Source organism: Uniformispora flossi (assembly GCF_049534875.1).
Classification (GTDB): Bacteria; Actinomycetota; Actinomycetes; order Streptomycetales; family Streptomycetaceae; genus Yinghuangia; species Yinghuangia aomiensis.
In genome coordinates this window covers 57,672-115,342 of the sequence record NZ_JBMULZ010000018.1, presented here as the reverse complement: position 1 = coordinate 115,342, position 57,671 = coordinate 57,672, and the positions used below count along the sequence as shown (strand labels likewise).

Annotated in this window: 43 protein-coding genes and 2 pseudogenes (1 of these 45 only partly in view); 16 read left to right on the top strand and 29 right to left on the bottom strand. The window is 69.6% G+C overall.

The features are described 5' to 3' along the window. The 3 genes in view from brxD to ACPA54_RS30980 are tightly spaced (each overlapping or abutting the next) and all read right to left on the bottom strand, a layout consistent with a single transcriptional unit that may run on beyond the window. Positions 1 to 619, bottom strand: the 5' end (the start) of a protein-coding gene (gene brxD, locus ACPA54_RS30990) for a BREX system ATP-binding protein BrxD (RefSeq protein ID WP_423534720.1). 722 nt of this gene lie to the left of the window's left edge; the window shows 619 of its 1,341 coding nt (coding positions 1-619); the start codon lies at positions 617 to 619; its stop codon lies off the left edge, out of view. After that, entirely contained in the window at positions 616 to 3,471 is a 2,856-nt protein-coding gene (gene pglZ / locus ACPA54_RS30985) for a BREX-2 system phosphatase PglZ (RefSeq protein WP_423534719.1), read from the bottom strand. Before pglZ ends, brxD begins: the two co-directional genes overlap by 4 nt. After that, on the bottom strand, positions 3,468 to 7,328 hold the full coding sequence (locus ACPA54_RS30980; RefSeq protein ID WP_423534718.1) for a BREX-2 system ATPase PglY family protein: 3,861 nt from the start codon (positions 7,326 to 7,328) through the stop codon (positions 3,468 to 3,470). Before ACPA54_RS30980 ends, pglZ begins: the two co-directional genes overlap by 4 nt. Positions 7,329 to 7,574: 246 nt before the next feature. Between ACPA54_RS30980 and ACPA54_RS30975 the strand changes: the two genes are divergently transcribed. Continuing rightward, positions 7,575 to 9,425 carry an ATP-dependent nuclease gene (locus ACPA54_RS30975; protein WP_423534717.1) on the top strand — a complete coding sequence of 617 codons (1,851 nt, stop codon included), beginning with the start codon at positions 7,575 to 7,577 and terminating at the stop codon, positions 9,423 to 9,425. Here ACPA54_RS30975 and ACPA54_RS30970 read toward each other — a convergent pair. The 4 genes from ACPA54_RS30970 to ACPA54_RS30955 form a co-directional block, all read right to left on the bottom strand. Further along, positions 9,411 to 9,800, bottom strand: coding sequence for a hypothetical protein (locus ACPA54_RS30970; protein WP_423534716.1), 390 nt, complete (start codon positions 9,798 to 9,800; stop codon positions 9,411 to 9,413). The genes ACPA54_RS30975 and ACPA54_RS30970 overlap by 15 nt on opposite strands. 45 nt (positions 9,801 to 9,845) lie before the next feature. Then, positions 9,846 to 10,022: a hypothetical protein gene (locus ACPA54_RS30965; RefSeq protein ID WP_423534715.1), complete on the bottom strand. Its 177-nt coding sequence runs from the start codon at positions 10,020 to 10,022 to the stop codon at positions 9,846 to 9,848. 221 nt (positions 10,023 to 10,243) lie between these two features. Continuing rightward, positions 10,244 to 10,444: a DUF397 domain-containing protein gene (locus tag ACPA54_RS30960; RefSeq protein WP_423534714.1), complete on the bottom strand. Its 201-nt coding sequence runs from the start codon at positions 10,442 to 10,444 to the stop codon at positions 10,244 to 10,246. A 9-nt stretch (positions 10,445 to 10,453) separates the two neighbouring features. Continuing rightward, on the bottom strand, positions 10,454 to 11,317 hold the full coding sequence (locus ACPA54_RS30955) for a helix-turn-helix domain-containing protein (protein ID WP_423534713.1): 864 nt from the start codon (positions 11,315 to 11,317) through the stop codon (positions 10,454 to 10,456). Positions 11,318 to 11,642: 325 nt separating this feature from the next. On the opposite strand from ACPA54_RS30955, the gene ACPA54_RS30950 reads away from it, so the two are divergent. Further along, the gene (locus ACPA54_RS30950; RefSeq protein WP_423534712.1) at positions 11,643 to 11,870 is read left to right on the top strand and encodes an ATP-binding protein; all 228 of its coding nucleotides are present in this window, start codon (positions 11,643 to 11,645) and stop codon (positions 11,868 to 11,870) included. Positions 11,871 to 11,924: 54 nt separating this feature from the next. On the opposite strand, the gene pglX is transcribed toward ACPA54_RS30950, so the two are convergent. The 3 genes from pglX to ACPA54_RS30935 form a co-directional block, all read right to left on the bottom strand. Next, positions 11,925 to 15,476 carry a BREX-2 system adenine-specific DNA-methyltransferase PglX gene (pglX, locus tag ACPA54_RS30945; protein WP_423534711.1) on the bottom strand — a complete coding sequence of 1,184 codons (3,552 nt, stop codon included), beginning with the start codon at positions 15,474 to 15,476 and terminating at the stop codon, positions 11,925 to 11,927. After that, positions 15,473 to 19,921, bottom strand: coding sequence for a BREX system serine/threonine kinase PglW (gene pglW, locus ACPA54_RS30940; protein ID WP_423534710.1), 4,449 nt, complete (start codon positions 19,919 to 19,921; stop codon positions 15,473 to 15,475). Before pglW ends, pglX begins: the two co-directional genes overlap by 4 nt. Positions 19,922 to 20,049: 128 nt before the next feature. Continuing rightward, positions 20,050 to 21,099 (bottom strand): hypothetical protein, encoded by a 1,050-nt coding sequence (locus ACPA54_RS30935; protein WP_423534709.1) that lies wholly within the window; start codon positions 21,097 to 21,099, stop codon positions 20,050 to 20,052. Between the two features lie 332 nt (positions 21,100 to 21,431). Between ACPA54_RS30935 and ACPA54_RS30930 the strand changes: the two genes are divergently transcribed. Further along, a complete protein-coding gene (locus tag ACPA54_RS30930) occupies positions 21,432 to 23,336 on the top strand; it encodes a DUF2075 domain-containing protein (RefSeq protein WP_423534708.1) in 1,905 nt (634 codons plus the stop codon). 155 nt (positions 23,337 to 23,491) lie between these two features. On the opposite strand, the gene ACPA54_RS30925 is transcribed toward ACPA54_RS30930, so the two are convergent. From ACPA54_RS30925 to ACPA54_RS30900, 6 genes are all read right to left on the bottom strand, one after another. Next, positions 23,492 to 23,938: a nuclear transport factor 2 family protein gene (locus ACPA54_RS30925; RefSeq protein ID WP_423534707.1), complete on the bottom strand. Its 447-nt coding sequence runs from the start codon at positions 23,936 to 23,938 to the stop codon at positions 23,492 to 23,494. Between the two features lie 61 nt (positions 23,939 to 23,999). Then, positions 24,000 to 24,143, bottom strand: coding sequence for a hypothetical protein (locus ACPA54_RS30920; RefSeq protein WP_423534706.1), 144 nt, complete (start codon positions 24,141 to 24,143; stop codon positions 24,000 to 24,002). A gap of 92 nt (positions 24,144 to 24,235) precedes the next feature. Further along, positions 24,236 to 24,676 (bottom strand): hypothetical protein, encoded by a 441-nt coding sequence (locus ACPA54_RS30915; protein WP_423534705.1) that lies wholly within the window; start codon positions 24,674 to 24,676, stop codon positions 24,236 to 24,238. A 168-nt stretch (positions 24,677 to 24,844) separates the two neighbouring features. Next, positions 24,845 to 26,959, bottom strand: a complete 2,115-nt coding sequence (locus ACPA54_RS30910; RefSeq protein ID WP_423534704.1) for a 3-hydroxyacyl-CoA dehydrogenase NAD-binding domain-containing protein — start codon at positions 26,957 to 26,959, stop codon at positions 24,845 to 24,847. Beyond that, a complete protein-coding gene (locus tag ACPA54_RS30905) occupies positions 26,956 to 28,158 on the bottom strand; it encodes a thiolase family protein (RefSeq protein WP_423534703.1) in 1,203 nt (400 codons plus the stop codon). Before ACPA54_RS30905 ends, ACPA54_RS30910 begins: the two co-directional genes overlap by 4 nt. A gap of 122 nt (positions 28,159 to 28,280) precedes the next feature. Continuing rightward, complete coding sequence (locus tag ACPA54_RS30900; protein ID WP_423534702.1) at positions 28,281 to 29,387, bottom strand: DUF8094 domain-containing protein; 1,107 nt, start codon at positions 29,385 to 29,387, stop codon at positions 28,281 to 28,283. Between the two features lie 319 nt (positions 29,388 to 29,706). Between ACPA54_RS30900 and efeO the strand changes: the two genes are divergently transcribed. Together efeO and efeB are read left to right on the top strand one after the other, a co-directional pair. Then, positions 29,707 to 30,831, top strand: a complete 1,125-nt coding sequence (gene efeO / locus ACPA54_RS30895; protein ID WP_423534701.1) for an iron uptake system protein EfeO — start codon at positions 29,707 to 29,709, stop codon at positions 30,829 to 30,831. 106 nt (positions 30,832 to 30,937) lie between these two features. Then, the gene (gene efeB, locus ACPA54_RS30890) at positions 30,938 to 32,257 is read left to right on the top strand and encodes an iron uptake transporter deferrochelatase/peroxidase subunit (protein ID WP_423534700.1); all 1,320 of its coding nucleotides are present in this window, start codon (positions 30,938 to 30,940) and stop codon (positions 32,255 to 32,257) included. Between the two features lie 538 nt (positions 32,258 to 32,795). On the opposite strand, the pseudogene ACPA54_RS30885 reads toward efeB, so the two are convergent. Then, positions 32,796 to 32,843 (bottom strand): annotated as a pseudogene (locus ACPA54_RS30885) (hypothetical protein); the annotation flags it as partial. Positions 32,844 to 32,879: 36 nt separating this feature from the next. Between ACPA54_RS30885 and ACPA54_RS30880 the strand changes: the two are divergent. After that, complete coding sequence (locus ACPA54_RS30880) at positions 32,880 to 33,122, top strand: hypothetical protein (RefSeq protein WP_423534782.1); 243 nt, start codon at positions 32,880 to 32,882, stop codon at positions 33,120 to 33,122. Between the two features lie 15 nt (positions 33,123 to 33,137). On the opposite strand, the gene efeU is transcribed toward ACPA54_RS30880, so the two are convergent. From efeU to ACPA54_RS30860, 4 genes are all read right to left on the bottom strand, one after another. Further along, on the bottom strand, positions 33,138 to 33,995 hold the full coding sequence (gene efeU / locus ACPA54_RS30875) for an iron uptake transporter permease EfeU (protein WP_423534699.1): 858 nt from the start codon (positions 33,993 to 33,995) through the stop codon (positions 33,138 to 33,140). Positions 33,996 to 34,246: 251 nt separating this feature from the next. Beyond that, complete coding sequence (locus ACPA54_RS30870) at positions 34,247 to 35,509, bottom strand: HRDC domain-containing protein (protein ID WP_423534698.1); 1,263 nt, start codon at positions 35,507 to 35,509, stop codon at positions 34,247 to 34,249. Between the two features lie 288 nt (positions 35,510 to 35,797). Continuing rightward, the gene (locus ACPA54_RS30865; protein ID WP_345675272.1) at positions 35,798 to 36,469 is read right to left on the bottom strand and encodes a LuxR C-terminal-related transcriptional regulator; all 672 of its coding nucleotides are present in this window, start codon (positions 36,467 to 36,469) and stop codon (positions 35,798 to 35,800) included. A gap of 330 nt (positions 36,470 to 36,799) precedes the next feature. After that, on the bottom strand, positions 36,800 to 37,396 hold the full coding sequence (locus ACPA54_RS30860; RefSeq protein WP_423534697.1) for a DUF3000 domain-containing protein: 597 nt from the start codon (positions 37,394 to 37,396) through the stop codon (positions 36,800 to 36,802). A 186-nt stretch (positions 37,397 to 37,582) separates the two neighbouring features. On the opposite strand from ACPA54_RS30860, the gene hemE reads away from it, so the two are divergent. The 4 genes from hemE to ACPA54_RS30840 all read left to right on the top strand — a co-directional run bounded on the left by hemE (position 37,583) and on the right by ACPA54_RS30840 (position 41,741). After that, complete coding sequence (hemE, locus tag ACPA54_RS30855; protein WP_423534696.1) at positions 37,583 to 38,659, top strand: uroporphyrinogen decarboxylase; 1,077 nt, start codon at positions 37,583 to 37,585, stop codon at positions 38,657 to 38,659. A 64-nt stretch (positions 38,660 to 38,723) separates the two neighbouring features. Next, positions 38,724 to 40,256, top strand: a complete 1,533-nt coding sequence (hemG, locus tag ACPA54_RS30850) for a protoporphyrinogen oxidase (protein WP_423534695.1) — start codon at positions 38,724 to 38,726, stop codon at positions 40,254 to 40,256. A gap of 32 nt (positions 40,257 to 40,288) precedes the next feature. Next, positions 40,289 to 41,020, top strand: coding sequence for a hydrogen peroxide-dependent heme synthase (hemQ, locus tag ACPA54_RS30845; RefSeq protein WP_423534777.1), 732 nt, complete (start codon positions 40,289 to 40,291; stop codon positions 41,018 to 41,020). 202 nt (positions 41,021 to 41,222) lie between these two features. Then, positions 41,223 to 41,741 carry a methylated-DNA--[protein]-cysteine S-methyltransferase gene (locus ACPA54_RS30840; protein ID WP_423534775.1) on the top strand — a complete coding sequence of 173 codons (519 nt, stop codon included), beginning with the start codon at positions 41,223 to 41,225 and terminating at the stop codon, positions 41,739 to 41,741. 5 nt (positions 41,742 to 41,746) lie between these two features. Here the strand turns inward: ACPA54_RS30840 and ACPA54_RS30835 are convergent, their stop codons facing one another. From ACPA54_RS30835 to ACPA54_RS30805, 7 genes and pseudogenes are all read right to left on the bottom strand, one after another. After that, positions 41,747 to 42,571, bottom strand: a complete 825-nt coding sequence (locus tag ACPA54_RS30835) for a hypothetical protein (protein ID WP_423534694.1) — start codon at positions 42,569 to 42,571, stop codon at positions 41,747 to 41,749. Between the two features lie 126 nt (positions 42,572 to 42,697). Beyond that, positions 42,698 to 43,935 (bottom strand): annotated as a pseudogene (locus ACPA54_RS30830) (MbnB/TglH/ChrH family RiPP precursor modification enzyme). Beyond that, positions 43,932 to 45,005, bottom strand: a complete 1,074-nt coding sequence (locus tag ACPA54_RS30825) for a TIGR04222 domain-containing membrane protein (RefSeq protein WP_423534693.1) — start codon at positions 45,003 to 45,005, stop codon at positions 43,932 to 43,934. Before ACPA54_RS30825 ends, ACPA54_RS30830 begins: the two are co-directional and overlap by 4 nt. 214 nt (positions 45,006 to 45,219) lie before the next feature. Continuing rightward, a complete protein-coding gene (gene msrB, locus ACPA54_RS30820) occupies positions 45,220 to 45,648 on the bottom strand; it encodes a peptide-methionine (R)-S-oxide reductase MsrB (RefSeq protein WP_423534692.1) in 429 nt (142 codons plus the stop codon). 91 nt (positions 45,649 to 45,739) lie between these two features. Then, positions 45,740 to 47,170, bottom strand: coding sequence for a UDP-N-acetylmuramate--L-alanine ligase (gene murC, locus ACPA54_RS30815; RefSeq protein ID WP_423534691.1), 1,431 nt, complete (start codon positions 47,168 to 47,170; stop codon positions 45,740 to 45,742). Between the two features lie 153 nt (positions 47,171 to 47,323). Further along, on the bottom strand, positions 47,324 to 47,806 hold the full coding sequence (locus tag ACPA54_RS30810) for an indole-3-glycerol phosphate synthase (protein ID WP_423534690.1): 483 nt from the start codon (positions 47,804 to 47,806) through the stop codon (positions 47,324 to 47,326). A 74-nt stretch (positions 47,807 to 47,880) separates the two neighbouring features. Next, entirely contained in the window at positions 47,881 to 48,708 is an 828-nt protein-coding gene (locus ACPA54_RS30805) for a pyrimidine reductase family protein (protein WP_423534689.1), read from the bottom strand. A 31-nt stretch (positions 48,709 to 48,739) separates the two neighbouring features. Between ACPA54_RS30805 and zapE the strand changes: the two genes are divergently transcribed. From zapE to ACPA54_RS30775, 6 genes are all read left to right on the top strand, one after another. Then, positions 48,740 to 49,831: a cell division protein ZapE gene (zapE, locus tag ACPA54_RS30800; protein WP_423534688.1), complete on the top strand. Its 1,092-nt coding sequence runs from the start codon at positions 48,740 to 48,742 to the stop codon at positions 49,829 to 49,831. Positions 49,832 to 50,310: 479 nt separating this feature from the next. Further along, the gene (locus ACPA54_RS30795; RefSeq protein WP_423534774.1) at positions 50,311 to 51,132 is read left to right on the top strand and encodes a polyphosphate kinase 2 family protein; all 822 of its coding nucleotides are present in this window, start codon (positions 50,311 to 50,313) and stop codon (positions 51,130 to 51,132) included. A gap of 160 nt (positions 51,133 to 51,292) precedes the next feature. After that, positions 51,293 to 53,548, top strand: coding sequence for an MMPL family transporter (locus ACPA54_RS30790; protein WP_423534687.1), 2,256 nt, complete (start codon positions 51,293 to 51,295; stop codon positions 53,546 to 53,548). 177 nt (positions 53,549 to 53,725) lie between these two features. Next, positions 53,726 to 54,955 carry a sensor histidine kinase gene (locus ACPA54_RS30785; protein ID WP_423534686.1) on the top strand — a complete coding sequence of 410 codons (1,230 nt, stop codon included), beginning with the start codon at positions 53,726 to 53,728 and terminating at the stop codon, positions 54,953 to 54,955. Then, positions 54,952 to 55,632, top strand: coding sequence for a response regulator (locus ACPA54_RS30780; protein ID WP_423534685.1), 681 nt, complete (start codon positions 54,952 to 54,954; stop codon positions 55,630 to 55,632). The genes ACPA54_RS30785 and ACPA54_RS30780 overlap by 4 nt, the downstream gene beginning before the upstream one ends. Before the next feature lie 83 nt (positions 55,633 to 55,715). Beyond that, positions 55,716 to 56,663, top strand: coding sequence for an SMI1/KNR4 family protein (locus ACPA54_RS30775; protein WP_423534684.1), 948 nt, complete (start codon positions 55,716 to 55,718; stop codon positions 56,661 to 56,663). Positions 56,664 to 56,739: 76 nt separating this feature from the next. On the opposite strand, the gene ACPA54_RS30770 is transcribed toward ACPA54_RS30775, so the two are convergent. Beyond that, on the bottom strand, positions 56,740 to 57,384 hold the full coding sequence (locus tag ACPA54_RS30770) for a hypothetical protein (RefSeq protein ID WP_423534683.1): 645 nt from the start codon (positions 57,382 to 57,384) through the stop codon (positions 56,740 to 56,742). Positions 57,385 to 57,671 lie beyond the last annotated feature (287 nt).

The window sequence follows — 57,671 nt, the reverse complement described above, 5'->3', positions numbered from 1 at the left end:
CATTGGGCTGCCCTCCAAGCCAGGCCAGGATGGCATCGGCCGTCGCCGGGTCGGAGGCTGTCACGGCCGCCCGGTAACCGCGCAGGGCACCGGCGAACATCGGTGCATTGCGGCTTACTTCAGCGAGGCGCAGGGTGAGAAGAGCATCGACGGCCTGATGGAGGGCGTCTGCATCGTCCGGGTCGAAGCCGCCGTCGGCGAGTGCATCCTCCTCGAGCGCGTAGAACCAGGCGTCGACGACCGGTCGCAGCGCACTGGGGGGAAAACTCGCGGTGGCAAGGCGCTCGGTGAGGCGCCGGTACACGGTCTCGAGCTTGTGCAGCGGTGTCTCGTTCTCCGAGACCTGCACTTCGGCGACCGCCATGCCGCGCCGCTTGGCGCGGTCGGCCAGCCACCGGGTGAAGAACGTCTTGCCTGAGCCGTACTCGCCGCGGACGGCCTTGAACACGGAACCGCCGGATGTGACGGCGGCCAGATCCTCGTCCACCGCGGTTTCGAACCGACCAAGCCCCACAGCCAGCAGGTCGAGGCCCGACTGCGGCACGGCCCCGCGGCGCAAGGCATCCAGAACGTCGCGGCGACGCGCGGCGCTGACCTCGCCGCCCGCAGGAGAACTCACGTGCCTGTGCCCTTTCCAAGGCCGAACTGGATGCGCAGCCGCGCGACGTCGAGGCGCACGGTACGTCCGCCGTCCTCGACCGTCACCACAGAGTAGTTCTCCACATTCAGGAGTCGCTGCAGGGTGATCGCGAACCCACCGGCGCGCGCGGCACGCACACCGGCGCGTTCGGCCAGCACCGCGGCGGGCAGCAGGTTGCCCTGCGCCCGCAGCAGCGCTGTCACGGCAGCTTCGACCTGGTCGAGTGGGACGGCCCGCGAGGACATCAGTTCCCGCTGCGCGGCCAGGACCGGCGACTTGAGCAGCGCGGCGGCCGTGGCCGCCGCCGAGTCCGATACGACCTCCGCGGTTCCGTCGGCGGTGTGGTCGGCGGGCGCGGAGGCAACCTCGATGAGCGTCATCTGCTGCTCGTCCGCGTCCTTGGTCCTGGAACGCCGGGCGGGCTTCCCGGACGGCACCGGTCGGCGTTCGACCGTGGACTCCGGCGCATTCAGCGACCACCAGGACGGCTTCTGGTCTTCCAGCCAGCTCCAGCCGGCGGGCACGCCGGCACCCAGTGGAAGGAATGCCATGAGCGGGATGGCTACTTCGGCGGAAGAGACGCCGCCGTGGTATCCGGCGTGTTTGGCGGTGTATCTGGCCTGCTCGTCCCACAACGCCACGACCTGCTGCCCCCGGGCGGCGACCCGGGGACCGGCCAACGTGACCTCCCCGGCCCCCGCGGGGCCGGATTCACCCGTGCGATGGCGTGCCGACGCGGAGTCGCTCACCGGCCGATGCACTGCGCCGCGGTCGAGCACGTGGCCGTGGTCGCTGGTGACGACGACGGCACGGCCGAGGTAGAAGGCATGGTCCAGGACCGTCCGCAGGACCCCGATATCGGCGATCCGCCAGGAGGAATCGGCGCGTTCGCGCCCCTTGTCCAACGCATCGTCGATGGTGTTGAGGACGATCGCGACTGCCGTGTCCGTGTCGTTGAGTGCCTCTTCGAGTTCGGCACCCAACGATTCACCGGCGTCGCCCAGCACACCGCCCTTGTGGAACAGCCGCACCCGGCGCCCCTTCCAGAAGGGGTGTGCATCGAAAGCACGGCGCTCGTCCTCCTGCCCCCCCTCGGTGAGCGCTGCCGCGAAGAGACTGGCTCGCGAGTACTTCGTCAACGTCGGCAGCGCCGCCACCACCGCCCGGCGACGGGGGGTGCTCCCCTCGCCCCAGGGGTCGTACTCCTCCCAACGTCGCTCCCGCAGTTGCTCCGCCAGCTCCGTAGCCACCGCGCCGCTCATACCGTCCAACACCAGGAAGAGGCATGGTCGGCGGCGGTCCTTGGGCCCGGCGACCAGCGGCGCCAGAACTTCGGGCAGCACGCGCTCGACCGTGAGCATGCTTCCCGGGTGGCTGCCGGCCGACGTCCAGGTCGCCAGCCGGTCGGCGAAGGCGTGGTCGAGGGCGCTGCGTCGGGCGCGGACCTCCTGATAGAGCCTCCGGTACGCCTGCTTCAGCTCGGCATTGACATCCTCGCCAGTCCACACGTGCCCGACGGCGCGGTCGACCCACGCCCATGCGTCCATGTGCTGATGGATGCCGGTTCCGACGTCGCTGACCGAAGCCGGGTCGGCGGGGTCGGCACGCAGCCATTGCACGAGCCGCTGGGCCATCTCGGCCTGTACCGCGCGGTGGTCGTGGACGCGCGCCCAGCGATGCCGGCGCAGAGCGGCCACTGCCTCGGCCAGTGCGATGAAGGGCTCGCCGCCGGGTTGTGGGGAGCCGAGGGCATCGAGCGTAGACTCGAGGCGGTTGGCGACGGTGCCCATGCGATGTTCGAAGCCCGAGCGGATGATGTCGCTGTACTGCGCCGCGTCCCGGGCGTTGAGCAGCGCAAGCAAGGCTTCCGCACGTTCGAGTACCGCATGTGCGAGATGGTCGTCGGTGCCGCTACCGGCCTCGAGCAGTTCGCCCACGGTCTTTGCTGCCGCCGCGGCGTACGTCCGGATGTCGGTGTCGGACAAGTCACCGAGGTCGAAGCGGTACATGATCCCGCCGCGCGCGCGCTCGGTGTCGTCCCCGGCAGCCGGCGCCCACAGCACTTGGGAGACGAGCCCGAGTGCCATGGCTTCCGGGCCGCCGGCGCGTTCGGGACCTTCCACGACACTGCGATTCGCGAGGTAGGCCAGTAGGACGCGCCCCGCCGGACCGGTGCTCTCGGCAAGCCATGCGGAAAGCCCTTCCCGCTCGACCTGGCGGAGTGTCAGGAAGTTGGCCACGAGCGAAGGTTCGGCGCTCCAGCGGATCAGCGCCGCGGCATCGAGGTCTTCGGCGGCGAGGCGGTCCTGCAGGCCGAGACGGCGCAGCGCGAGATGACGCAGCGCGACGTCACGGCTGAGTACGGTGCCGGCCATCCGCGGGGCATTGTCGGGCATGGCATCGACCAGTGCTTCGGCGATCCAGGCGTCTGCGGCCAGCCGCGGGTCTACCCGCTGCACCCCGAATTTGTCCTCGATCAGCCGCCACGGTTCGACATCGAAGACCTTTTGGCGCAGCACGTTGCTGAGGATTCCCGAGCCGAGGTCGGTGTCCTCGCGGTCGGTGAGCAGCACGAGGAAGGTGTCGTCGTCCGCGGCGACGTGCCTGGTCACTTGTTCCAGGACCGCCAGCCGTGACACGCACGCCTCGACCCGGATCGCGTACGGGCCGAGCGTGAACGCGGGCAGACCGGACCACACCGGATCGGCGCGGAGCAGCAGCACACGCTCGCCGTGCTTGCCGTGCCGCTTCAGGAGGCGCAGGACCTCCTGCTCCAGCGTGGCCGGCTTGATCCGGGCGGCCTTCGACCGCGCCGCCTCGGAGACGGTCACGGGCCCTCGACCACCTTCCACGTGATCTCCACGCGCGCCTCGGGCGCATTACGGGTGACGTTCTGCACGAACGCACGCAACTCGCTCACCGCCGCGTTGAGTTCGTTCGCGGCGACGACACGCGATTCCACCCCGGAACCCGCAGTCGGGGGCAATGTCGCGACGACGCGGCCGGCGGGCGGGAGCGCACCAGAGGGGACTGCCGACTTGCCGGGGGTATCCGTCCCGTCCTGATGGACCGGCGTCACCGGCGGCGGTACGGGGGTACGGGCCGCCATCGCCTTCTTGAGCAACGTCGTCGCTTCCCTGCGGGCCTGTTCGAGCGCGGGTTGCAGGGGCCTGACGAGTTCGTCGGTGAGTGCCGCGTCGTGCAACGCGGCGAGAATTCGCTGTGCCGGAGCCCGGTACGGATCGGGCAGGCCGGAGATCAGCTCGAACGAGTCCCACTGGCCGGCGTCACGCAGCGCGGCGTACACCTTGTCGGCGCTCTTGATGCTGCGGCCGATCCGCTCCGCGGGGCCGCCCAAGTCGACGGACGCGAGATGCGTGATGATGTCGAGGTTGTTGCTCCGCGAGGTGAGTCCGTCGAGGACCTCGGCCGCCACCCGGGCGCTGTGCAGCCTTCCGTCCTTGGCCGCCAGTGCCAGCCCGAGCTGGTCTGCGTGCTCTTCCAGTGCGCCGAGGAGCTGGTGCGCCGCGTCGCGGTAGCGTCGGGATTGGTCGGACAGTTCACGGACGAACTTGTTGACCAGCCGGGCGAGCGGCCTGGCGGGGACGGGGATTCCGAACATGTGCACGGCCCGCTCGCGCGCGCGGTCCCAGGCTTCGCCCGACGGGAGGCGCTGCTCGCGCAGGGCCATGTCGTCGGTGATGGAGGTCAGCTCCGGCGACGGGGCCACAAGCCCCCCGTGCCGGGTCCACGCGCGGTCGGTCTGCTCGGCGAACGCCGAGACGATCAGGTGCGCGACGAGCTTGTCGAGCCCGCGTGGCCTCGGTTCGTCCAGCCAGCGCAGCAGGTCGGCGACACGAACCTCGCTCTGGCTGCCCGCTTGCGCGATCTTCTGGTTGAAGAATTGCCGCCACTCGGTGCCGATGACGAATGCCGCCTCGTGCATCTCGCCAAGGCTAAGAGGATTGGCGATGCGGCGCATCGTCGGGCGGTCCTTCTTGTCCACCTCGACGCGGCCTTCGTCGGACTCGACGGCCCTGCGGATGTACTCGAGAACGGTCTTGGCGTCGGCTGCACGAACGACCGCTCCGGTCCGGTCCTGGTCGAGGTCCGGGTGGCCCGGGAACTGGTGGTCGAGCACCTGATCGCCGAGTCGGCGCATGGCGTCCTTGAGGGACGCCCCGAACGGGAGTTTGGGCTGCAGGCCCGGGTCCAGCGAGAACAAGTGGTCGTCGAACCCGAGGACGACGTCGCCTTGTTGCTTCTGAGCGAGGCCGTACGCCTCCCGGAGCGTGTCGCGCATGCGGTTCGTCAACGCGTCGCGTTGGCTGGACAGCGTCTGTCGGGCCCGGTGCCGGTCGGTCGGGTTGAGGTGCTGCGCGTGCTCGTCGAAGCGCTGGCCTGCCAGGATGTAGTCGAGGATCACGAGCTTGCGCAGGTCGGCATTGCGGTCCGGGGTGAAAAACGCCGGAACCCAGCACACCGTTCGGGGGTGCTCGCCGGACTTGGCCAGCGTCTGGATACGGGCACGGGCGTCCGCCGGGCCGTGGCCCTCGTCGAAGGGATAGGCGACGACGACGCGCCAGCCCGCCGAGTCCGCTGGGTGGAACGCGTGTGACACCAGGTCGTGTTCGTCCCGGATCACGCCGGCCACCACCTCGACCGACCGCTTGCTGCCCTTCCACACCAGGTCGAAGCGGTCGCCGTCGTACTGACCGGTCTCGGTGACCCCCAGATCCTCCCACAGCAGCCGCTTCACCAGGGCCTTGCGGGCGCCAGGCTTGTCGGCGAACGTCGCAGTCGCGATGACCGAAGCGACGTCCACGCCGACAAGTTCAAGTGCGACTGCAGGGTCGTCGTCGCCGCTGACTTTGATCTCGCCGAACTGCCCGGCCCAGTCGCGGACCTTCTTGGCGACCTTGGTGACCTCGCCGCCCGGGATCGGACTGGTGATGCTGCCGTGGTTCAGTGCGGACAGCCGCCGGACGGTGAGGTTCTTGAGGGCACTGACGGGCGCCAGCGCGGACAGCAGCAGCGTCTTGACGAGGCGGTCGTCGCCGCTGAACTCGCGGATCTTGGCCGCCAGTTGCTGGTCCGGCGGATCCTCATCGGCGGCCAGGTGCCCGGCCGCCGCGCGTTTCGCGAGGTTGACGTCGTCCTCGGTCAGGCCGTACTGGCCCAGCAGGTGGGGGCGGAGACTGGCCTCGTAGAGCTTCTGGGCGGCCTCGAACTCCGCCTTGAGCTTCTCGGTGAACGGCGCGTCCCCGGGCTGAGCGAGGGCCTCGTAAAGGTCGCCCAGCGGGACCAGCTGGCCGAGCCGGAGGTCGTCCCGGTGCTGGACGAGGATCGCCCGCATCAGCTTGAGCGCGGTGCGGGAACGCTGCAGGGCGCTGGAAACGTGCACCAGCGAGTCCATGAACGCCGGGCTGAACGGGTACGAACTGCGGAACGACTCCAGGTCCGCACCCGTGCCGCCGTCCGTGTCGAGGAGCGTGTCCCAGACGTCGCGGCGAATCTGCGTCGTGCGGTCGAACTCGCGCGCGATGCGTTCCGCGGCTTCGTCGCTGAGCGGCTTGAGGATGCGCTCGCGAGCGATGGCGGGAAGGTTCCGGTCCTCGAGCGTGATGGTGTCGAATCGGCCGTCCCAGAACTTCAAGACGTCCTGGAACGACTGCTCGGCGGCGCCCGAGACGTCGTCGCCCACCAGCTCCCGGAGGTCACGCTGCCGGGCGATGAAGCTCACGATGGGGACGGGCCGGTGCACGTCGCCGGCCTCGACGAACTTGCTGACCTTCTGCGCCTCACGTGCGACGAACTGCTGGTCGCCGATCGAGCTGGCCAGCCACAGCACCAGCTCGTCCAGGAACAGGACCAGCCCGTCGTAGCCCAGTTCGTCGGCATGCCGGCTGATCTCGGCGAGCCCTGGGTCCAGGGAGATGTACCCCTCGGCATCTTCCTTGGCGTTCGTGTAGAACCCGGCGAGCAGGTCCTTGAGCAGATCACCGACAAGTTGGCGGCGCAGCTGCTCGTCGACGGCTCCGTTCGTGGCGGCTAGCGCGGAGTCCAGCTTGTCGGAGGTCCAGAAGGGCTCGGCGTCACCCCACTCGTCATCCTCGCCCTCCTCGATGCCGGCCGGGAGCGCCGCCAAGAAGGCTTCGTCGCCCATACGACTGCGGAGCTTCCGTGCCTGGTCGAGCAGCGCGTCGGTGCGGTGCACCGCGGGGATCGGTGCCTCGGGGTGTATCTCGCGGACGCGGCTGACGTACCCGCCGAGAACTGCCTGCTCGAGCGACTTTGCGCCGATCAGGTGGTACGGGACCAGCAGGAACCGGCGTCCCTCGAGCCACGCGTCGTGCTTGTCGACGAGCCCGGAGAACTCGTTCCGCTGCCGCGCCGCCTTCTCGCCCCGCAGAAGCGCGTGCAGAACCGCCATGAAATGCGACTTACCGGAGCCGAACGACCCATGCAGGTATGCGGCCTTCGACCCGCCGCCTTCGACCGCCGCCTGGATCAGCCCGAGGGCCTGGTCGAAGTTGCCGACGAGCCGCGGCGTGATCACGTACTCGCGCAGCGTCGCATCCGCGTCCCCGACGCCCTCGGTCAGCTTGAGTACGAAGTCGCTCATACTCGTGCGCTCGGGGATCCGAATGAACTCGCGAAGCAATGGCTGCTGGCCCGGCGTGGTCATGACCAAAACTTTAGTGGGCGCCTGGGGCGCGTGGGTGCGGCCTGCGCGAAGTCGGTCGCCGGACATACCCAGGACAGTCCCACGAAGCCTCCGGCCCTGCCGACCCGCGAAAAGTAGCCAACCGGCCAAGAAGGAAGAACTAGCATGGGGTGCACGGGAGTCCTGGTGCATGTGTGACGTCCCGGGAGATGGCCGGCGGGCAGTGGGGTCCGCCTGGGCCGCAGCAGGAACGGAGCGACGTTCGCCTTGCACCTCAACAACATCAGCGCGGCGGGCTTCAGGTGCCTGGGTGAGGTACGCGGGATTCCGATCAGCGCGCCCACGATCCTCGCCGGCCAGAACGACGGCGGAAAGAGCGCGGTACTCGACGCACTGGCGTTCTTGCTCGGCGAGTACCGGCTGGTCGACGACGACCGGACATACCTGGTTGCGCCTGGAAGGGACGCCGGATCCAAGCGGTGCGACGAGACGTGGGTCGAGGGCGAGTTCGCCCTCGACCCGTGGGAGCAGGACAAGTTTCTGCTGCCGGAGACGTTGAGGTTGCGGCGGTATGTCGCAGGTGACGCCGATCCTGTGTGGCAGTGCCTGCTCCCCGTGCCGCACGACGAGCGCTTGCGCGGGGACTTGTCGAAGCTGCTCGTCGGTCCGCTTCGGGAACTGGTGAACGAGTTCGGCCTGAGTGCCGCGTCATCGAAGAAGCTGGACCTGATCGACGCGCTCAACGACCACGCGAAAGCCAATTCGGGCGCTCCCGGTTGGGTCGTGATGCCTGTCGCGTTGGTGCAGCGGCTGCCACGGATCCTGGCGTTCGACGGCCGTGACACCACGCCTGACAAAGCTGTGCGTACTGCCCTCGCCGGTCGCTACGAAGCACACATGGCCGACGAGACGCTGCAGGGCAGACTCCGTGAGATCGAGGGCGAGGTCCAGGACCTGCTGCGCGTTGACGCGAAGTCCCTGGTCGACCACATCCGCGAACGTTGCCCGGACCTGGCGCGCGTCGAGGTGAACCCCGAAGTGTCCTTCAGGCACGGGCTCGCCGGAACCCCGATACGTATCGCCAAGGTCTCCGGGGAGGCGGTCGGCCTCGACCGGTCCGGGCTGGGCAGCTCCCGCCGTGTGCTGCTGGCCGTCTGGGAGTGGAACAACGACCTGTTGGTCGGCAACAACGCCGTGCAGCCGAACGCGGCCGATGTCCCGGATGAGCAGGCGCCGGAGCCGCCGCTGCAGACCATCGTCGTGTACGACGAGCCGGATACCCACCTCGACTACAAGCACCAGCGCAAGATCATGCGGCTCATCCACGACCAGAGCAGCATTCCGAACGTCCGCGTGGTCGTGGCAACGCACTCAATGAACCTCATCGACGGCGTCGACATCGACGATGTCGTGCATCTCAAGCTGGTCGACGAGCGCACCGTCGTCGAGCGGCTCGGTGCGGACACCCACGACGAGATCGACGGACACCTCGCCCGCATCGCCGCGGCGGTCGGACTGCGGAACACAGTGCTGCTTCATGAACGCTGCTTCCTCGCGGTGGAGGGTGACACCGAGCAGCAGGCGTTCCCCACGCTGTTCCGGAAGGCGACGGGTCTGTCGCTGCAGGCCGCCGGGATTGCGCTGTGGGCGTGCAACAACAACGAGGGCGCGCTGCACCTGGCGCGCTACCTCGTCGAGCACAAGCGTTCGGTGATGCTCGTGGTCGACGCGGACAGTCAGGGCCTGCGGCTCTTCAAGGTGGACAGGCTGAAGGACGTCTTCGGGGCGGACGGCTATCGGAAGATCGTCAGGTATGTCGGTGCCACCAAGCAGGTCGCCGAACTGGAAGCGCTGTTCGACTCCACTGTCTGGGCCAAGACCGCGAACCGGATCTGGCCGAAGGACACCGATTGGGAACCGTCGGACTTCGATGACCTCAGGGGCACCGGCAAGTTCAGCTCCGCGGTTCAGCAGATGCTGCAGAGCAGCAGCCTGCAGGGCCCCGGAGGCAAGCCCCAGATGATGAGCGACCTGGCCGGTGCTTTGGACGGGCCTGAGGACATTCCGCAGGAGCTGAGGGACATCTTCGACGAGCTCCGGCAGCTAGCAGACGGATAGCGCCGTGTGCGGCGGGTTCTTGTCGAGCTTGCGGTGCAGACGGGCCTTCATGCGGGATTTGCGCTGTTCATCGGTGGGTGGGGTCCACTCGTGCCAACCCACCTCGGGCATCCAGCGTTGGGCGTGTTCGTACTGGCCGATACCGCACCAGCGGCAGCCGTTCGGAGGTGTGATTGCCTGGTCAGGACGTTGCGAACTGCGGGACATCATGCCTCCTTCCTGTACACATTTTGGCGGAGAGCACTGACAGATTCCGCGCTTCCGGCGCCAGTTCGCACCAACGCCGCCAGCTGCCAGGACGAACTTGTGGGCGTGCGGCGTCCGCGTGTCGATTGCTTCCTGGGCGTGCAGCACCAGCAGTTGGAGTGCGGCCATCAGGGGGTTGGTAGTAGGGGAAGGCCTCCGCGGCATCTGTGGCAGTCACCCGTACGCGGTGGCGCAGCGAGGCGGATCGACTTCGAAGAGCGGGGGAACGTTCCGGTCGCCGACGGCCCAGCGGCTGACGGTGATTCCGTGGTTGCCCGGCTGAGCCGCGGCGACGGAGCCGCCGAGGTTCAGGAGACGGAGCAGCTCCACGTACAGCTCGGTGTCGTCCACATGGGCCTCCTGGCTACGCGGGTACGCCGCCGCTCGGGACTCTGTGCTGCGTACCTCGGGGCCGGCAAGGCGAAACGTGGCCGCTGCCGTGTGGGGGAGGAGAGCGGGGCGCGAGCGGCCCGGGCAAGGGGCGTGGACCCTCGAACGACCGAGGACGCTTTCGAAGCAGACGAGGTGGCTGGGCGTCCGAACCCTTGCGGATGGTTCGCCCAGTCGCCTGGTCAGGCCTGGACCGCGCAGCCACCCTTTGATCGAACCAGCGCAGTCCACGCGCTCGGACTGAAACGGACGATCGGCCCGTCCGGACGCTTGCTGTCCCGGACTGCGGTGGTGCTCGGACTTGCCGACACCTCAACGCAATTGGCCAGCGTCTCCGAGTACGAGGACTTGACCCAAGTACAGGCGCGGGGCGTACGCGACATGCTCATCCTTCATTTGCGCACACCGGCAACCAGTTTCTCAATAAATCTGATCGATTGCGTCGTGCTCAGGGCCGCCGAGCGCAAGGTATCGAAGATCAACGTGTAGCCCATCACTGCGTCGGCGCTCTCCAGGTAGTGGCTGCTGGTCGCGTTCTCCAGGAAGACCGTGCTTGTGACGGCATCGCTTCCGAACGAGAACATGGTGAAGGGCGTCGACAAGCAGGCGAACTCGGCCGGGTTCATGGGGAGTACCTGCAGATTCACCGTGGGAAGGCCTGCGGTCTCAAGGACCGATTCGAGCTGCCGGGCGTGCACCTCGGGGGAGCCCACACAACTGAGCAGGACCGGCGCCCAGACGATCGCGTGGTACCTCAAGTGTTCGGCGTCATGCAGCCGACGTTGACGCGCCTCGCGGATTTGGATCATGGACTCGATCTTGTCCGGCGAGATCATGGCAGGGTTCGCGAGCATGAGGGCGCGGGTGTAGTCCGGGAGTTGCAACAGTCCGGGCACCACTGCGGATTGCCAGGTCCGGATGTAGGTTGCGTCGTTCTCCAGCCCGATGACCTCGGCATAGTGCGGCGCGATCGTGTCGCTGTAAGACTCCCACCAGCCTTGCTTGTTGCTCTCGCGAGCGAGGCGCTCAAGGTATTTGCGGTGTTGAGGATCCGACACCGAGTAGGTGTCCAGGAGCAGTAGGAGATCACCCACTCGTGTGGTGACGATGCCGTTCTCCATCCTGCTGATTTTGGCCTGGCTGCAGCCCAGCACGTCCGCAACTTCGAGTGAACTCATACCAGTTGCCTCGCGAAGACGGCGCAGCTCCCCACCCAGGCGGCGGGATCGCACCGTTGGCTTGCCTCCTGCCGGCATGAACCCTCCGATCGATAACAGCGCGTGACTTGCTGAATGCATAGGATGCAACTAGCCTCGTATTCAGCACTCATCGTAGCGTGATGAATCCGGTGAGTGTCGGTCAATCAGCGCGCAAGCTGAGGGGTGATCGATGGGTTCAGTAGACCCCAAGCCCAGGCAGTGGTGGGTAGCGTCCGAACGGGCATCAGTGCCCGTGATGCGTCGGCAAGTGGTCGACGCGGTACGTGAGTGGAAGGTGTGCCCCGACGAAGACTCCCTCTATGGAGTCGCTGTATGCGCGTCGGAGTTGATCACGAACGGCGTTGACCGCGCTTGGACTTCGATGATCGGTATCACGGTTGCGTGGACCGGCAAGGCGGTTCGCCTGGAAATCATCGACGACGACCCTCTCGTACCGACACGTTGCGACGCGGGCTTGGGCGACGTGGACGGCCGAGGCCTCGCGATCCTGGAATCCCTCGGCCAGTGGGGCGCCGAGCGTCGTTCCTGCGGCAAGGTCGTCTGGGCGGAGATCCCGATCCCGCTCAACCCCCGCTGGACCAACGCCTGACGCCGCATCCAATTCGGCCGGCCCGAACAACCACTCGGGCCGGCCCACAACCGACTACTTCTTCTTCGCCCGCTTCGACGCCACCTTCGGCGGCCTCCAATTCACCAGATCTTCCTCGGTGAGATGTAGCCGAGTCATCATCTCGGTCAGGTGCGCCTCATACACATTGGCCGGGCTGTCACCAAACACCGGATCAAACTCCCCATGCCACTGCTTCACCCAAGGCATCAACTCCCGAAGCCCGGCCAACACCGGCGTAAGCTCCTCTGCCCCCCATCCATCCTCGTGCTCTCGCGTGTACGACAGCGCCGCAAGCGCCTGGGCGCGTTCCTGATGGTTCCAGCTTGCCGAACCGATCAGTGGCGAGGAATCCCCGCCACGGCCGAGATGGGGATATGAAATGAACCGCTCTTTCGCCAAGTCCAGCTTACCTCTATGTTTCCAATAAGATGTTTTCGCGAAGTCCGAGCTTGCGTACTTCGGTGGGAGGGGGGCGCTTTGGTCATGCCCGCTGATCCGGGCGGCAGGCGATGAATCCCATTCCCTTTGCCGTTCCCAAGCTTTCTCCCAGTCGGCGTTCTTGCGCAAGCCAGCCTCTTTGAATCGAAGAGCGGCCAAGAAGGGGACGCTGTTATCCCTGATCAATAGAGAGATGGTCTGTTCCAGATCGGCATTAGGGGTGTACTCTTCTGCAATCTGAACGAAATCTTCGCGCTTCCTGAATTCATCGGCAAGCTGAGCGGCAGTCAGGACTCTAGGATGGCTAGCGCCATCAATCTCGGTGCGCCAAACCATCGGATTCTCAAGTTCGCCCAGGATCCATTCTCGAAAGGCGTTCGCCTGCGCCTCCTTCCAACTCTCGAGGGTCCAGCGACGTTTGTACTCTGGCCGTTCAAGGATTCTGATATTCAGGTTTGAATCAATCGCGCGAATTCTCTCCTCAACTAGATTTCGGTAATTTTCCGGCCAATGGTCGGGGATATTCACCTGCGCAGTTGTGTTGTGTCGAGAAAACCATTCGGTCTTCAATTCTCCGCGGGCTTCCCTGCGGGCGAGCGCGATCTCAAATGCCCGCTCTCCCAATTTTATCCGCGGAGGTGGTTCCGTGGAATTGAGATGAGTTTCTACCGCGCCGTAGAGGTAGTAGACTTCCCAGTCGATTTCCTCTTGCAGGGCGATCATTTCTTCATGGAGGCCCACCCATTTAGCCTCTTGATTTTCGGTTGATTCTTTCACCTCATTGACTCGGATGCTGGAAATTGCGTCTTGTAGCATATCGGCCAGGTGTTGCATCCGCTCGCTCTTGGCGATTGGGAGTTGTCGGGGAAGCGGTAGCTTTCCAAGCTGAGTACTGCTGTACTGGTATCGAAGTTCCCATGCCTCGTCTGAGATTCCGCCCCCGATCCCGCCGTTCCCGTTGTTGTAATTCACTTGCTTGAGCCAAAAGCAGACTGCGGAACTGTTTAGCACTCCAAGTAGGTGGATCGGATTGATCGACCCATTTGGGACAACAACAGGGGCGGATTGGATAAAAACTCTGTCTTCGCGGTCGAGAACGAAATGATTATGCGTTGAAACGAAAGCGTGTGCAATCTTAGGGATTCCGAATCGCTTCTCGAAAAACATCGAGTAGGCAGTCCAGGGAATCCCTCGCTCTTGTTGGGACAAGCCGAAGGCGACCCGCCCCGAAAGATGCCCCCTGAAGGGCCATAGGAACTTCCTGATGCTGGGTTCGTTGGCCGGGGCTAGCCCGTCCTCTTGGTATGGCCAGAGACCGACAGGGACGTTCGTGTACGACCAGTCCCGAATGGAGTCGCCAGCCACGATGGGGCGGCGATACGTTTGCGGAATCCCTGCACCCTCCAGAGGGAAACCGCCTACGATGAACGCATCATTTTCTCGTGTTACGGCGACTGCTCCGAGGTCGGAAACCGACCCGAGCGTGTATTCTGAATTCTTCTCGAGAAGTGCCTGAAGTTCAACGGCGCCACCGCCTGTGAGATTCCACGGATGTGTCGCCAGGAGACTTCTAGAGCTATCTCGCGTCGAGGTCCATGCACTGTCTGTGCCTGGTCGATTGACCTGCGAAACAATGGAATTCCAGACGTGCCCGTCCCGGGGGTTTTCTGGAGTTGAAGGTTCGCCCTGAATTCCCAGAACTGTACGCACGGTCATATTGCGATCGACTTCATTCCGTCGACCAAAGATCATGACCGTTGGGGTCCCATGGCCGGGAATGTAGGCGCCCGAAGAGTCCACAACGAGCGTGAGTTCGACTTTTTCGCGAAAGTACTCTTCGATTAGCTTCTTGCCGAATTCGCGTTTCATGAACGACTGGGCTGTGATTTGGCCCACGTACCCGCCTTTGGTCTTCGGGTGATTCGCAGCAATAGCGAGGTCAAAGAATCTTTGCGAGAATGGCACGGAAAGTGAGTACGAGCCGGAGCAGGCGTCGTAGAGTTCTCGGTATAGCTTATTTAGGCTGCGATCCTTGACCGTGACGTACGGCGGGTTTCCGACTACGGCGTGGTATCGTCCTGATTGGAGGATTCGATAGTAATCCGATACATCATCTGTGGAGAAGGCGAAGTAATCCTGATCGTCTCCTGGTGTGGAGAAAAGTGCGAGTTGTTGAGACCTGATAAGAGAGTCGCCGATAGCGATGTTGATTGGCAAAATGTACTGTGCTGCGTCCCCGATCTTCGATACACCGACTGCCTGGAACGCTGCGACAAGGAGACGGAATCGGGCGATTGCAGCGGCGAAGGGGTTGATATCTACGCCGTGGACGGCCTCCAGAGATAGGCGGACTCGCTGTTGGATGTCTCGGCCGGGGGCGTGCTTTTCCCAATCGGCCAGGAGGCGGTGGAAGGCGCCGAGGACGAAGTGGCCGGAGCCGCAGGTGGGGTCGATCATCTTGACTACGTCATAGCCGAACTCCTCGATCGCCGGAGTCAGAGTGTGGTCGAGGATGAATTCTTCGACGAACTCCGGGGTCTGCAGCAGGGCGTACGTCTTGCGTGCCGACTCGCTCAGATCTTGGTAGAGGTCGCCGAGGAACCGGGTGTCCCATTCCGGGTCGGTGAAGTCGTGGACCAGGAAGGCATCGTTGCTGCTGCGGCGCCAGAACTTGATGAGTTCTTTGGCGGCGTCGTGCGAGAGAGGAATTTGGTAGAGCGCGTTGTGGCGTTCGTCGAAGAGGAGGTGGCCAGCCTGAGTGCGGCCGATCTCGGAGAACGACGCGAGGAGCCAGCCGCGATCGGTTTCGGCGGGGTGGTCGCGGAAGAACTGTTCCTGGGCCTCCATGGCTTCGGCCATGCGGTCGGGATTGGGGCCTGCCAGGAATGCCTCGGGGAGGAGGCCGTTGTCTTCGCAGAAGCGGACGAAGACGGTGCCGAGGACCCAAGCCACGGCGGCCTGGGTGACGCGTTCGTCACGCCAGGCCGACCACGTTGCCGCTGTGCGGCCGAACTTGAAGGCGCGGTCGTACTCGGGGCGAAGGCGGTCGTAGACCTCCGAGACTGTGTCGACCTGCTCGCGCAGGTCCGTCTCCAGCGTCTTGACCTGCTTCTGCAGGTCGGACAGCAGATCTTGACGCTTGATCACGAGACGGCGTTCCCTTCGTCCTCAACGGTGTTGCGGTCGTGGTGCATGTCGGCGACCCAACTATCGGGCAGCGCGATTCGTTCGTTCTCGGTGATGGTGCGGACCAAGACCCCATCAAGAGTCGGGAACTGGCTGGAGTCGTCCACCGGGCACAGGACCCAGACCGGGCGTCCGCCGTGGCGGGACTCGTTCGCCAGCGACTCCAGCAAGTGCATGCCGTCGTAGCGGCCGAGCGGTCCCGCGTCGTGGAGCAGGAGCAATCCGCTCCGAGCGCCGGCGAGACGCGGCTCCGCAACCTCCCAGGCCTCGCGGACCTTCGCGGCGAGGTTGCGGACCGCGCGCTCGTCAGTCGATGCGTCCGCCTTGAGGATCGTGTCCCATGTCGGCTTCGTGCGGGAGGCGATCACTTCGTGAAACGCATCGAGGAAGAGCTTGGCGACGTTCAAAGGCTCGGCGCCGAAACGGCTGAGCAGAGTGCGGCGTGCCTTGTCCGCGAGTGCAAGACGTACCGTCAGTGCGCGGAAGCCGCCCTCGTCGGCTGCGCCGAGAAGTCGCTGCTCAGTACGGGCCGCCAACGCTTTGTCGGGGCTGGAAGACGCCCATGCGGCGGCACCCAAATGACCGGACAGGCGATTCGTCCGGTACATCGCCCCCGACGACGACCCCGGCGTCCGCGGTGCGATATACCGGTCGCGGTCCCAGACGACCTCGAACCCCGCCTGGTCCAACAGCCGGTCAAGACCCGGATGATCCGGCATCGGCGGCAACGCGGGGAACCGCGACCTCACCCGGTCGCGGATCTGCTCCGGCGTGAGCCCGATCGGACGACCCGATGGATCCTGCCCGATCGGGATCACCCCTGCCTGAGCAAGCCGCAGCGCACGGACAGGCTTCAGCGCGCGTGGGTAGATCTCCAACCGCGACGTGGCCGCCGCCCCGGTCGAAGCCGCCGCAGCCAAGTGCACCAAGCGCCGTTCGTCCAGCCATGCCTCAGCACCCAGACGCGCCGTCGACACCGCGGAAAGCTCGCGCAGTACCGCCGCCGGCGTCGGCAACGGATCCACGTCAGTCAGCCGCGTGTCGACGGCCTTGCCCAACTCGTCGGCGTAGTCGAGCAAGGCCGGCGCCGCCGGAGTGTCCGGGCCGTCGTCTTCGCAGACTTCCAAGGCAATGAGGATCCGGTCGGAGGCCGCCCCTGCATCGTGTCGCCGTGGCAGCAGCCGGGGTTCGTCGTACAGCGAGTCCGTCTCGACAGCCGCCCGCAAGGCAGCCATCGCCACCGCGCGACGAAGCCGCTCCCCGTGGTACGTCGACCCCCTATGCGCCAGCAACGCATCCGCCAGCTCGAGCCAGCCCATCACCCGGCCGTTGTCCTCGAGCAACGCCACGACCTCGGCGTGGAGGCTGCGCACCTCGGGAAGTTCGTGCCACCGCTTGCGCTGCTTGGTGAGGACTTGGGCGATGCGCCCCGGCGTCACGTCGACCACAGCGGCGACCTTGGGTTGTACCGGCCATGCGCCCAGGCTGGGCAGATCACCCGTCCCCGGGTCGGGCAGACCGAGCAGCAGCCGCGTCGCTTTGACCTCGGTCTCGTTGCGCTTGTTCTTGGCCAGCTCGGGGACCAGGATCTTGGCGATCTCGTTCAGGCCCATACTGGACGCGTCGAACAACGCCCCGTCGACCGCAGCGACAGCAGGTTCGCCTGCCGTCGGCAACTCCCGCTGGTGGAGCCGCTCCCGCCACTCCTTGATGCGCTGCTGCAACTCCTGGCGTGTCTTTGCTCCGACGCCTGCCAGACTCAGGATCGACTTCGACGGCAGCGCCAGCAGGTCGCCGACGGTGCTCGCGTCGAGTCGGTAAGCCGCCGACTTCGCCCGTTCGCTTAGGCCCGCTGCCTCCAGTGTCACGCCCAGCGACGTGACGGCAGCCGCGGCTGCGTTGCGGGACTCCTGCGCGGTCTCGTCCTCCGCGATGACCGGCTGCCGGGAACTGACCGGGCGCTTCTCGTCCGCAGCGTGGAACACCTGGTTCCAAGCAGCTCGCATCTGCTTCAACGATTCGAAGCGCTTCCGGGCGTCCCGGTGCAGCGCGCGGGCGAAGAACCCGGTCAGGCCGTCCGCGATCGCGCTGTCGAACGCCTCGACCGCAAGCGTCGGACTCTCCACCGTCGTGAACCGCGGTTCTGTGACGCCGTCTTCCCAGACCGGTAGTTCGCCCGAGGCCATCTCGTGCAGCGTGACCGCCAGCGCATAGCGCTCGGCGTACTCGTCGTAGACCATCCGCTGCGGCTCGCCCAGGAAGGGGTCGAGGTAGCGCGGCGTACCGGCCTCCAGCTCCTTGACCGAGATACCGGCCAGCGAGAAGTCGAACAGCACGAGCTGCTTGGTGCGATTGGGGCGGATCCGGATGGCGATGTTGTCCGGCTTGATGTCGCGGTGGGTGACGCCCTCGCCTTCGAGAAAGTCCATGGCGCCGAACAGGTAGTCGCTGTACGTCTCCAGCTCGTCCACGGCCAGTCGGCCCTCGTCGCGGATCTGCCGTGCGAGGGTCTTCTCGCCCGCATGTTCCAGCACCAGGACGGTACGTCCGCCGATGCGCAGCGGCTCTGGCCGAGCCAGGTGAATGACGCGGGAGTCGAGGATCAGACCGCGCAGGACGGACGCCTCGTGCTCGAGCCGCGACGCCTTCTCGTCGGACAGCCCGATCTTGAGGACCTCCATGGCGCCCGTCTCGGCGTTCATGGCGAGGAACGCCCGGCACGTCGACCCCGTCCCGAGCCGCTTGTCGATGATCCACTCGCCGCCGACGGTGTCGTTCTGCTTGGCCTCGAGGGGGTCCGGTTCGTCGTCGTCCGAGGATTCCTCGGGCTCCGGATGGACGGAGTCGCTCTCGGCGCGCGGTGCCGTCAGCTCGTGCTCGACCTCGTCCAGGATTTCGAGGAAATCGGCTACGGAGGCGAGCCTTTCGTCCCAGACCGGGGGCGTAGCCCAGTACGCCAGCTCGTCCATGGTCTCGGTGACCGTGTCGTCGACTGTCGACGGACGCAGCCCGCCCTCCGCGCTGAGCCGGTTCAGCAACTCGGCGCGTGACGCTGCAGGAGGCTGCCCGGTGAGCAGCAGGTAGGTCAGCGCGCCAAGGCCGAACACGTCCAGGCGTACCGGATCGGCCTCGGGGTTCGTGAACTCCGGTGCAAGGTATGGGTGGGCAGACGGTTCGAGGTGGTTCGCCGCATGACCGGTCGCGGAGATCTGAGCGTTGGCTGCGCCGGAGCCGCCGACGGAGTCCGGGCCGCGAGTGGCCGCCTGCCAGTCGCTGATGCGCAGGGTGGGTTTGAGCCACGCGGTCTCAGTGTCTGTCGCTTCCGGGGTATCGCGCCGCGATGCCGGGGTAACCAGGATGCCCCGCGCCGAGAGGGCACGGTGGTGCAGGTGGCGCCGGTGGGCGTACGCGACCGCGTCGGCCAGTTGGCGGATCAGGCCGAGCCGGGTGGCCTGGCTCAGTTGCGCACCGTACTGCGCCATGTAGTGGTCGAGACGCAACGACCGCGGGTCGTGCCGGAAGATCAGCGCAGGGCCGGCCTCGTGAGGCTCGAGCGTGTCGACCTGGACGATGCCGGGGTGGTCGATGCCGTGTAGTGCAAGCATCTCGCGTTTGGCGGCCCGCTCGATGCTGGTCCGGTCTTCGCGGGCGGCGTTGCGCTCGACGAGGTAGATGCGGATGCGGCGCTTCTCGGCGGGCAGTTGCGTGTGCTCGGCGAGGTGGTCCTGCCACGTGGGGCCCGCATCGAACGGGCGGGCAGCCATCTTCCACGAGCCGACTTTGAGGTGGGCGTGGCTCTTGGAGATGCCGACACCTTTGAGCAAGTCCGGGAGCTGCTTGGACAGCGACGGGGTCAGTGCCTTGCCGGCGTCGGTCGGGTTGGTGCCGAGGAGTCCGCTCCAGATGCCGGGAAGCCCGTTGGGGTTCGGGCCGACCGAGGGTTCCGGTCCGAACACCCAGTGCAGTTGGTGGTCGGCGAGGCCGAGTTGCAGCGTGGGCACGGACAGGAAGACCGCGGCCTGGAGGAACGGAATGCGTTCGCGGACGCCGCGTTTGGTCGCCTCGCGCTGCAACAGCGACTTGAGCCGCTTTGCCTTGGCGTCGGCGAGGTGCAGCGGGTTGTCGAACGTCCGGGTGCGTGCGCTGTTGCCGTGGCTGAGGATCCAGTTGGCCCCGCTGTTGGTCAGGCGGCCGTTGAGGCTCTTGATCTCGATCAGGTAGAGGCCGCTGCGGGTGGCGACCAGCAGGTCGACCTCGTACACGTGGCCGGTCTCGGCGGTGAACGTGAAGTTCGACCAGGCACGGTACGGCTCCGCGTCGGGCAGCAGTGCCCGGACGTGTTCGAGGGCCTCGCGCTCGTGGTCGTAGTGGGTGCGCGTGACCGTCGTCCAGCGACCCTCGTCCATTGCTCCCCGCCTGTTCCTGGTGTGTCATCGCTCGTGGACTGTGGGCGATCCGCCACCATCTTGCCAGCGGATACCCGCGCGTCACGAACCAAACGAAAGGTTGTTCGAGGTTGAGGGCGCCGTCTGTGTCATCGCTGCAGTTCGCGCGGGGTGTACCGGAGCTGGAACAGCTGCGGCCGGTCCTCGTCCAAGCGATACACCGTGATTTCGGAGAGCAGCGTGCGCTTCATCTGCCGTGCGCGGGACGCTTCCTGCTCCTCGACCGCGACGATCCACTTCTCCACCTGCTCGGGCAGCCCGAAGGAGAGCCGGTACGCACCCGGCGCCGAGCGCGGGGTGATCTCCCAGTTGCCCAGGCCCGAGGTCGTGGCGACGCGGCGGATCATGACGTCGTGTGCGGGCTGCTCCCTGGCGTAGGTGAGGAACGCGCGCGGGTCCTCGGGGGCGAGCGTGAGCATGAAAGGGGCGGACGGGAAGGCCAGGAGGAACTCGGTGCGCATCGACCGCTGGAGTCCTCGGGCGAACGCGTCTACAGAAGGCCGGAGCGCGTTTGCAAGTTCCGCATCGCCGGGCGGGTCAATGGCCGAACCTGGATCCGCGGTCCCGAGCGTGTCACGCATGAGATGACGCACCATCAGAACATCGACGCTGTCGTTGCCGGCGTCCGCCGTGATCGTGCGGATGTCCTTGGCGAGCGTCTTGACGAGCGTCCGGAGCGGCGCGAAGGCGGGACCCGACAGGTCCACCAGGGAGATTTGGTGGGCGAGCGCATATCCCTGGGCGTCCTTGCTGAACCCCGACGTGGAGAACACGGTGTAGGTGTACTGGTAGCGGCGCTTCGGGGCGTCGCCGAAGCGCTTGACGACGTGGTTCTCGTTGACGTCGTCCAGAACGCCGTGCGCATTGCGGACGACGTCGAGACCGACCCGTGCCTCCCGGCATTTGGCCTCGACGAACAGCCGGACAGGCAGGGAGAAGGCTGGCACGTACCAGAACTCGCCTAGGACATCCGCCTGGTGCCACGCGCCGCGGCCGCGCACGACGAGCCCGTTTCCGCGGATGTCCAGTTCTGGCTCGTCCGGCGAAGCGTCCATGATGAGCCGGTAGCCGCTGGCCCCGAGCATGGCTGCGATGGCCTCCTCGAGAAGGTAGCCCTGCAGGATGGCAGGCGCGATCATTCGGAGTCCTTCCCCCCATGGTCTGCACTGGTGGCCGGTCGGCGGGCGCAGCGCCTGCGGCACGTGACCAGCGTACGGATCCGAAAGGCCGCCTGATGCCGGAGTGCCCCAAGCGGGTGTGCGCGGTTGCGTCGGGCCTTCCGGGGGCGCCTTCAGGTGGTCCGAAATTCACGTGCGTTGCCGCAACTCCTCGATAGGGTCAAGCAGTCGGGGAGGGCGCAACGATTCTTCCCTGCGGCCGAACAACAGAACACGGGGGAACAGTGGCGCTCGGGTATCTCGCGCGTATGACCGCGCAAGAAGTGCTTGACGCATCCGCAGGTGGGGCTCTCGTGCCCCTGCTTCTGCGCGCCAAGGTGGAGCGGGACGGAACCGGCGCCGGGGCAAACGAGCAGGCGTCCTGGGAGAACAGCTTGCCGGCCCTGGCCAAGATCCTGGTGCGTGCGGATCGTGCCGACGTCGAGATCTATATCGAGGTCGATGTGCCGCACTTCAGCGGTCAGGCCGACGCCGTACTGCACGGTGTCCATCCGCAGACAAGCAAGGCCTCGTTCGTCGTCGTCGAACTCAAGCAGTGGACCGACGTGACGCTGGATGGGCCCCGCTCGGCACTCTGCCGAGTCCCCCACTACCGAAGGCCGAAGCCGCACCCCGTTGCCCAGGTGCGCAAGTACGTGCACCGCTACCTCGCGTACCATCCCGACATCGCCGAAGATCCCGACGGCATCGTCGGGATCGCCTATCTGCACAACGCCGGCGCCAAGGATGCGGCCGCGATCGCGAGCCAGCCCGAAGACCTCTCGGGGATGCTCTACACAGCGGACACCGAGGACCTACTGGTCGAGGCACTGGCGCGGCGGTTTGCGCCGCAGTCGGCCACCCACGTTGCCGATGACCCCTTCTCCTCTGTCGAACTGCGCACGCCGCGCCCCCAATCCGCCGTCCTGGCAGGTGTGCTGGCCGGAGAGGAACAGTTCGAACTGCTGGGGGATCAGAACTTGGCATATGGCGCGGTGATGAAAGCCGTAAATTCTGCGCGGATGACCGGTGGACGGCACGCAGTGGTCGTGACCGGTGGCCCGGGCACAGGGAAGACCGCGATAGCCATCCAAGCGGTCGCAGACCTTCTCGCCGACGACGCCAAGGTGAAGTACGCGACGGGATCCAGCGCGCTGCTTGACGCGATTCGCAAGGTGTCGATCACTGGACGCGAACTCACGCGACGCCGCGCGCCGTTCGTCTCTCTTCGGGCGTTCGCCGAAGCAGCGCCGGGTGCGTTGGACGTCATCATTTGCGACGAAGCACACCGAATATCCGAGGTCTCGAAGACTGCATGGTGGACATCACCCTCGGGCAAGTCACAGCTGGCCGAACTGATGGATGCCGCGCCGGTGACAGTGTTCTTGCTTGACGCCTACCAAACGGTGCGGGCCGACGAGATCGGCACGAACAAGTACATATGCGAGACCGCGCTGGCGCGCGGCATGACGTTGTGGACGGTTGACCTCCACCATCAGTTCCGTTGCAGCGGCAGCCTGGAGTACGTCGAATGGACGCATCGGCTGCTCGGACTCGATGAGCACCACTCGGCCGGCCCCTGGAGCGGCCGCGGCATGCAGGTCCAGGTGGTCGACAGACCCGAGGACATGGACGCCGTCTTGGCGAAGGAGCGCCAGCGCGGGGCCTCGACCAGGATTGCCGCCGGATTCTGCTGGCCTTGGACGAAGATGTGGGTGGACGGAAAGCCGGTCGACGACATCGTGATCGGCAACTGGCGTCGCCCGTGGAACACCTACAAAGCGAGCCAAGGCGACCCGTTCCCGCCTGCGCCGCTCTGGGCCGTCGACGACCGGGGTACCGGCCAGATCGGATGCATCTACACCGCTCAAGGCCTCGAGTACGACTGGGCTGGGGTGATCATTGGGGAAGACCTGGTGTGGCGGGACGGGCGTTGGCTCACGGACCCAGGCAAGTGCTCCGACCGCAAAGCCCCCAAGCGCGACCCCCTGTTGTTCGAGCGCTATGTGAAGCATGTCTACAAGGTTCTTCTCACACGCGGGCGCCTTGGAACGGTCATTTACGCCTGTGACGAGGAAACGCGTGCGCATCTGAAGAAGTTGATATCCCGCGAGACCGTCCAGCCGTCACGTGCTGTGGGAGACAAGCACAACAGAACGGCTGAATCGGCTCAGGGCTTGCACTTGGCCACCGGGGCGATGCCGGGTCGAACCGGCTGACGTCATCCGTCAGCTTGCGAGCACCACGAGATGCCCGCGTTCGAGGCCCAGCTCGCGGCGATCACCCGCGGTCCGGGCCCCGAAGCAGGCCTCTGTTGAGCCAGTTAACAGGTGCAGGCCGGCCACTTGGATGGGGCAGGCCCAGGGGCAGATGCCTACGCCTCCGCCGCCAAGCTCGTCTCGCCCTCCCACGTCGACAGCCCCAGGTGCTCCCGGATTTCCGCCGGGGGCTCCCAGAAAGCGCGGACCGAGTCGACGAGGCCTTCGTCGTTGACGCGCCAGAGTTCGATGCTGTCGACCCAGGCGGGCTTGCCGGCGACGGAGCCGTGGTTGCGCATGTAGACCTGGGCTTCGCGGCCGCAGGCGATGACGAGGACGGGTTCGAGGGTCCAGACCTTGTCGGCGGTGAACGACTTGTCCCACGCCTGGACGGACATCACGTCGCGGCCCACGGCGGCGACGGTGCCGGGCGGGTCTTCGTAGCGGACGTCGTCGGCGAGGATCTTCAGCCAGGAGTCCTTGTCCTGGTTGTTCCAGTGGCGGACATGGGCGTGCACGGCTGCACGAGCCGCCGCGGCGAGGTCCTTCGGGGCATCTGTCATCCCGTCAGATCTAGCCGCGGCGGCGTGAAGTATCAAGAACCATCGGGACCGATCGCGACAGTCAGAACTGCGCGTACAGGACTGGCGCCTTCAACGCCGACCCGCCGGCCCGGTCTCGGCCGCCGTATTCGGAGACGGTCCCGTTCGCGGTGTCGCGCACCCACAGGTCGGGGAGGCCGTCGGCGTTGTGCGTGAGGCAGGTCATCCGGTGGCCGGTGGGTTGCCGGGAGAAGGCAAAGTGCTCGGGCAATTGCCTCGATTCGTGATGGCCATGGCATGTGCGGCCGCGCCGGCTCCCTACTCCGCCGTGTTCTCGCCGGAACGGGTCTCCCGGCATCGCCCCGACATCGCCCCGGCCGCGTCCGCGACCGCCAGGGCCGTACCCGCCACGGCCGAGCCGCCCGCCAGAGCGGCGATGAACATACGAGTCCGCGGGAGTTCGTGCCAGTGCTGCCGCGTGGCCAGGGTGTCGCCGACGTCGGCGGCGGCGGAGGCCAATGCCCACAGCGGGAACCCGCGACCCGACAACGCCGCCACCACGGTGCCCGCGCCCAGCGCGACGTCGCGCGCCCCGAGGGCCTTCGCAAACACCGTCCCGCCCGTGGTGTACGCGTCCTCGCCGATCCAGGGCCGCGACACCGACGGCGGCCTGGTGATCGCCATCACCCCGAGCAGCGCCCGCGCCGCACCCCACCCGGCGCCGGCGGAACGGACGGTCTTGCGCCAGTCACGAGACATTCGCGGACTCCTTCACAGCGGACGATTCCCTGCCCTTACCCACGCACAAAGGCGCCGCACGCCCCCTTCACCAAGGGGGGCGCACGGCGCCTCCGTCGTAGCACCTACGACCTGGCGGACCTATGCCCTACCGCCATGCCTCACCGCGGCACGGCGCCACGGCACGGCTCAGGCGACCGACGCGACGCCCGGCTCCAGGAACCGCTTCCCGGTTACCTTCTCCGCGATGCCCTCGCGGTCCAGGTACGGCGTGATGCCGCCCAGGTGGAACGGCCAGCCCGCGCCGGTGATCATGCACAGGTCGATGTCCTGCGCGGCCTGCACGACGCCCTCATCGAGCATCAGCCGGATCTCCGTCGCCAGCGCCGCCAGCGCCCGCGCGCGGACCTCGTCCGCGGTGGACGGCGACGAGCCGACCTCCATCAGCGCGGTCACCTCCGCGTCGACCTCGGGGGCGCCCGACGCCCACGTGAGGAACGACCGCTTGCCGGCCTTCACCACGCGCGCCAGGTTCTCCGACACGCCGAACCGGTCCGGGAACGCCCCGTGCAGCGTCTCGGCGACATGCGCGGCAATGGCAGGGCCCACGAGTTCGAGCAGCACCATCGGCGACATCGGCAGCCCGAGCGGAGCGAGCGCCTTGTCGGCGACCTCGATCGGCGTGCCCTCGTCGACCGCCGCGAGCACCTCGCCGAGGAACCGCGTCAGGATCCGGTTGACCACGAACGCCGGGGCGTCCTTGACCAGCACCGCCGTCTTCTTCAGCTGCTTGGCGACCGCGAACGCGGTGGCCAGCGACGCGTCGTCGGTCTGCTCGGCGCGCACGACCTCCAGCAGCGGCAGCACCGCGACCGGGTTGAAGAAGTGGAAGCCGACGACCCGCTCGGGGTGCGCGAGCTTCGACGCCATGTCGGTGATCGACAGCGACGACGTGTTGGTCGCCAGCACGCACTCGGCCGAGACGACCGCCTCGACCTCGGCGAACACCTGCTGCTTGACCGACAGCTCCTCGAAGACCGCCTCGATGACGAAGTCCGCGTCGGCGAACGCGTCCTTCGTCAGCGACCCGGTGACGAGCGCCTTGTAGCGGTTGGCGGAATCCCGGCTCATCCGCTTCTTCGCGAGCAGCTTGTCGATCTCGGCGTGCACGTAGCCGACACCCTTGTCCACGCGCTCCTGGTCGATGTCGGTCATCACGACCGGCACCCCCAGACGCCGCGCGAACAGCAGCGCCAGCTGCGACGCCATCAGGCCCGCGCCGACCACGCCGACCTTGGTCACCTGACGGGCCAACGACCGGTCCGGCGCCCCGGCGGGCCGCTTGGCGCGCTTCTGGATGAGATCGAACGCGTAGAGCCCGGCGCGGAGTTCGTCGCTCATGATGAGGTCCGCGAGAGCCTCGTCCTCAAGCGCGAAGCCGGCGTCGACGTCGCCGCTGCGGGCCGCGTCGATGATCGCCAGCGCGCGGTACGGCGCCGGCGACGCGCCCGCGACCTTCATGTCCGCGATGAACGTGCCGGTCTCGACGGCCTTGTCCCAGCCCTCGCCACGGTCGAACTCGGCGCGCTCGACGGTGACGTCGCCGCGCACGACCTTCGCCGCCCAGCGCAGCGACTCGGCCAGGAAGTCGGCCGGCTCCAGGAGCACGTCCGCGATGCCGAGTTCGAACGCCTTCGGCCCGTTGAGCTGCTTGTTCTGGTTGAGCGCGTTCTCCAGGATCACCGTCACGGCCTTGTCCGGCCCGATCAGGTTCGGCAGCAGCGTGCAGCCGCCCCAGCCCGGCACCAGGCCGAGGAAGCACTCCGGCAGCGAAAGCGCGGGCACCGCCGACGAGATCGTGCGGTAGTCGCACGCCAGGCCGATCTCCACGCCGCCGCCCATCGCGGCACCGTTGTAGAAGGCGAACGTCGGCACCGGCAGGTTGCGGATCCGGCGGAACGCGTCGTGCCCGGCCCGGCCGATGGCCAGCGCCTGCTCGCGGTTCTGAATGACGCCGACGCCCTTGAGGTCCGCGCCGACCGCGAAGATGAACGGCTTGCCGGTCACACCCGCGGCGGCGATCTCGCCCGCGGCGGCGAGCCCCTCCACCTGGTCGAGCGCCGCGCCGAGTTCGGCGAGGCCCGCCGGGCCGAACGTGGTCGGCTTGGTGTGGTCGAAGCCGTTGTCCATCGAGATCAGCGCGAACTTGCCCGCGCCGTCCGGGAGGTCGAGGACTCGCACCGGGAAATGGGTGACGAGTTCGTCCGGGAAGATCTCCTGGGCGAGCTGCTTGAGGTCCGTCACTTGTCGCCCTCCCAGTGGGGGTTTTCCCAGATGACCGTTCCGCCCATGCCGAGGCCGATGCACATCGAGGTCAGGCCGTAGCGGACCTCGGGGTGCTCCTCGAACTGGCGCGCGAGCTGGATCATCAGGCGCACGCCGGAGGAGGCGAGGGGGTGGCCGAACGCGATCGCGCCGCCGTACTTGTTGACCCGCGGGTCGTCGTCGGCGATGCCGTAGTGGTCGAGGAGCGACAGCACCTGTACGGCGAACGCCTCGTTGACCTCGAACAGGCCGATGTCGTCGATCGTCAGCCCGGCGCGCTCCAGCGCCTTCTCGGTGGCCGGGACCGGGCCGATGCCCATGACCTCCGGCTCGACGCCCGCGAACGCGTACTGCACGAGGCGCATCTTGACCGGCAGGCCGAGGGCGCGCGCGGCGTCCTCGGAGGCGATGATCGCGGCGGTCGCACCGTCGTTGAGGCCCGCGGCGTTGCCCGCGGTGACCCGGCCGCGGACCCGGAACGGGGTCTTGAGCGCGGCGAGGTCGGCCATCGTGGTGCCCGGGCGCGGCGGCTCGTCCTCGGTCGCGAGGCCCCAGCCCTTCTCCTGCGAGCGGGTCGCGACCGGCACCAGGTCGGACTGGATCTTGCCGTCCGCGTACGCCTTCGCGGCCTTCTCCTGGCTGCCGACCGCGAACGCGTCGGCGCGCTCCTTGGTCAGCTGCGGGAAGCGGTCGTGGATGTTCTCCGCCGTCGAGCCCATGACGAGCGCGGACGGGTCGACCAGCTTCTCCGCGATGATCCGCGGGTTCGGGTCGACGCCCTCGCCCATGGGGTGCCGGCCCATGTGCTCGACGCCGCCCGCGATCGCGATGTCCAGCGCCCCGAGCGCGATGCCGCCCGCGACGTTGGTCACCGCGGTCATCGCGCCCGCGCACATGCGGTCGACGGAGTAGCCGGGCACGGACTTCGGCAGGCCGGACAGCAGTGCGGCGGTACGGCCGAGCGTCAGCCCCTGGTCGCCGATCTGCGTGGTCGCCGCGATCGCGACCTCGTCCACCTTCGCGCCGGGCAGCTGCGGGTTGCGGCGCAGCAACTCGCGGATGCACGCGATGACCAGGTCGTCCGCGCGGGTCTCGTGGTAGATGCCCTTGGGGCCGGCCTTGCCGAAGGGGGTTCGGACACCGTCGACGAAGACGACGTCCCTGGGGTGACGAGACACAGTGGCAGCACTCCTCGTGGAAGGGTTACACGCCCATGCTACTCGCCGGTAACCAGATCGCCTAGGGGCTGTTACCGGCGGTACCGCGTGTCTCCGAGGACCGCCCGTTCGGCGGCGGATGTTCAGCTCTTCGCCTTCTGGTAAGTGAAGTCCAGGGGGTAGACGACATCCGCCGCCACGTCCGGCGTCGTCGCCGCGGCGCCCGCGGCGGGCGGAATCCACACCAGTGACATGCCGATGTTCGTGTCCACGAACGACGTCACCCGGAAGCCGGGGGTCTCGGCCTTGTACCGGCTTTTGCCGTTCCACTCCATGGGCGGCCGTCCGTCCACAACGGTGTTCGTCCACTTGTTCGTCAGGACGCACGGGACCATCGCGCCGCCGGTCGGGGTCCGCCACACCGGCCCGACCGCTTCGGGCCGCACCTCGCGCGCCACCTTCGCGGACACCGACTGACGCGCCTGCTGCGCGATGAGCTCGGCCACCTGGCGGTCGGCCTTGCTCTGGTTCGGCCCCCACGTGACGCCGCGCTGCTTCTCCGGCTGCGCCAACTGCGCGCACACCGCCGCCGGATCGGTGGCCAGGCCCGACGGCGACGCGACTACCTGGGCGAGCCCGGAGGCGTCCTCGTCGATTCCCGGGAACGGCTGGTTCTCGACGAGGATCGTCGTCATGGCGAGCTTCCACGCAGGGTCCGCAGCCGTGGCCCGGAAGACGTAGATGAAACGGTCCTCCGAGAGGTCCGGTTCGCCGTCCGCGATGACGAACCAGCGGTCCCCGTTCGCCGACGGCGCCGGCCGGTACACCCGCGGCTGGTACGGCGTCGGCATCCCCCCGGAGATCCGGAACGACGGTTTGGCGATCCGCCACGACGCCTTGACCACCGACAGCATCGGTTCGGCCAGCCGTTTTGCGGCCTCGGCTTCGTCCAGTTCACCGGACGCGGTCTTGGGGGACACGTCGAGCGCCTTCAGGAGGGAGATGGCCTCGGCGTCCGTCGGCACCAGTCGCGGCTTCGTCGGCGACGGGCTGCCGGTCGGCTTCGAGCCGCCGCCGGTCGAGCCGCTGCCGGTCGGGCTCGGCGACGCCGTGTCGCCCGCCGCCTCGACGGCCTTGCCGGCCACCCTCGCGCCGCAGCCGGTCGCGGCGGTCAGCACCAGCGCGGCGGCCGCCGCGGCGACCAGGCCGCGGACCGGGCCGCGGGTGCGGAATCTCGGTGAAACCCCCAACACAACCCCCAGGAACGTCCGTCCGCGGCGGCAGGCCGTGGGCGGGAGAGCGGAGGCGGCGCGCGGGCGGCGTGGATACGTCGAGTCAGGTCGCGGCGCCGCCGTGACGAGCGCCACGGATCGTCCCATACGGCGTCCGGTTGGTTGTTGACGGGGTGTCACAACACACACCCCGCACCTTGCTCTTTCTTTACCGCCCACTGGTGACTGCCCGGGGGCCGACTGGCACAATGCAGCGAAGCCTTGGCTTACTTAGCCTCACCTAACACCCATGGGACTTCCGGTGTGGATGTCCCCGAACGTCCCCACCGGAGTGTCCATGCCAGCCGCCCGCCGTACGCTCGCCGCCATAGCCGGCACCGCCCTCCTCGGCATCCCGGCGCTCGCCGCCTGCAGCAGCGACAGCGGCGGGGACGCCATCAAGGTGACGGCCACCGACAAGAAGTGCGAGGTCGGCAAGACCGACTGGACCGCCGGCAAGAACACCCTCAAGGTCTCCAACAAGGGCGGCTCGGTCACCGAGGTCTACGTCTACGCCCAGGGCGACCGCATCATCACCGAGCGCGAGAACATCGGCCCCGGGCTCAGCGTCGAGATCCACTTCGACATCAAGCCCGGCGATTACCAGGTCGCCTGCAAGCCCGGCCAGAAGGGCGATGGCATCCGGCAGGACATCAAGGTCGCCGGCGCCACCTCCGAGAAGCCCATGGACCCGCGCCTGTCGAAGGCCGTCGCGGACTACCGCGCCTACGTCCAGGGCCAGGTCGACCAGTCGCTCCCCGTCCTCGAGCAGTTCGTCGCCGCGGTCAAGGCCGGCGACACCGCCAAGGCCAAGGAGCTGTACGCCAAGTCCCGCATCGGCTGGGAAACCATGGAGCCCGTCGCGGAGAGCTTCGGCGACCTCGACCCGAAGATGGACGCCCGCGAGGCCGACCTCCAGCCCGGCGAGGAATTCTCCGGCTGGCACCGCCTCGAGAAGACGCTGTGGACCACCGGCCAGCTCACCGCCGACGACACCAAGTACGCGGACCAGCTCCTCGCCGACTACAAGACCCTCCAGGCCAAGGTCGGCACCGCCGAGATCACCCCGACCTCGATGGCCAACGGCGCCAAGGAACTCCTCGACGAGGTCGCCACCGGCAAGGTCACCGGCGAGGAAGAGGCGTTCAGCCACACCGACCTCGTCGACTTCGCCGGCAACGTCGCGGGCGCCCAGAAGGCGTACGAACTCCTCAAGCCGTACGTCCTGGAGAAGGACGCCGGCCTCGGCGCCACCCTCGACGGCGAGTTCGCCGACATCCAGAAGGTCCTCGACAAGTACAAGCAGGGCGAGGGCTACGTCTCCTACGACACCGTCAACGACCAGCAGCGCAAGGAGCTTTCGGACGCGGTCAACTCGCTCGCCGAGCCGCTGTCCAAGCTCGCCGGCGCGGTCGCGCAGTAACCGCTTCAGCCGACCGCTCCGCCTCGCAGCCCGGGGCCGTACGTGCGCCTCGCGCCCGTGCGGCCCCGTCCCGCGCGGCGGTCCGACACCCCGAGGGGAGTACCCGATGACCGAGAAGCCCGACGCACCGGAGCAGGACGAGGCCGCCGCCGCGCCTTCGGACGACGACAGCGGTTCCGCGGCGGCCGAGACCGGCGCGCGCCGCGGGGTCAGCCGCCGCGCGCTCATCGGCTGGACCGGCGGCGCGCTCGCCGTGGGCGCGGGGGCTGCCGGGGGCGTGGCCGCCGCGGTGGGGGGCGGCACCGAGACGGTCGCGAACTCGACCGTCACGTCGGTACCGTTCGAGGGACCGCACCAGGCCGGGATCGTGACGCCGGTTCAGGACCGGCTGCATTTCGTCACGTTCGACGTGCTGACCGACGACCGGGCGAAGCTGGTCCGGCTGCTGCAGCAGTGGACGGCCGCGGCCCGGGCGATGACACAGGGGCAGCCGGTGGGCAAGGGCGCCGTCGACGGGATCCCGGAGGCGCCGCCGGACGACACCGGCGAGGCGCTGGGGCTGCCGCCGGCGAACCTGACGCTGACGATCGGCTTCGGGCCGACGCTGTTCGTGAAGGACAACAAGGACCGGTTCGGCATCGCGGCGAAGCGGCCGGTGGCGCTGGCGGACCTGCCGCCGTTCCCGGCGGACAACCTCGACCCCAACCGGTCGGGCGGCGACATCTGCGTGCAGGCATGCGCGGACGACCCGCAGGTCGCCGTGCACGCGATCCGGAACCTGGCGCGCATCGGGTTCGGGACGGTCGCGGTGCGGTGGTCCCAGCTCGGGTTCGGCAAGACGTCGTCGACGACGCCGGACGCGCAGACGCCGCGGAACCTCTTCGGGTTCAAGGACGGCACGCGGAACATCGCGAGCGACGAGACCTCGCGGCAGAACGAGTTCGTGTGGGCCGACGGCTCCGACTGGATGGCCGGAGGGTCGTACCTGGTCGCCCGGCGGATCCGCATGCACATCGAGACGTGGGACCGCACCGGGCTGGGGGAGCAGGAGACGGTCATCGGGCGGACCAAGGGCGAGGGCGCGCCGATGGGGGCCGTCAAGGAGCACGACCCGGTGCCGCTGAAGGTCCTCGACGAGCGCTCGCACGTGCGGCTGTCGCACCCGGACTCCAACGACGGGATCACGATCCTGCGGCGCGGATATTCGTTCGTGGACGGGTCGGATGGTTTGGGGCGACTCGACGCGGGGCTGTTCTTCCTGGCCTATCAGCGGGATCCGCGGCGGGGGTTCATTCCGCTGCAGCAGAAGCTGGCGTCGCAGGACCGGCTGAACGAGTACATCCAGCACGTGGGCTCGGCAATCTTTGCCTGCCCGCCGGGGGTGCGAGGGGCGGAAGATTACTGGGGGCGGGGGCTGTTCGGCTGAGGACGTGAAGACGGCCTGTGGATGACGCCGCTTGGTGCGGGCGTTTTCCACAGGCCTTTCGGGTTTTCGGGGCGGTGGGAGCAGGTGGGGGGAGACTGGCGGGGTCGGAGAGATCCGGCCGGTGGCGGGGGAAGGGCCTTTCGACGCTGGACAGACTCCCGAAGACGGTGGGAGACATCCCACGGCGTTGCGTGTCAAGCTGCGGCGAGTTTGGTGTGGTGGGCCCAGGCGGTGTCCTCGTCGTAGGGGGTGTGGGTTTTGAGGCATCCGTGGAGGATGCCGACGAGGCGGTTGCCGAGTTGGTGTGGGGCGGGGTTGTAACCGAGGTCGCGGGCGCGTTGCTTGTCGTAGGAGCGGCGTGCTCCGGGCGAGGTCTGCAGGGCGTAGAACGTTTGGCGTTGGAGGGCGTCGTCGAGGCGGTGGTTGCGGACGTAGCGGGCCTGGACGGTCCGGGCTTTGCCGGAGGCGCGGGTGATCGGGCTGGTCCCGGCATAGCCCTTGCGGGCTTCGCGCTGGTGTAGCGGTCGGGGTCGTCGCCGAACTCGGCGAGGACCCGGGCGCCGGTGATCTCGCCGATGCCGGGCATCGACAGGTAGACCTCAGCGTCCGGGTGCGCCCGAAAATGCGCCTTCACCTCGTCTTCCAGCACGTCGATCTGCTCGTTCAGGGCGATGGTCAGCCCGGCGAGCGCGGTCACGGCGGCGGCGTAGGCAGCACTTTGCGGGGCGGTGACCTCCAACTGCGGTTCGCGCCGCGCGGCCTGGATCGCTGCGGCCTTGGCGTCCCGGTCACGTCGGCGGTGCCGGGCCGGGACGGCGGTGATCTGCGGTTTCGTCAGCTTCGCAGCCTGCTGCGCGGCGGGTGAGGGAATGACCTGCTGTCAGGCCTTCGCGGTCTCCGCCGTCGTGTCCACGGCAGCCTGGGGCGCGCTGCCCTTCGCCTTCGGCTTGTGGAACAGGAACACCGCCATCACCGGCACCAGGTAGGCCGCCCACACGGCCACCTGGGTGACCGTCGGGTCCGGCTGGAAGTTGAAGATGCCCTTGAGCACGGTGCCGTACCAGCTGTCCGGCGGGATGGTGTCCGAGATGTCGAACGCCTTGTCGTTGATGCCGGGCAGGAAGTCGGCCTCCTGCAGGTCGTGAACGCCGTACGCGAGCACACCGGCCGCGACGACGATCAGCGCGCCGCCCGTCCACGTGAAGAACTTGGCGAGGTTGATCTTGACCGCGCCCTTGTAGAAGAAGAACGCCAGCACCATGGCGGACAGCAGCCCGAGGATCACGCCGACCAGCGGGTCCGTCCCGTCGCCCGTCGACCGCACGGCCGTCCACACGAAGAGGGCCGTCTCCAGGCCCTCGCGCCCCACCGACAGGAACGCGGTCAGCACCAGCGCCCCCGTGCCCATCGCCAGCGCCGCGTCGAGCTTGCCGTGCAGGTCGGCCTTGAGGTGCCGCGCGGTGCGGCGCATCCAGAAGACCATCCACGTCACCAGGCAGACCGCGACGATCGACAGCGACCCGCCGAACAGCTCCTGGTCTTCGAAGGTCATCTCCGCCGAGGTGAACTCGAGCATCGCGCCGAAGCCGAAGCTCAGCAGCACCGCCACCGCGACGCCCGCCCACACCGGCGGAAGCCGGTCGCCGCGCCCGGTCTTGACGAGGTACGCCACGAGGATGCTGACGACCAAGGCGGCTTCCAGACCTTCGCGCAGGCCTATCAGGTAGTTGGCGAACACCGGGTCTCCTCGCGTGCGCGTGCGCGAACGGCGGGTCGGGCCGCCGAAACGGCGGCAGGGGGCAGGATTCAGGCGAGCCTGAGGATTTAGGCAAGCCTTACCAAATCACCTGCGCGGAGGCTGCGTCAACGTGCGAGAGGTCACCGAAGCCGGGCATAACAAGACCTTTACCGAGCCGGACCCGACCAGCGGTTCGGCACGCGCCACCCCGGACGAAACGGGCCCTCGCGGACCCGCCCGACCGCGTCGGCTCAGCCCGCCGTGCCGCCGTTCCCCTGGTGCGCGGCGATCCGCAGGAACGCCCCCGACAGCGCGTGCGCCGTCAGGTGGATCTGCCAGGCCCGGGCCCCCTGCGCGCGCAGCACCTCGGCGACCGCGTCGGCCGACGGGGCCGGCGGCGGCGACCAGGCGAGGCGGCGCACCGAGTCCGGGGCCAGAAGGTTCTCCGTCGGCACACCGTGCTCGTCGGCGATGGCCGCGACCGCGGTACGCGCCGCGGTCAGGCGCTCGGCGGCGGCCGGGTCCTTGTCGCCCCAGGCGCGCGCCGGCGGCGGGCCCTCGTGGGGGAGCGTGGACGGCGGAAGCTCGTCGTCGGGCACCGCCCGCCCGGCCTCGATCGCGGACAGCCAGGCCTGCGCCTGGCGGCGGCTGTCCCGGCCGGTGAAGCCGGGCAGCGCGAGCAGCGCGGCGGCCGACGCGGGGCCCGCGAGGGCGGCTTCGACGATCGCGGAGTCGGGGATGACCCGGCCCGGCGAGACGTCCTTGGTGCGGGCGATCCGGTCCCGCGCCTCCCACAGCGCCCGGACGATCGCCAGTTGGCGGCGGCGCCGGACCCGGTGCAGGCCGGACGTGCGGCGCCACGGGTCGACGCGTGGTGCGGGCGGGGGAGCGGCGGCGATCGCCGAGAACTCCTCCAGCGCCCACCCGAGCTTGCCCTGCTCGTCGAGGACCTTCTCGATCTCGTCGCGCAGTTCGACGAGCACCTCGACGTCGAGTGCCGCGTACCGCAGCCACGGCTCGGGGAGCGGGCGCGTCGACCAGTCGACGGCCGAGTGTCCCTTCTCGAGCGAGTAGCCCAGCACGGTCTCGACCATCGCGCCGAGGCCCACCCGCGGATACGCGGCGAGCCGTCCGGCCAGTTCGGTGTCGAAGATCCGGGTGGGCACCATGCCGACCTCGGCCAGGCACGGCAGGTCCTGGGAGGCGGCGTGCAGTACCCACTCGGCGTCGGCGATCGCGGTCCCCAGCTCGGACAGGTCGGGACAGGCGATCGGGTCGATCAGTGCCGAGCCGGCTCCCGCGCGGCGCAGCTGGATCAGGTAGGCGCGCTGGCCGTACCGGTAGCCCGACGCCCGTTCGGCGTCCACGGCCACGGGACCGTCGCCCGAGGCGAAGGCTGCGACCGTCCCGGCGAGGGCCTCCGGATCCGCCACGACCGGCGGGATGCCCTCACGGGGTGCCAGCAAAGGGACCGGCGCCGGCTGTTCGGAAAGGGAAGGGAAGGCGTCGGTCACGTTTACAAAATACGCCGAAACCCCGGCGGCCGATGACGCCGCCCGCCGAACCGTTCGGCAATTTGTCCGTTTTATGGGGTCTTCGGGGGTGGTGGTTCCGGGATTCCCAGCACGGAGAGCCCCTCCGGCGACCACTTCGGCACCCGATGGCGTCGAAATCGTCACCTGGGACGGCACCGAGAACGCCATCCGAAGACCTGTCCCACCCCCCCCGCAACGCACCGCGCCCCGGCCGAATCGGCCGGGGCGCGGATGGGCTGCCGCCCGGGGAGCGGCAGTGGAGCCGGTTCAGCTGATGATGCCCGCCCGCAGCGCGAGCGCCACCATGCCCGCACGGTCGCCGGTGCCCATCTTGCGGGCGATGCGCGCCAGGTGGCTCTTCACGGTCAGCGCCGACAGGCCCATGGCCTGGCCGATCGCCTTGTTCGACCGGCCCTCCGCGACCAGTCGCAGAACCTCGATCTCCCGTGCGGACAGCTCGCGGCAGCCCGACGTGGGATCGGTTCCGTTGTGGTCGGGGCGCATGCGCCCCGCGGGCGACATGCCCGCCATACCGTTGATGCCCGCCTGCCGAGCGTGTCCCGGAGTCAATCCCGCCCGCGCACCGGTCACGACATAGCCCCGGACGCCCGCGGCCAGCGCGGATCGTACGGCACCGATGTCGTCGGCGGCGGAGAGCGCCAGACCGTTCGGCCAGCCGCAGGCCCGCATCTCAGTGAGCAGGGCCAGGCCGGAACCGTCGGGCAGGTGCACGTCGGCGATGCACAGATCGCGCGGCGTGCCGGCACGGGATCGAGCTTCGGCGATGGTCGACGTCCCGACGACGTCGCGCACCCCGAGAGCCCACAAGTGGCGGATGACGGAGTCGCGGACCCGGGGGTCGGCAACGACGACCATCGCCGTGGGCTTGGACGAACGGTAGGCGAGCAGGTTTGCGGGGTGATCGAGAAGTACCGACACCGGGCCTCCTGCGCAGTGATCGCGATTCCCGAGAAGCGGTATCGGTGCTGCTCCATCGGGGTGGTCACTGTCTCCTTCGGCAGATCCGCGCTCGGCCTTTAGAAGAAGATCCAGATCCGTTTGCCCCAATTTGCCGCAGCAGAGTGTGCGATCGGAGGCGCGGTGCCGCCACAAGCCCGCAACGCGGCGGTTGTCGGCCTTCGGGGGCCCGCGCGGGGGGTCCCCGGCGGGCGCCACCGGATTAACCCGATCGAGTGGCCGGTGGCGGCGGAGCCCCGCGGGGGGCGGCGTAAGGTACGCCCGCCCTGCCCGCCGCGCAGGATGCGCGGCTCAGCGGTCGCGCTGCCCCGAACGCGACGGCATCGGCACCACGCCGTCCCCGCCCGCCGGCAGCGGCGGCAGCCCCGCACATGTGCATAGCAGATCCAGCCAGGCCGCCATGTGCCGGGCCGGATCCCCGTCGACCGGCGTCCACGAGGCGCGGACCTCGATCTCCGTCCGGGCGATCTGGCCTTCCAGCCCGCCGAAACCCTGCGACGTGGCCCGGGTCACCGTGCCGCTCGGCGCCGTGTAGCGCGCGCCGTGCAGATGCAGCGCCTCGGTCAGCCACGTCCAGCCGACCTCCGGCAGCAGCGGATCGGTCGCCATCTCCGGTTCCAGCTCGGCCCGGGACAGCGTCACGCAGCGGAACGTGCCCTCCCATGCCTCGTGCCCCGCGGGGTCGTGCAGCAGTACGATCCGGCCGCTCCCCAGCTCGTCGTCGTCCACCACGACGTCCGCGGAGAACGCCGCGGAGAACGGCGCCAGATTGCGCGGCCGCGGCAATTCCTCGATCTCGATCTCGGGACGCAGCACCGCGGCCCGCATCTCCTCCACCGCGCGTCGGAACTCCGCCGGTTCCTCGGTCTCGCCGACTGCTGCTGCCATGCACGGCAGCGTATGTGCGGCACAACCGCCGACCGGGGAGGCGCGCGGACCGGCCGAAAGGAGGAATGCGCGCTCCGCCGTACCGACGAGTGGCGGTCGTTCCGCAGACCCGCCCGGGCCGGTCACCGCCCCCGTGCCCGGCCCCGGCGGCAGGCGTGGCCGGACCGTGTCGGCAGGTCTGGGAGGATGGGCCATGTGACTGAAACGCACACCTCGGCCCCGAAGCCGTCCGCCGACGTCCGCGACTCGGCGTTCCTGCGGGCCTGCCGCCGCGAAACCGTCCCCCACACCCCCGTGTGGTTCATGCGTCAGGCCGGCCGGTCGCTGCCCGAGTACCGCAAGGTGCGCGAGGGCATTCCGATGCTCGAATCGTGCATGATCCCGGACCTCATCACCGAGATCACCCTGCAGCCCGTCCGCCGCCACAAGGTCGACGCGGCCATCTACTTCAGCGACATCGTCGTGCCGCTCAAGGCCATCGGCGTCGACCTCGACATCAAGCCCGGTGTCGGCCCCGTCGTCGCCAACCCCATCCGCACCAAGGCCGACCTCGCGCAGCTGCGCGACCTCACGCCCGAGGACGTCCCGTACGTCACCGAGGCGGTGCGCCAGCTGACCGCCGAACTCGGCGGTACGCCGCTCATCGGCTTCGCCGGTGCGCCGTTCACCCTGGCGAGCTACCTCGTCGAGGGCGGGCCTTCGAAGAACCACGAGTTCACGAAGGCCATGATGTACGGCGAACCGACGCTGTGGGCCGAACTCCTCGACCGGCTCGCCGAGATCACCGCGCAGTTCCTCCGCGTGCAGATCGAGGCGGGCGCGTCCGCGATCCAGCTGTTCGACTCGTGGGCGGGCGCACTGCCGCTGCAGGACTACCGCGCGTCGGTCATGCCGGCCAGCGCCAAGGTCCTCGACGCCGTCGCCGGCTACGGGGTGCCGCGCATCCACTTCGGCGTCGGCACCGGCGAACTCCTCGGCGCCATGGGCGAGGTCGGTGCCGACGTGGTCGGCGTCGACTGGCGGGTGCCGCTCGACGAAGCCGTCCGCCGTATCGGCCCCGGCAAGGCCGTGCAGGGCAACCTCGACCCGGCGCTGCTGTTCACGCCCCTCGAAACGCTGCGCGCCAAGGCCGACGAGGTCCTCACCGCAGGGCGGGCCGCCGAAGGCCACATCTTCAACCTCGGCCACGGCGTCATGCCCAACACCGACCCGGAACGGCTGACCGCACTCGTCGAATACGTGCACGAAGCGTCGGCACGCTGACGGCCCCTCTCGCGCGGGCGGGCGGCGTAGGGGGCGCCCCCGCCCGGCGTGAGAGGGTGGGCTTATGCGTTCGACCCCCCGCGACACTTCCGGGTCCGCACTCCCGCGCCACGTCGCCGTCGTCGGCGGCGGCATCGCCGGGCTCGCCGCCGCGCACGTGCTGTGCCGCGACGGCGGCGGCCGCATCCGCGTCACCGTCCTGGAAGGCGCCGCCCGGCTCGGCGGCAAGCTGTCCGCGACGAGCATCGCCGGAGTCCCCGTCGACGAAGGCGCCGAATCGATGCTCGCGCGGCGCCCCGAAGGCCTCCGCCTCGCCCGCGAAGTGGGCCTCGGCGCGGAACTCCAGCCGCCCACCACCGCCAAAGCCGCGATCTGGACGCGCGGCGCGCTGCGGCCGATGCCGCAGGGCCAGGTCATGGGCGTCCCCGGCGACCTCGCCTCGCTCGCCGCGTCCGGCGTCTTGTCCGCGGCCGGATTGGCCCGCGTCCCGGTCGACCACGCGCTGCCGCCCCACCCCTACGAGGACGACGTCACCGTCGGCGAGTACGTCGCCGCCCGCGTCGGCCGCGAAGTCGTCGACCGCCTCGTCGAACCCCTCCTCGGCGGCGTCTACGCCGGCAACGCGCACGCCCTCTCCCTCGCCGCCGCCGTCCCGCAGCTCCTGCCGATCGCCCGCGCCGGCGGATCGCTCCTCGTCGGCGTCCGCGACCTCCTCGACAAGGCGCCCGACCCGGCGCAGGCCGGACCGGTGTTCGCGGGTATCGCCGGCGGCATCGGCCGCCTCCCCGGCGCCGTCGCCGACGCCGTCACCGCGAGCGGGTACGGCACCGTCCGCACCGGCGCGACCGTCCGTGAGATCCGCCGCACCCCCGACGCGTGGCAGCTCGTCATCGGCGACACTCGCAGCCCCGAACTCCTCGACGCGGACGCCGTCGTCGTCGCGCTCCCGGCCGCACCCGCCGGCCGACTGCTGGCCCCGCATTCGCACGTCGCCGCCGTCGAACTCGGCTCCATCGAGTACGCCGGCATGGCGATCGTCACCCTGGCCTTCCGCCGCGCCGACCTCGCCGAAGTCCCGTCCGGCAGCGGATTCCTCGTCCCGCCCGTCGACGGCCGCCGCATCAAGGCGAGCACGTTCGCCGGCAACAAGTGGGGCTGGATCGAAGCCGCCGACCCCGACGTGTTCGTGCTGCGCACCTCGCTCGGCCGGGCCGGCGAAGCCGAAGCGCTGCAACGCGACGACGCCGACCTCGTCGCCGACTCCCTCGCCGACCTCCACGACGCCATCGGCCTGACCGCCGAACCCGTCGACAGCCTCGTCACGCGCTGGGGCGGCGGCCTCCCCCAGTACGCGATCGGCCACCGCGGCCGCGTCGCCTGCGTCCAGGATGCCGTCGAACGCCTGCCCGGCCTTGCCGTATGCGGCGCCGCGTACGACGGCGTCGGCATCCCCGCGTGCATCGCAAGCGGCGATCGCGCCGCCGCCGCCGTCCTCACCCATTTCGGGATCGACGCGGGCCCCGCGCCGGCCCCTGTCGCCGCGGGCCTGGGCCACTTCGGTCCGGCCGCGGACCAGGGTGAAGGCGCGTCCGTGTGAAGGGAGAGAATCGAGCCATGACAGACGCGACCATGCAGGACCCGGACATCCCGGCGCCGCTCGACGAGCGCACCCCGCCCCGCCGCAAGGCCCGCGACCTCAACGAGGTCATCCGCTACACGATGTGGTCGGTCTTCCGCCTGCGCGGCCCGCTGCCGGACGACCGCACGCCGCTCGCCGGCGAGGTCGAGAACCTGTTCGAGCGCCTGCTGGACAAGGACGTCGTGGTGCGCGGCACGTACGACGTCTCGGGCCTGCGCGCCGACGCCGACGTGATGATCTGGTGGCACGCGGAGACCTCCGACGCGCTCCAGGAGGCGTACAACCTGTTCCGCCGCACCGAACTGGGCCGCTCGCTCGAGCCGGTGTGGTCGAACATGGCGCTGCACCGCCCGGCGGAGTTCAACAAGAGCCACATCCCGGCGTTCCTCGCCGAGGAGACGCCGCGGAACTACGTCGCGGTGTACCCGTTCGTGCGCTCGTACGAGTGGTACCTGCTCGAAGACGCCGAGCGCCGGCGGCTGCTCGCCGAGCACGGGCAGATGGCTCGCGGGTACCCGGACGTGCGGGCGAACACGGTGCCGTCGTTCGCGCTCGGCGACTACGAGTGGATCCTGGCGTTCGAGGCCGACGAACTGCACCGCATCGTGGACCTCATGCGGCACCTGCGGGGGTCGGAGACGCGGCGGCACGTGCGGGAAGAGGTGCCGTTCTACACCGGGCGGCGGCGGACCGTCGGGGAGCTGCTGGCAGGGCTCGTCTGAGGCGGCTGATTCTGCGTGGCGATGGGCCGTTCCCGGTCGGGGGCGGCCCATCGCCATGTCCGAAAACCGCCGGTGTCGGGGTGTGCGGGGCGGCAGCATGGTGGACGTGACATTGCGGAGTGAAGGGATGGGTGCCGTGGACACGGAGACCTTGGTGCAGGACGCGCTGCCGCTGGATGTGGAGACCCCTCGGGCGGCGGCCGTGGAGTTCGCCCGGCCGGCGGCGGGGGCGCCGCGGTACACCGTGGTGGGCTCGCCGGTAGGGGAGCTGCTGCTGACCGCGGACGCGGAGGGCGCGCTGACCGGGCTGTTCATGCTGCCGGACGCGAAGTACGTGCCCGAGATCGGCGCGGACTGGCACCGGGACGCGGGACCCTTCGGGGAGGTGGAGCAGCAGCTGGAGGGGTACTTCGCCGGGGAGCTGCGGGATTTCGATGTGGTGCTGGCGCCGCGGGGGACCGAGTTCCAGCGGTCCGTGTGGCGGGAGCTGACGCGGATCCCGTACGGCGTGACCACGTCGTACGGAGCTGTGGCGGCGGAGCTGGGGTCGCCGACGGCGTCCCGGGCTGTGGGTGCGGCCAATGGGCGGAACCCGATTTCGATCGTGGTGCCTTGCCACCGGGTGGTGGCGGGGAACGGGGCGTTGACGGGGTATGCCGGGGGGCTGGGGAAGAAGGAGATGTTGTTGGGGTTGGAGCGGCGGGGTGCCGGGGTGGGGTGAGGCGCCTATCGCGTGGGACGCCCGGCCCGCCGCCACCATCTCGCCTGGCGGCGCCAGTACTTCGCCCGGTACCGGGTGATCCCGATGTCCCGGTCGTCGGGGTCCAGGACCCGTCGGCTGTCGGCCAAGAGGTCGGCGAACGCCCCGGCAGCGCCGCGCGGGTCCCCGTTCTGGCCGCGCCAGGTGGCGACGACCGCGCGACTGGCGAGGACCCGGGGATGGTCGGGGCCCATCACGCGGGCCTCGTCGGCCACGATGCCGGCCAGGTCGCGGGCGGCGCCGGCCGTGTCCCCGGCGTCCGCGCGCAGGTAGGCGAGCTGGAAGCGGGGACCGAAGGTGCTTTCGTGGTCGGGGCCGTGGACCCGCACAAGGTCGGCCAGGTACTCGGTGTAGGCGGTGGTGGCACCGGCCACGTCACCCGCTCTGCGGCGCCCCTCGGCGATCCGGCCGCGGACGTCGATGGTGGCCGGGTGGTCAGGGCCCTGGATGCGCATGCGGTCGGCAAACAACGCGGCGTACTCCCGTCCGGCGCCGTGCGGGCCGTGGGCCCCCCACGCCGCGAGTACGCCGCGGATGTGCAGGACCGCTTCGTGATCCTCCCCCAGCTCGGCCGCGAACCGGGTGCGGACCTGCTGCCCTATCGCGCCGGCCTGCTCCAGGCTGTCCTTGGCCGCCTCTTCGGCGGCCTGCCACTTCTCGTCCGCCCACAGCGCGTACAGCCACTCCGGGGCGGAGTCTTCCGCGCCGCGCTGCCCCGACGCGGAGCGCCCGCCGCTTCCGTCCGCCCCCTGCCGTCCGCCCCCGACTCCCGATCCGGACGTCGCCATCATGCCCCCTTTGTCCGTGGCCGTGGCCGTGGCCGTGGTTGTGGCCGGCCCTGCCCGCCTTGCCGGGGCCGGGTGCCCGGCGCGTTCTCCGTCCGGCCGCGGAAGCGGCCGCTGCTCCAACGCCCGGCGTCAGTAGGGGACGTCCGGGTTCCAGCCGCCCCCTCCGGCTTGCCGCCGCGCCCGGCGACGTTCCCGCCACGTCGCCCGCCGCCCGGTGCCGGGCACGACGGTGCCGCCTTCCTGCATCCCCGCCATGTACACCGCGAACGCCTCCGCGTCCGCGCGACTCCCACCCTCGGCCGGCTTCGGGTGGGTCCGCGCCCACGCCGTGAACTCGCCAGGCCACCGCTCCGGACCCAGGGCCGCGACCAGCCCCGGCATCGCCCGTTCCACCCCGTCCCGCCGCTTCGCGGCCAGCGACAGGACCTGGACCTCGACCCGGCCCGGGTCGAACCCGGCCGGGATCGGGCCGCCCGCAACCAGCGCGCCGAGCAGCTCGGACTGGCGTCGGGCGAGTTCGTCGCGATCGGACTCCGAGGCGCCGCTCATCCCCGCACCCCCGCGCCCTCCACCACCCGCCGTATCGCCGCCATTTCCCCCGCCAGCTCGTCCGGCGGCGGGAACGCCCCGTCCCGTTCCAGCAGCACCCCCGGCGGAACCCGCCGCTCGCACAGCATGGCCAGGATCTCCAGGACCGCCGGCGGTACGGCCGCCGCGTGGGTGTCGTGCCACAGCCCGCCCCGGAGTTCGCCCCCGGCGATGTGGACGTAGGCCACCGACTGCAAGGGCAGTTCGGCCAGTGCCCGGGCCGGGTCCGCGCTGTGGTTGACGCGCTCCGTGTGCAGGTTCGCCACGTCGATCAGCAGCGATACCCCGGTGAGCGCGACGAGTTCGGCGAGGAACTCGCCCTCGGTCAGCTCGTTCTCCGGCCACGACAGCAGCGTCGCCGGGTTCTCCAGCGCGAGCGGCACCGGCAGCGCGTCCTGGGCGATCCGTATGTTCTCCGCCAGCACCCGCAGCACCGCACGCGTCCGCGGCACCGGCAGCAGGTGCCCGGCCTCCATGCCGCCCGCGCGTACGAACGCCAGGTGTTCGCTCACCAACGGCGCGTCCAGCCGTTCCGCGACCGACGCGAGCCGCGCAAGGCGGGCCGCGTCGGGGCGTTCCGCGCCGCCGATGCCGAGCGAGACGCCGTGCGGCACGACCGGAACGCCGCGCTCGCGCAGCAGCCGCAGGGACGCGGGCAGCGCGTGCCCGTCGCACACGTTCTCGGCGATCACCTCGACGAAGCCGACGCCGTCGAGCCGTTCCACCACCAGGTCGATCTCCGGCCGCCAACCGATACCGACCGCTCCGCGTCCGGTCAGCTCGAACACGACGACCCCGAGGAACACGACGATCCCGACGAACAGGAGGACCCGGACGAGCACGAGGACGACGAGCACGACGAAGACGAGGAGCACGACGACGACGAGCACCCCGTGGGCCCCGCGCACGACGTCCCGTGATGGTGCGAGCTCGCGCAGGACGAGGACCCGCACCACGACGCGGACGACGTGTCCGACGCGGCGTACACGGAGAACAGGAACGCATTGTCGGACGTCGACGAGTCCGACGACGAGGATCGAAGGGAGGACGACGTCCGCGAACCGGCCCCCGCCGGCACCCGCGCATGCCGGAACACCTCCAGCAGTTCCGGGTCCGTCAGCACCGCCAGCCCGTGGGACGCGACCCGCCCCAGTCCCGCGCCGCCCGCCGCCGTCGCGTCCAGGCCGTTCTGCAGCTGCCGGCTCGAGCGCAGCCGGAACACGTAGGTGGTGCCGAGCCGGGTCTGCGGCCTCTGCGGCGAGAACGATCCGACGATCAGCAGCACCAGGCAGGTCGCGAAGCCGGCCATGTGGGACAGCAGCACCAGGGCGAACATGCCGCCGCTCTCCGGGTCGAGGACGCCGGGCAGGAAGATCGACCCCATGCTGAGCACCAGGGAGAACACCAGCAGCCACTTCGCGATGCGGAAGGGGTTCCGGCCGCCCGGGTGGCGCATCAGCCCCCAGTCCAGCAGCCGGTCGCCGACCGCCTGGACTTCCGGGCAGCGCGCGGCGAGGTAGCGGACGTCGACCAGCTGCGCGTTGCCGCCGGTCTGTTCGACGGTGCGGAGGACCCCGGCGGCGACGTGGTCGACGCCGCTCCGGCCGGTGGCGGTGACGCGGCCGTCCCGGCCGATCAGCACCGCTCCGGTGGCCCGCAGGCCGAGCAGCGCGACGTCGGCGACACGGGCGGGGCCGCCCGCCAGGAAGGCGGCCTGGTAGAGGTCCAGCCGCTCGACGGGCGGCGGCGGGGACGCGGGGCGGCCACGGCGGCGGAGCGCGGTGACGGCGAACGCCACCACGAACACCATCCACGCGATGTAGACGAGGAGTGCGGCATTCGAGTTCATATTTCGTATGTACCGGACGCCGGGCGCCCCCCGTCAACCCAGGAGGCAATTCGATGGAGGTCCCTCGCCTTCCGGGCCGGTCCGTTGGCCACCCGACGCGCGTCCGGAGGTCACCCGACGCCTGTCGTGGCCCCGTCCTCCGCTTGCGGAAGGCCGCCCGACGCGCGCCCCGGGGCGCACGCGAGGCCCCCGCGCCCGCCCCGACAGCGGCCCCTCAGGCCTCGCCGCCCTCACCCTCCGCCGGCTCCAGCCGCAGGCTGATCGAGTTGATGCAGTACCGCTGGTTGCGTGGCGTGAGGCGCTCGCCGTCGAACACGTGTCCGAGGTGCGAGCCGCAGTTCCGGCAGCGGACCTCGGTGCGGACCATGCCGTACCCGCGGTCCTCGCGGAGTTCCACGCGGTCCTCGTCGACGTAGTCGAACGACGGCCAGCCGCAGTGCGAGTCGAACTTGTCCGCGGACCGGAACAGTTCCGCGCCGCACGCGCGGCACGCGTACACGCCGACCGTCTTGGTGTCGGTGTACTCGCCGGTGAACGCCCGCTCGGTGCCGGCCTCGCGCAGGACGTGGTACTCCTCCGGGGTGAGCGCGGAGAGCCACTCGTCGACGGACTTGACGACGTTGTACTTCGGTGTGTCTGCCATAACTCCATCCAACACGCACGGCCCCGGCCGCGTTCCCGGACCCTGGTGGGGGTCGGGAAAGCGGCCGGGGCCGTGATGACCGGGGGCGGCGTCAGCGCTGGTTGATGGCCTCGAGGATCTCCGGACCGAGCAGCGTCACGTCGCCCGCGCCCATGGTCAGCACCAGGTCCATCGGGCGCGCCATGGCGGCGACCACCGCGGGCACCTCGGACCAGCTGTGCTCCATGCGCACGAGGCCGCCGTTGTCGAGGGCGCTGTGCGCGATGATGTGGCTGGTGACGCCGGGCTGCGGGTCTTCGCGGGCCGCGTAGATGTCCATGACCAGCGCGATGTCGGCGGCGGCCAGGGCGCGTCCCATCTCGGTGCCGAGCTGCTGGGTGCGGCTGAACAGGTGCGGCTGGAACACGGCGATGACCCGGCCCGCGCCGACGGCGCCGCGCGCGGTCTCGAGGTCCGCGGCGATCTCCGTCGGGTGGTGCGCGTAGCTGTCGACGACGCGGACGCCGCCCGCCTCGCCCTTGATCTGGAAGCGCCGCCGCACTCCCTGGTATTTGCCGAGCGCGCCGCCCATGGCGGCCGGGTCGATGCCGAGGGCGCGGCCGACGGCGAGGGCCATCACCGCATTGGAGGCGTTCACCCGGCCGGGGACCGAGAGGTCGAACACGTGCTCGGCGCCGTTGGCCGCGTGCACCGTCACCTTGCTCGCCAGGCCCTGCGGCTCGACCTTGACGATCTGCAGGTCGGCGTCCGTGCTCTCGCCGACCGTGACGACCGTCAGCTCCGGCGCGGAGGCCGCCAGGCGCTCGCGCAGCGCGCCCGCGCCCGGGTCGTCCGCGGACACGACGAGCGTGCCGCCGGGGACGATGCGGTGCGCGAACGCCTCGAACGCGTCGAGCACCTCGTCCAGCGACGCGTAGTTCGCGTGGTGGTCCAGCTCGACGTTCAGGACGACGGCGACCTCGGGGGAGTACTTGAGGAAGCTGCGGTCGCTCTCGTCCGCCTCGGCGACGAAGATCTCGCCGTCGCCGTGGTGCGCGTTGCTGCCCGCCTCGTTGAGGTCCGCGCCGATCGCGAACGACGGGTCCAGGCCGAGCGACGTCAGGCTCACCGCGAGCATGCTCGTGGTCGTCGTCTTGCCGTGCGTGCCCGCCACCGCCACCGCGCGGCGGCCCACCATCAGGCTGGCCAGCGCGTCCGACCGGTGCACCACCGGAATGCCCCGCTCCTGCGCCGCGGTCAGCTCCGGGTTGTCCGCGCGGATCGCGCTGGACACGACGACGCACGTGGCGTCGCCCAGGTTCTCCGCGGCATGCCCCACGTGCACCTGGCAGCCCAGCTGCCGCAGCGCCAGCAGCGCCGTGGAGTCCTTCGCGTCGCTGCCCGCGACCTTCGCGCCGCGCACCGCCAGGATCTTCGCGAGCCCCGACATGCCGGCCCCGCCGATACCGACGAAGTACGGGCTGCCCAGGTCGATCGCCGGGGTGGTCGCGGGCCGGTCCGCGGGCGCGGCGGGGGCTGCCATGCAGGCTCCTTGGAAAACGCGTGAGAACGGGTGGGATCAGGGGAGGCCGGGGCGGGCGCGGCCGGTCACACACGTTACTGGTTCGGATGACCGGGCCGCGCACGTCGCGCCGGGCGCGGAGCGACTTCTTCCCCGGCGGCCTCCCGTCCGGGCTTACTTCGCCTCGGGGGTGCTGTGCGCGAACAGCTTGAGCACCGGCACACCGACCTTGTGGCGGGCCCGCGACGCCCAGTCGCGGTGGAAGAACTCCTCGATGAAGTGCGGGTCGGTCAGCACGATCACCTCGTCGGCCGAGTGCCGGTCGACGACGTCCGTGAGGATGTCCAGCGGGTTTTCGCCGGGTGCCGTCTCGCCGATGGCCTTCACCCCCGCGGCGCGCAGTTCCGCGACGCTCAGGTCGAGGGTGCGGCGGGTCACCTCGTCGCCTTCCTTGCCCGGGTCGTGCTCGACCTCCTCGGCGGCCTCTTCGAGGTGGCCGAGGGCGACGTCGTCCAGTGCGCGTACGAGGCGGTGGTGGTCGGCCTTGCCCGGCAGTACGACGACGAAGGATGTCGGCTCGTCCTCGTGCAGTCCCGTGACCAGCCGCACATCGGCCTCGTCCATGACCTTCTCGATGAGCAGCACGATCGTGTACACGCGTATGTCTCCCTCGGGTCGCCGTGACCTTTTCCACGATGCCAGCCGCCGGGGCGGTTCGGGCTGATTGCCCGCTACCGGTCCGGGTGGCGGACGTAGCGTGCGAAAAGGAAGCCGTCGTCTTCCAGAAGCGTGCGCAGTTCCATCGGTTGCGGAACCATCGGGTCGGTGCCGGCGAGGATCCGCCGGGCGGTGCCGCCGACGAACTGGGGGCTCAGGGCCAGGCACAGCTCGTCCACCCGCCCCGCGGAGGCGAGCTGCCCGAGGAGGTGCGGGCCGCCTTCGGTGAGGAGGCGTGTCCAGCCGCGCGCGGCGAGTGCGTCGACGGCCGCGCCCGGGTCGACGCCGGTGGCACCCGGGGGGCCCGCCACGATCACGTCCGCGGCCTTGCGGGCGGCCTCCAGTCGCTCGGGATCGGCGTCCGGGCCGGTCAGGACGACCGTCGGCACGATCGCCTCGGTGAACAGGGGCGCGGTGAGGTCCAGCTCCAGGCTGCGGCTCACGATGGCGATCACCGGCACGGGCGCCCGCCCGGCGGCTTCGCGGGCCGCCGCGTAGCCGGCCTTGGGCTGCGGCGGCCGGTAGCCCTCCGCGCGCACCGTGGACGCGCCGACCAGCACCACGTCGGCCAGGCCGCGCAGCACGCCGAAGATCTTCTTGTCGCCCGGCGACGACAGGCCCGCGGAGAGGCCGTCGCCGGCTTGTGAGGCACCGTCGAGGCTCTCCACCATGTTGGCGCGCAGCCAGGGGCGGCCCGCTCCGACGACGTCTTCCGGGTACGCGTACACCGCGTCCAGGTCGACCTCGCCGTCCGGCGTCGTGAGCCCCGGCCCGGCCTCCCTGTCGGAGGGGCTGTCGACGGGGCTGTCGGCTGGGCTGACGGGGGGAAGCAGACGTCGCATGCGGCCGAGTTTCCCACGCACCGTAGGCTTGATGATCGTGTCCAACATGTCCTCGGCGAGTCCCGCCCCCGAGCCGGTGTCGCTCGCCTCGCGCCAGCCGGTAGTCCCCGCCGACCGCATGGTGGCCGAAATGGTGCCCCCGCCGCGCTTCGACGGGGTGCGTTTCGACACCTACATACCGGACCCCACGCAGCCCAGCCAGGCCGCCGCGGTGCAGCGCCTGGAGCAGTTCGCCGCCGCGCTCAACAACGGCGGCGGCGCCGAACCCAAGCGCCGCTGGTTCCGCCGCGGCGGCAGCGGTGCCGCGGCGCCCGCGCAGAGCGGCATCTACCTCGACGGCGGCTACGGCGTCGGCAAGACCCACCTCCTCGCGTCGCTGTGGCACGCGGTGCCCGGCCCGAAGTCGCTGTGCACGTTCGTCGAGCTGACCAACCTCGTCGGCGCGCTCGGCTTCCAGGAGACCGTGCGCGCGCTTTCCGGCCACCGCCTGCTGTGCATCGACGAGTTCGAACTCGACGACCCGGGCGACACCGTGCTGGTGTCCACGCTGCTCGGCAAGCTCGTCGACGCGGGGGTGAAGCTGGCCGCGACGTCGAACACGCTGCCGGACAAGCTCGGCGAGGGACGCTTCGCCGCGATCGACTTCATGCGCGAGATCCAGGGCCTGTCCGCGCACTTCGACACCCTGCGCATCGACGGCGACGACTACCGGCACCGCGGCCTCCCCGAGGCGCCGGCACCGTCCGCGGACGACGACGTCGTCACCAAGAGCGCCTACGCCCCGGGCGTCACCGGTGCGGCGCTCGACGACTTCCCGGCGGTGCTGGACCACCTGGCGCGCGTGCACCCGAGCCGGTACGGGGCGCTGCTGGAGGACGTCCACGCGGTGTTCTGGCGCGGTGTCGTCCCGGTGACCGACCAGTCGACCGCACTGCGGCTCGTCGTGCTCGCGGACCGCATGTACGACCGGGAGATCCCGGTGGTGGCGTCGGGCGTGCCGTTCGATGCGCTGTTCTCCGAGGAGATGCTCGCGGGCGGCTACAAGAAGAAGTACCTGCGGGCGGTGTCGCGGCTGGTCGCGATGGCGCGGGACGGGGCGGAGCGGGTGCCTCCGGCGGTCTGATGAGGGCGGTCCTACGCCTTCGGTTCGACGTCGGTCCCGCATCGGTCCGGCTCGTCGGCTCGGCACCTTGGTTCGGTTCGCCGGGTTGGTTCGCCGTTCGTCCACAGGCGCACGCCCGTGCGGGTGACCCCGAAGCGTCGTCCACAGGCTTGACGGCGTCGACCTGCGGGAACCCGGCCGACCGGGCAGGATCACAGGAAAGTTGGTGATCCGGCGGACCGGGAGGGCGAACCGTGGCCAAGAAGGCGCACACGACGGACAAGGCTGCCGCGCGACCGGACCGGCCCGAGCCGGAGAAGCCGAAGCGGCACAAGCCGAAGCAGGACGAGCGGAGGCCGCACAAGGCGAAGGTGACGAAGGCGCAGCCGGCGAAGCCGGAGGCGTCTCCGCCCGCCGAGGTGCGGAACGGCCGGGTGCGCGGCGCGCCCGCTCTCGGCGGGCTGCCCGGGCCCATCGCGCGGGTGGCGCCGCTGCGCGACATGCTGCGGCTGCACGGCGGCGCGGTCGACCTGGAAGCCGCCGACTGCCGGGCGACGCTCCACGCCCCCGGCGGCAAGGCGGAGACCCTCGCGGATACCGCGGCGATGGGGGCGCGGCTCGCCGTCCTGCAGGAGAAGCTCTACGCCCAGGCGCTCGCGGGCGGGTCGCGCAAGCGTCTGCTGCTGGTGCTGCAGGGCATGGACACGTCCGGCAAGGGCGGCGTCGTCAAGCATGTGATCGGCCAGTTCAATCCGTCGGGCTGCCAGATCCACGCGTTCAAGGCGCCCAGTGAGGAAGAGCTGGCGCACCCGTTCCTGTGGCGGGTGAAGCAACACGTGCCGGACCCGGGCATGATCGGCATCTTCGACCGGTCGCATTACGAGGACGTGCTCATCGTCCGGGTTCACGACCTCGTCCCGCGGACGACCTGGTCGCGGCGGTATGCGGCGATCAACCAGTTCGAGCAGGACCTGCACGACGACGACGTCACCGTCGTGAAGGTCTTCCTGCACATCTCGTACGAAGAGCAGCGCAAGCGCCTGCTCGAACGCCTCGACAACCCCGACAAGCACTGGAAGTTCAACCCGGGCGACATCGACGAGCGCGCGTTCTGGCCCGCCTACCAGGAGGCGTACCAGGCCGTGCTGCAGAAGTGCACCACCGACACCGCGCCGTGGTACGTGATCCCCGCCGACCGCAAGTGGTACCGCAACTGGGCGATAAGCCGCCTGCTGCTCGAACACCTCGAGGAGATCGACCCGCAGTACCCAAAGGCCAGCGTCGACGTGGACAAGGAACGGCGGCGGCTGATGGAGACGTGAGGTCTGTCGTCTGCCTCGGAATGGACGGCCGCCTACGGCGATTTCAGTAGGCCGTCGTGTGGTTTCAGCAGGCCGCATTGTCCGTAACGGCATGACGACTGGCGGGGTCTCTCCCGGCGAGCCTTGAGCGGTCATCGCTTGTGGAGAGGGAGACCCTGACGTGGCGACTTTTCTGTATCGGCTCGGCCGCGGCGCCTTTCGGCGGCGCGGCCGGGTCCTCCTGGTGTGGCTGGGGGTGCTGGTCGCGGTCGCGGTGGGTGCCATGGGGGCGCCGGAGGCGTCGGACGAGGAATTCTCGATGCCGGGGATCGAGTCGCAGAAGGCGTTCGATCTCATGGAGGAGCGTTTTCCGGGGACGGCCGCCGACGGCGCCACCGCCCGGGTCGTCTTCGTCGCCCCGAACGGGCAGAAGGTGACCGCGGGCGACCCGCGGAAGGCGGTCGAGGACGCGGTGCGCTCGCTCGGTGGCGGCCCGCAAGTGGCGGGCGTAGCCGATCCGTTCGCGTCCGGTGCGGTCAGCGGGGACGGTGCGACGGCGTACGCGACCGTCACCTACACCGTGGAGTCCTCCGACGTCACCGACGCCGACCGTGCCGCCGTGGACGCGGCGGCCGACCGGGCGCGGGCGGCGGGCCTGACGGTGGAGACCGGCGGGTCGGCGATGGACGCGGGCGGCGGGCCGGACGGGACCGCGGAGATCGTCGGGCTTTCGGCGGCGGCGGTCGTGCTGCTGTGCACGTTCGGGTCGCTGGCGGCCGCGGGCCTGCCGCTGCTGACGGCGATCGTGGGCGTGGCCGTGAGCCTGTTCGGGATCGTGCTGCTGTCCGGCCCGTTGGGGTTGTCCTCGGACACGGCCACGCTCGGGATGATGCTGGGCTTGGCGGTGGGCATCGACTACGCGCTGTTCGTGGTGTCCCGATACCGGGAGGAGCGGGGGCGCGGGCGGGCCGCGGAGGAGGCGGCCGGAGTGGCGGTCGGCACAGCCGGTTCGGCGGTCGTGTTCGCCGGGGTCACCGTGGTGATCGCGCTGGCGGGCCTGTCGGTGGTCGGGATTCCGACGCTGACGAAGATGGGCCTGGCCGCGGCGGGGGCCGTCGCCGTCGCCGTGCTGGTCGCGTTGACGGTCGTGCCTGCCCTGCTCGGGTTCTTGCCCGACGCGGTGCTGGCCCGCAAGACGCGCCGGGCGCGCCGGTCCGGTGCCGGTGCCAGTGCCGGTGACGGCGGCGCCGGGTCGAGCGACCGTGCCGCGGGAGTGCGGGACAACCTGGGCACGCGCTGGGCCCGGTTCGTGCTGCGGCGCCCGGTGGCGGTGCTCGTCCTCGGGGTCGCGGGCCTCGGCGCGCTGGCCGTCCCGATGGCGTCGCTGCAATTGGGCATGCCCGGCGACGAAGCCAAGTCCACCGCGACCACCGAGCGGCGGGCTTACGACGCCCTCGCCGAGGGCTTCGGACCCGGCTTCAACGGGCCGCTGACCATCGTCGTGGACGCACGGGGAGCCGCCGACCCGCGCGCGGCGGCGCGTACCGTCGGGGAACGGATCGGCGGCACGGACGGCATCGTGTCGGTTTCGCAGGCCCGCTTCAACGAGGCCGGCGACACGGCGGTGTTCAAGGCCACCCCGTCGACCAGCCCCACGGACGAGAAGACCAAGACGCTGGTGGAGCGGATCCGCCGCGACCGGCCGGCGGTGGAGGCGCAGGCGGCGGCGACGTACGAAGTCACCGGCACCACCGCGCTGAACATCGATATCGCGGCGAAGGTGCAGTCCGCACTGGTGCCGTACCTGGCCGTGGTGGGCGGCTTGGCCGTGGTGTTGCTGCTGCTGGTCTTCCGGTCCCTGCTCGTTCCGGTCAAGGCCGCTTTGGGATTCGTCCTCTCGGTGCTGGCCGCGCTGGGCGTGCTCGTGCTGGTCTTCCAACAGGGCCATGCCGCGGACCTGTTCGGCGTGGAGCAGACCGGCCCGGTGATGAGCCTGATGCCGATCTTCATGATGGGCATCGTCTTCGGGCTGGCCATGGACTACGAGGTGTTCCTGGTCTCCCGGATGCGCGAGGCGCATACCCAGGGGGAGTCCGCCGAGCGGGCCGTCGTGTCGGGGTTCCGGCACAGCGCCCGGGTGGTGACCGCCGCCGCGCTGATCATGATCGCGGTCTTCTCCGGGTTCGTCGGGGAACAGGGGTCGCTGATCAAGATGCTCGGGTTCGGACTGGCCGCCGCGGTGCTGTTCGACGCGTTCGTGGTCCGGATGGCGATCGTGCCCGCCGTGCTGGCGCTGCTCGGCGAACGGGCCTGGTGGCTGCCCGCATGGCTCGGCCGGATCCTGCCGCGCGTCGACGTGGAGGGCGCGGCACTCGGCCACGCGGGGCCCGGCAGCCGGGCCCCGGATCCGGACGGGGCGGTCGAGGCGCGGGTGTGAAGGGCTGCGCTCCCCGGCGGGCGGCGCTGCCTGCCGGGCTGCGTTGCCTGCCGGGCCGCGCCGGTTCGGTCGGCGATGAGTCCCGACGCACGGACCGTCCGGGCACCGGGCCTCGGGCGGTCCGCCCGCCCGCCATCGGCGACCATGGACCACGGCACCCCCCTTGCGGAGAGCACGATGACCAGCATTCTCGAGCGGTACGCGGAGCGCCGCCCCCGGGCCGCGGACGTGGCGACGGCGGTCGCGGTGTGCGTCTGCACGCTCCTCGGGGCCCGGATCAGCACGTCCGAGTCCACTCCTCCGCACGCGCTGTGGCCCGCCTGGATCCTCGTCGCGTCCAGCGCCGCCGTCCTCGGATCCCGCAGCCACCCGCGCGCCACCCTCGCCGTCACCACCGCCGCGGCCGCCGCGCTCACCGCCCTGGGCTACCTGCCGAGCCCGCTGCTGCTAGCCCCGGTCATGACCGCCCTGTACTGGCTGGCCGCACGCACCGACTCGCGGACCACCGGTATATACGCCGCGGCGACCGTGACCGTGCTGATGGCCACCTCCCTGGCCGGCGCGCCACTCGGCGACGACCTCATCCTCCGGACCGCGGGCACCGTCCTCTGGCTGCTGCTGCCGGTGTCCCTGGGCGGCCGCAGCCGCTTCCGCCGTGCCTACCTCGAATCCGTCCAAGCGCGCGCCGCGCACGCCGAACGCACCCGCGAAGAGGAAGCCCGGCTGCGCGTCGCCGAGGAACGCCTGCGCATCGCCCGCGAACTCCACGACGCCGTCGCCCACCACATGGCCGTCGCCCACGCCCAGGCCGGCACCGCCGCGCACCTGGCGGAGACGCACCCCGAGCAGACCCGCAAGATCCTCGCCGACCTGGTCGGCACCACCACCTCCGCACTCCTCGAACTCCGCGCCACCGTCGGCGTACTGCGCCGGACCGCGGGACCCGACACCGACCCGCTGGAGCCCGCCCCGGGCTTGGACCGCCTGCCCGACCTGGTCGCGTCCTGCGCATCGGCCGGCCTGACCGTCACCGTCGCCACCGAAGGCCCGGCCCGGCCCCTGTCCCCGGGAGTGGACCTGACCGCCTACCGGATCATTCAGGAAGCCCTCACCAACGCCACGAAACACGCACCCGACCACACCGCCCGCGTCCGGCTCCACTACGACACCGCACGCCTGCTCGTCAGCGTCACGAACGACGGTGCCGCGCACGAGACCGCCGTCCCACCCGTGCCCGGCGGCGGATACGGCCTGATGGGCATGCGCGAGCGCGCCCACTCCGTCGGAGGCGACCTGCGAGCCGGCCCCCGCCCCGAAGGCGGCTTCGAAGTGGCCGCCGTTCTCCCCCTCCGGCCCCGCACCGCGGCCGACTACCCGGCCGGACCACGACCCGAGGAATCCCGTTGACCATCCGCGTGCTGCTCGCCGACGACCAGACCCTCCTGCGCGGCACCTTCCGACTGCTCATCGACTCGTGCGACGACATGGAGGTGGTCGGCGAAGCCGCCGACGGCCGCCAAGCCGTGGAACTCGCCCGCGACCGGCGGCCCGACGTGGTCCTCATGGACATCCGCATGCCCGGCACCGACGGCCTCGCCGCCACCGCAGCCATCTGCGAAGACCCCGACCTCGCCGGGACCCGCGTCCTCATCCTGACCATGTTCGAAACCGAGGAATACGTCGCCCAGGCACTCCGCGTCGGCGCCAGCGGCTTCCTCGGCAAGTACGTCACCACGGACGCCCTGCTGGACGGCATCCGCACCGTCGCCGCGGGCGAGGCCCTGCTGTCCCCGGGAGCCACCCAGGCCCTGATCACCCGCTTCCTCACCACACCCGCCTCCGGCCCACCTCTCGCCCCGGCCGAACGCCTGGCCGACCTCACCCCGCGCGAACAGGAAGTCACCGTCCTGGCGGCGCACGGCAAATCGAACGACCAGATCGCTCGGGAACTGGTCGTGAGCGTCCTGACCGTACGCACCCACATCCAACGCGCGATGACCAAACTCGGCGCCCGCGACCGGGCCCAACTCGTCGTCATCGCCTACCAGAACGGGTTGGTACGGGCCGAGCCGCCGAGGCTTTGAACACCGTGGAGCGGCACGCACGGGGTTTGCCGGGAACGGCAGTGGGGCGCGGCGAGGTCGGAGACGTACGTTTCACTGCTGCCATGGATGAAGAAGTGGATGAAGAAGAACTGCTCGCCATCGTCCAGCGGTTGGTCTGGCACGACGCGACAGGCCCGTTGGAGTGCCGACGGGACGGGCACCAGGCGGGTCACGTATGCCTGTCCGCGTCCGGTGACATCGCCTATGCCGCACTGACCGCGAAACTCGGCGACTGGTTCGGGCCGCCACGCGGCCTCGTCGCGCACGGGCAGGTCGATTCGGCCGCGACCGGGGCGTACGGGCGGCCGCTGCTCGCGCCGTTCGGCGAGGAACTGGTCGAGATGGCGGCGTGGGCATACGCCGGCAGGTGGGTCGGAAGCGGCACGACGAGCACCGGCGACGGCCTGCATCCGGTCGTGGTCGTCGCCGCAAGGCCCGACCCGGCAGCGGGCGGCGTGCCCGAGGACGCGTCCTGGGTGGAGCGCGTCGTTGCCGTCACAGGCTGGGAGCCCTGCCGCGGGCCTCGTTCTGTCGACTGGGCGGCTGTCGAGCGTCGGCTGGGAACGGCACTGCCCGGCGACTACAAGCAACTGGCCGAGATCTTCGGGCACGGCGCCTTCGACGGCTACTTGGAACTGTCCGTCCCGGATGCCTCGTTCGCGCACGCGGATCTTGTCCGGCAGAGCGAGTCGCTCGCCGCCTTCGCGCGAACGCACGGTAACGGGCAGTGGGAGCCGCACTCGCTGTTCCCCGCTCCCGGCGGGCTGCTGCCATGGGCGGCGTCCGAGCAGGCGGACCGGTTCTACTGGCTCACCGACGGCCCCGACCCGGACAAGTGGCCCATCGTGATGTCGGAGGACATCCCCGACTCATGGGAGCAGTACGACGGATCGACCGCCGAGTTCGTCTACCGCATGCTGACCGACCGGCAGCACCCGTTCTCGACCGCACGGCACTTCGACGTCCACTGGTTCCAAAGCTACGCACGGGGCGAAGCCGCCGACGGGTGAGTCGGAAGGCCTGCGCGGGTGTTCCCTGCCGAAGAGCCTCTTGGCCGCGGCAGCGGTTGTTGCGGATTCCACGCCCTCAGAGCCGGAACGCCGCCGCGATGCTCTCGGTGAGAGCGTCTTCGGCCGTCGCGCTGTCGACCTGGAGGGCTTGCAGGTGGAGACGCTGGGTCTCCTCACGAAGGTGCTCCGTGAACAACCGATCGCGAACGGCGAGATTGTGCGCCGCTCGTGCCGGATCACTGGTCTTCCCGACAAACCCGTCACTCGGAAGCGCTCTGCTCCGCAAGGCCGCCTCCCGGAACTCGGGCGTGGGGAGCAGCCACACCGCATGCTCGGGCGCGGCCAGCAGAGGTCGCACGAGACGGGGAAGCAGCCGGAACCCTTCGACGACCACGCACGGCTCCCGCGGCAGCCGAAGCAGGTCGTCGACGATCAGCCCGAAGCCCTCGCCGCGAAACCAGTGAAAGGTGTCGAGCATGGTTGCGGGGGTCCGGTCCACCCACCGCTCGTCCATGCCCATCGCCATGAACCGGTGCAGGAAGGGGGCATCCTCGGGCGTGCTCCGGCGCGCGTGATCCGCCATCGCGTCGTCGGTCGCGTACAGCCGCCAGCCGTACCGATCCGCGAGCCGCCGCGCGACCGTCGACTTGCCCGCCCCAGGCCCGCCGCCGATCCAATAGACGTGCCGGAGCCGATCCGCGAACTCGGCAGCGTCAGCCATGATTTCCTCACGCGCCGGCCACTGGCCGCAAAGGCGCTCGGCCGAGCACCGACGCCGCCGGCAACCGGCTGTCTACTTGGTCAAGTCCGAAGTGTTCGATGCCAGGAGTGCAGGCACTGGCCCCGAAACATCGTTCGTGGGCGTCTCTACCGTAGGCATCGACACATATGCCACCACAGTGTAGGCGCGAGGATCCGCCCACACTTCGGGCCAGTTGACCCGGGCGTGACGTCCATGGGGACGTGGACAGAACCTGACTACGAGGCTTCTCCGGGCTTGGCGGCCAC

Coding starts and splice junctions, on each gene's coding strand:
- ACPA54_RS30980 (WP_423534718.1), bottom strand. CDS start 7,328: ATGACCACGCCGGGCCAGCAGCCATTGCTTCGCGAGTTCATTCGGATC.
- ACPA54_RS30970 (WP_423534716.1), bottom strand. CDS start 9,800: ATGGCCGCACTCCAACTGCTGGTGCTGCACGCCCAGGAAGCAATCGAC.
- ACPA54_RS30960 (WP_423534714.1), bottom strand. CDS start 10,444: ATGTCGCGTACGCCCCGCGCCTGTACTTGGGTCAAGTCCTCGTACTCG.
- ACPA54_RS30955 (WP_423534713.1), bottom strand. CDS start 11,317: ATGCCGGCAGGAGGCAAGCCAACGGTGCGATCCCGCCGCCTGGGTGGG.
- ACPA54_RS30950 (WP_423534712.1), top strand. CDS start 11,643: ATGATCGGTATCACGGTTGCGTGGACCGGCAAGGCGGTTCGCCTGGAA.
- pglW (WP_423534710.1), bottom strand. CDS start 19,921: ATGGACGAGGGTCGCTGGACGACGGTCACGCGCACCCACTACGACCAC.
- ACPA54_RS30935 (WP_423534709.1), bottom strand. CDS start 21,099: ATGATCGCGCCTGCCATCCTGCAGGGCTACCTTCTCGAGGAGGCCATC.
- ACPA54_RS30925 (WP_423534707.1), bottom strand. CDS start 23,938: ATGACAGATGCCCCGAAGGACCTCGCCGCGGCGGCTCGTGCAGCCGTG.
- ACPA54_RS30920 (WP_423534706.1), bottom strand. CDS start 24,143: ATGACCTGCCTCACGCACAACGCCGACGGCCTCCCCGACCTGTGGGTG.
- ACPA54_RS30915 (WP_423534705.1), bottom strand. CDS start 24,676: ATGTCTCGTGACTGGCGCAAGACCGTCCGTTCCGCCGGCGCCGGGTGG.
- efeO (WP_423534701.1), top strand. CDS start 29,707: ATGCCAGCCGCCCGCCGTACGCTCGCCGCCATAGCCGGCACCGCCCTC.
- efeB (WP_423534700.1), top strand. CDS start 30,938: ATGACCGAGAAGCCCGACGCACCGGAGCAGGACGAGGCCGCCGCCGCG.
- ACPA54_RS30880 (WP_423534782.1), top strand. CDS start 32,880: ATGCGCCTTCACCTCGTCTTCCAGCACGTCGATCTGCTCGTTCAGGGC.
- ACPA54_RS30860 (WP_423534697.1), bottom strand. CDS start 37,396: ATGGCAGCAGCAGTCGGCGAGACCGAGGAACCGGCGGAGTTCCGACGC.
- hemE (WP_423534696.1), top strand. CDS start 37,583: ATGGGCCATGTGACTGAAACGCACACCTCGGCCCCGAAGCCGTCCGCC.
- hemG (WP_423534695.1), top strand. CDS start 38,724: ATGCGTTCGACCCCCCGCGACACTTCCGGGTCCGCACTCCCGCGCCAC.
- hemQ (WP_423534777.1), top strand. CDS start 40,289: ATGCAGGACCCGGACATCCCGGCGCCGCTCGACGAGCGCACCCCGCCC.
- ACPA54_RS30835 (WP_423534694.1), bottom strand. CDS start 42,571: ATGATGGCGACGTCCGGATCGGGAGTCGGGGGCGGACGGCAGGGGGCG.
- ACPA54_RS30825 (WP_423534693.1), bottom strand. CDS start 45,005: ATGAACTCGAATGCCGCACTCCTCGTCTACATCGCGTGGATGGTGTTC.
- msrB (WP_423534692.1), bottom strand. CDS start 45,648: ATGGCAGACACACCGAAGTACAACGTCGTCAAGTCCGTCGACGAGTGG.
- murC (WP_423534691.1), bottom strand. CDS start 47,170: ATGGCAGCCCCCGCCGCGCCCGCGGACCGGCCCGCGACCACCCCGGCG.
- ACPA54_RS30805 (WP_423534689.1), bottom strand. CDS start 48,708: ATGCGACGTCTGCTTCCCCCCGTCAGCCCAGCCGACAGCCCCGTCGAC.
- zapE (WP_423534688.1), top strand. CDS start 48,740: ATGATCGTGTCCAACATGTCCTCGGCGAGTCCCGCCCCCGAGCCGGTG.
- ACPA54_RS30795 (WP_423534774.1), top strand. CDS start 50,311: ATGCTGCGGCTGCACGGCGGCGCGGTCGACCTGGAAGCCGCCGACTGC.
- ACPA54_RS30785 (WP_423534686.1), top strand. CDS start 53,726: ATGACCAGCATTCTCGAGCGGTACGCGGAGCGCCGCCCCCGGGCCGCG.
- ACPA54_RS30775 (WP_423534684.1), top strand. CDS start 55,716: ATGGATGAAGAAGTGGATGAAGAAGAACTGCTCGCCATCGTCCAGCGG.
- ACPA54_RS30770 (WP_423534683.1), bottom strand. CDS start 57,384: ATGGCTGACGCTGCCGAGTTCGCGGATCGGCTCCGGCACGTCTATTGG.